Origin of the sequence: Plectonema cf. radiosum LEGE 06105 (assembly GCF_015207665.1) — a bacterium.
Classification (GTDB): Bacteria; Cyanobacteriota; Cyanobacteriia; order Cyanobacteriales; family Nostocaceae; genus Rivularia; species Rivularia radiosa_A.
This window is the reverse complement of record NZ_JADEWL010000027.1, coordinates 1-57,671: the sequence shown is the minus strand read 5'-3', so window position 1 is coordinate 57,671 and position 57,671 is coordinate 1. Positions and strand designations below refer to the sequence as shown.

The 57,671-nt window shown below is 36.9% G+C and carries 56 protein-coding genes; 23 read left to right on the top strand and 33 right to left on the bottom strand.

Annotated elements, in window-relative coordinates; all coding sequences use genetic code 11:
* Window positions 1–1,271: 1,271 nt before the first annotated feature.
* Window positions 1,272–1,820, bottom strand: coding sequence for a LabA-like NYN domain-containing protein (locus tag IQ247_RS11190; protein ID WP_228059650.1), 549 nt, complete (start codon window positions 1,818–1,820; stop codon window positions 1,272–1,274).
* Between the two features lie 951 nt (window positions 1,821–2,771).
* A complete protein-coding gene (gene ybiA, locus IQ247_RS11185) occupies window positions 2,772–3,239 on the bottom strand; it encodes a riboflavin biosynthesis intermediates N-glycosidase (protein ID WP_193919903.1) in 468 nt (155 codons plus the stop codon).
* 167 nt (window positions 3,240–3,406) lie between these two features.
* Here ybiA and IQ247_RS11180 point away from each other — a divergent pair, with 167 nt between their 5' ends.
* Both IQ247_RS11180 and IQ247_RS11175 read left to right on the top strand, forming a co-directional pair.
* A complete protein-coding gene (locus tag IQ247_RS11180) occupies window positions 3,407–3,895 on the top strand; it encodes a DUF2243 domain-containing protein (protein ID WP_193919901.1) in 489 nt (162 codons plus the stop codon).
* Window positions 3,896–4,000: 105 nt separating this feature from the next.
* Entirely contained in the window at window positions 4,001–4,204 is a 204-nt protein-coding gene (locus tag IQ247_RS11175; protein WP_193919899.1) for a hypothetical protein, read from the top strand.
* Between the two features lie 29 nt (window positions 4,205–4,233).
* Here IQ247_RS11175 and IQ247_RS11170 read toward each other — a convergent pair whose 3' ends face one another.
* The gene (locus IQ247_RS11170) at window positions 4,234–5,757 is read right to left on the bottom strand and encodes a transposase (RefSeq protein WP_193919897.1); all 1,524 of its coding nucleotides are present in this window, start codon (window positions 5,755–5,757) and stop codon (window positions 4,234–4,236) included.
* A gap of 64 nt (window positions 5,758–5,821) precedes the next feature.
* Here IQ247_RS11170 and IQ247_RS11165 point away from each other — a divergent pair, with 64 nt between their 5' ends.
* The 3 genes from IQ247_RS11165 (at window position 5,822) to IQ247_RS11155 (ending at window position 7,202) form a co-directional block, all read left to right on the top strand.
* A complete protein-coding gene (locus IQ247_RS11165) occupies window positions 5,822–6,013 on the top strand; it encodes a hypothetical protein (RefSeq protein ID WP_193919895.1) in 192 nt (63 codons plus the stop codon).
* Between the two features lie 135 nt (window positions 6,014–6,148).
* Window positions 6,149–6,379: a DUF4129 domain-containing protein gene (locus IQ247_RS11160; protein ID WP_193919893.1), complete on the top strand. Its 231-nt coding sequence runs from the start codon at window positions 6,149–6,151 to the stop codon at window positions 6,377–6,379.
* Between the two features lie 133 nt (window positions 6,380–6,512).
* A complete protein-coding gene (locus IQ247_RS11155; protein WP_193919892.1) occupies window positions 6,513–7,202 on the top strand; it encodes an AAA family ATPase in 690 nt (229 codons plus the stop codon).
* A 188-nt stretch (window positions 7,203–7,390) separates the two neighbouring features.
* On the opposite strand, the gene devC is transcribed toward IQ247_RS11155, so the two are convergent.
* Together devC and IQ247_RS11145 are read right to left on the bottom strand one after the other, a co-directional pair.
* The gene (gene devC / locus IQ247_RS11150) at window positions 7,391–8,572 is read right to left on the bottom strand and encodes an ABC transporter permease DevC (protein ID WP_193919890.1); all 1,182 of its coding nucleotides are present in this window, start codon (window positions 8,570–8,572) and stop codon (window positions 7,391–7,393) included.
* 126 nt (window positions 8,573–8,698) lie between these two features.
* On the bottom strand, window positions 8,699–10,117 hold the full coding sequence (locus IQ247_RS11145; RefSeq protein ID WP_193919888.1) for an HlyD family efflux transporter periplasmic adaptor subunit: 1,419 nt from the start codon (window positions 10,115–10,117) through the stop codon (window positions 8,699–8,701).
* Window positions 10,118–10,637: 520 nt separating this feature from the next.
* Here IQ247_RS11145 and IQ247_RS11140 point away from each other — a divergent pair.
* On the top strand, window positions 10,638–10,961 hold the full coding sequence (locus tag IQ247_RS11140) for a DUF3084 domain-containing protein (protein ID WP_193919886.1): 324 nt from the start codon (window positions 10,638–10,640) through the stop codon (window positions 10,959–10,961).
* A 118-nt stretch (window positions 10,962–11,079) separates the two neighbouring features.
* Here the strand turns inward: IQ247_RS11140 and IQ247_RS11135 are convergent, their stop codons facing one another.
* The 5 genes from IQ247_RS11135 to kdpA form a co-directional block, all read right to left on the bottom strand.
* Window positions 11,080–12,198 carry a histidine kinase gene (locus IQ247_RS11135; RefSeq protein ID WP_193919884.1) on the bottom strand — a complete coding sequence of 373 codons (1,119 nt, stop codon included), beginning with the start codon at window positions 12,196–12,198 and terminating at the stop codon, window positions 11,080–11,082.
* Window positions 12,199–12,442: 244 nt separating this feature from the next.
* On the bottom strand, window positions 12,443–13,015 hold the full coding sequence (kdpC, locus tag IQ247_RS11130; protein WP_193919882.1) for a K(+)-transporting ATPase subunit C: 573 nt from the start codon (window positions 13,013–13,015) through the stop codon (window positions 12,443–12,445).
* A gap of 3 nt (window positions 13,016–13,018) precedes the next feature.
* Window positions 13,019–13,288 (bottom strand): K(+)-transporting ATPase subunit F, encoded by a 270-nt coding sequence (gene kdpF, locus IQ247_RS11125; protein WP_193919880.1) that lies wholly within the window; start codon window positions 13,286–13,288, stop codon window positions 13,019–13,021.
* Window positions 13,289–13,391: 103 nt separating this feature from the next.
* A complete protein-coding gene (gene kdpB / locus IQ247_RS11120) occupies window positions 13,392–15,473 on the bottom strand; it encodes a potassium-transporting ATPase subunit KdpB (RefSeq protein ID WP_193919878.1) in 2,082 nt (693 codons plus the stop codon).
* Window positions 15,474–15,553: 80 nt separating this feature from the next.
* Complete coding sequence (kdpA, locus tag IQ247_RS11115; RefSeq protein WP_193919876.1) at window positions 15,554–17,260, bottom strand: potassium-transporting ATPase subunit KdpA; 1,707 nt, start codon at window positions 17,258–17,260, stop codon at window positions 15,554–15,556.
* Between the two features lie 480 nt (window positions 17,261–17,740).
* On the opposite strand from kdpA, the gene IQ247_RS11110 reads away from it, so the two are divergent.
* Together IQ247_RS11110 and IQ247_RS11105 are read left to right on the top strand one after the other, a co-directional pair.
* Window positions 17,741–18,835: a sensor histidine kinase gene (locus IQ247_RS11110; RefSeq protein WP_193919874.1), complete on the top strand. Its 1,095-nt coding sequence runs from the start codon at window positions 17,741–17,743 to the stop codon at window positions 18,833–18,835.
* A 4-nt stretch (window positions 18,836–18,839) separates the two neighbouring features.
* Window positions 18,840–19,541 (top strand): response regulator transcription factor, encoded by a 702-nt coding sequence (locus tag IQ247_RS11105; RefSeq protein ID WP_193919872.1) that lies wholly within the window; start codon window positions 18,840–18,842, stop codon window positions 19,539–19,541.
* 44 nt (window positions 19,542–19,585) lie between these two features.
* On the opposite strand, the gene IQ247_RS11100 is transcribed toward IQ247_RS11105, so the two are convergent.
* Window positions 19,586–20,947, bottom strand: coding sequence for a sensor histidine kinase (locus IQ247_RS11100; protein ID WP_193919870.1), 1,362 nt, complete (start codon window positions 20,945–20,947; stop codon window positions 19,586–19,588).
* Window positions 20,948–21,127: 180 nt separating this feature from the next.
* On the opposite strand from IQ247_RS11100, the gene IQ247_RS11095 reads away from it, so the two are divergent.
* From IQ247_RS11095 to mutS, 4 genes are all read left to right on the top strand, one after another.
* Window positions 21,128–21,589: a VOC family protein gene (locus tag IQ247_RS11095; RefSeq protein ID WP_193919868.1), complete on the top strand. Its 462-nt coding sequence runs from the start codon at window positions 21,128–21,130 to the stop codon at window positions 21,587–21,589.
* Between the two features lie 189 nt (window positions 21,590–21,778).
* Window positions 21,779–23,158: a DNA cytosine methyltransferase gene (locus IQ247_RS11090; RefSeq protein WP_193919866.1), complete on the top strand. Its 1,380-nt coding sequence runs from the start codon at window positions 21,779–21,781 to the stop codon at window positions 23,156–23,158.
* A gap of 11 nt (window positions 23,159–23,169) precedes the next feature.
* Window positions 23,170–24,012, top strand: a complete 843-nt coding sequence (locus IQ247_RS11085) for a TdeIII family type II restriction endonuclease (RefSeq protein ID WP_193919864.1) — start codon at window positions 23,170–23,172, stop codon at window positions 24,010–24,012.
* Between the two features lie 996 nt (window positions 24,013–25,008).
* Window positions 25,009–27,567 (top strand): DNA mismatch repair protein MutS, encoded by a 2,559-nt coding sequence (gene mutS / locus IQ247_RS11080; RefSeq protein ID WP_193919862.1) that lies wholly within the window; start codon window positions 25,009–25,011, stop codon window positions 27,565–27,567.
* A gap of 89 nt (window positions 27,568–27,656) precedes the next feature.
* Here the strand turns inward: mutS and trxA are convergent, their stop codons facing one another.
* A complete protein-coding gene (gene trxA, locus IQ247_RS11075) occupies window positions 27,657–27,980 on the bottom strand; it encodes a thioredoxin (RefSeq protein ID WP_193919861.1) in 324 nt (107 codons plus the stop codon).
* Between the two features lie 85 nt (window positions 27,981–28,065).
* On the opposite strand from trxA, the gene IQ247_RS11070 reads away from it, so the two are divergent.
* The 4 genes from IQ247_RS11070 (at window position 28,066) to IQ247_RS11055 (ending at window position 30,559) form a co-directional block, all read left to right on the top strand.
* Window positions 28,066–28,419: an ArsR/SmtB family transcription factor gene (locus IQ247_RS11070; RefSeq protein WP_193919859.1), complete on the top strand. Its 354-nt coding sequence runs from the start codon at window positions 28,066–28,068 to the stop codon at window positions 28,417–28,419.
* A 422-nt stretch (window positions 28,420–28,841) separates the two neighbouring features.
* Window positions 28,842–29,447 carry a vWA domain-containing protein gene (locus tag IQ247_RS11065; RefSeq protein WP_193919857.1) on the top strand — a complete coding sequence of 202 codons (606 nt, stop codon included), beginning with the start codon at window positions 28,842–28,844 and terminating at the stop codon, window positions 29,445–29,447.
* A gap of 51 nt (window positions 29,448–29,498) precedes the next feature.
* Window positions 29,499–30,104 (top strand): vWA domain-containing protein, encoded by a 606-nt coding sequence (locus IQ247_RS11060; protein ID WP_193919855.1) that lies wholly within the window; start codon window positions 29,499–29,501, stop codon window positions 30,102–30,104.
* 32 nt (window positions 30,105–30,136) lie between these two features.
* Window positions 30,137–30,559, top strand: coding sequence for a salt stress protein, Slr1339 family (locus tag IQ247_RS11055; protein ID WP_193919853.1), 423 nt, complete (start codon window positions 30,137–30,139; stop codon window positions 30,557–30,559).
* Between the two features lie 47 nt (window positions 30,560–30,606).
* Here the strand turns inward: IQ247_RS11055 and IQ247_RS11050 are convergent, their stop codons facing one another.
* The 3 genes from IQ247_RS11050 to IQ247_RS11040 all read right to left on the bottom strand — a co-directional run bounded on the left by IQ247_RS11050 (window position 30,607) and on the right by IQ247_RS11040 (window position 32,215).
* Entirely contained in the window at window positions 30,607–30,948 is a 342-nt protein-coding gene (locus IQ247_RS11050) for a winged helix-turn-helix transcriptional regulator (RefSeq protein ID WP_193919851.1), read from the bottom strand.
* Between the two features lie 143 nt (window positions 30,949–31,091).
* Window positions 31,092–31,598: a 2TM domain-containing protein gene (locus IQ247_RS11045; RefSeq protein ID WP_193919849.1), complete on the bottom strand. Its 507-nt coding sequence runs from the start codon at window positions 31,596–31,598 to the stop codon at window positions 31,092–31,094.
* Window positions 31,599–31,753: 155 nt separating this feature from the next.
* Window positions 31,754–32,215, bottom strand: coding sequence for an ABA4-like family protein (locus IQ247_RS11040; RefSeq protein WP_193919847.1), 462 nt, complete (start codon window positions 32,213–32,215; stop codon window positions 31,754–31,756).
* A 712-nt stretch (window positions 32,216–32,927) separates the two neighbouring features.
* Between IQ247_RS11040 and IQ247_RS11035 the strand changes: the two genes are divergently transcribed.
* Window positions 32,928–33,656 (top strand): HAD family hydrolase, encoded by a 729-nt coding sequence (locus tag IQ247_RS11035; RefSeq protein ID WP_193919845.1) that lies wholly within the window; start codon window positions 32,928–32,930, stop codon window positions 33,654–33,656.
* 93 nt (window positions 33,657–33,749) lie between these two features.
* Here the strand turns inward: IQ247_RS11035 and IQ247_RS11030 are convergent, their stop codons facing one another.
* Complete coding sequence (locus IQ247_RS11030; RefSeq protein ID WP_193919843.1) at window positions 33,750–34,259, bottom strand: L,D-transpeptidase; 510 nt, start codon at window positions 34,257–34,259, stop codon at window positions 33,750–33,752.
* 100 nt (window positions 34,260–34,359) lie between these two features.
* Window positions 34,360–35,004, bottom strand: a complete 645-nt coding sequence (locus IQ247_RS11025; RefSeq protein ID WP_193919841.1) for a bifunctional 4-hydroxy-2-oxoglutarate aldolase/2-dehydro-3-deoxy-phosphogluconate aldolase — start codon at window positions 35,002–35,004, stop codon at window positions 34,360–34,362.
* Between the two features lie 240 nt (window positions 35,005–35,244).
* Between IQ247_RS11025 and IQ247_RS11020 the strand changes: the two genes are divergently transcribed.
* Window positions 35,245–36,330 carry a WD40 repeat domain-containing protein gene (locus tag IQ247_RS11020; protein ID WP_193919839.1) on the top strand — a complete coding sequence of 362 codons (1,086 nt, stop codon included), beginning with the start codon at window positions 35,245–35,247 and terminating at the stop codon, window positions 36,328–36,330.
* Between the two features lie 114 nt (window positions 36,331–36,444).
* Here the strand turns inward: IQ247_RS11020 and IQ247_RS11015 are convergent, their stop codons facing one another.
* The 4 genes from IQ247_RS11015 to ffh all read right to left on the bottom strand — a co-directional run bounded on the left by IQ247_RS11015 (window position 36,445) and on the right by ffh (window position 39,905).
* On the bottom strand, window positions 36,445–37,398 hold the full coding sequence (locus IQ247_RS11015) for a PhoH family protein (RefSeq protein ID WP_193919837.1): 954 nt from the start codon (window positions 37,396–37,398) through the stop codon (window positions 36,445–36,447).
* A gap of 149 nt (window positions 37,399–37,547) precedes the next feature.
* Complete coding sequence (locus IQ247_RS11010) at window positions 37,548–37,994, bottom strand: KH domain-containing protein (RefSeq protein ID WP_193919835.1); 447 nt, start codon at window positions 37,992–37,994, stop codon at window positions 37,548–37,550.
* Entirely contained in the window at window positions 37,954–38,217 is a 264-nt protein-coding gene (gene rpsP, locus IQ247_RS11005) for a 30S ribosomal protein S16 (RefSeq protein ID WP_193919833.1), read from the bottom strand. Before rpsP ends, IQ247_RS11010 begins: the two co-directional genes overlap by 41 nt.
* A 233-nt stretch (window positions 38,218–38,450) precedes the next feature.
* On the bottom strand, window positions 38,451–39,905 hold the full coding sequence (ffh, locus tag IQ247_RS11000) for a signal recognition particle protein (RefSeq protein ID WP_193919831.1): 1,455 nt from the start codon (window positions 39,903–39,905) through the stop codon (window positions 38,451–38,453).
* Between the two features lie 434 nt (window positions 39,906–40,339).
* Here ffh and IQ247_RS10995 point away from each other — a divergent pair, with 434 nt between their 5' ends.
* Window positions 40,340–41,452 carry a pentapeptide repeat-containing protein gene (locus IQ247_RS10995; RefSeq protein WP_193919829.1) on the top strand — a complete coding sequence of 371 codons (1,113 nt, stop codon included), beginning with the start codon at window positions 40,340–40,342 and terminating at the stop codon, window positions 41,450–41,452.
* Between the two features lie 11 nt (window positions 41,453–41,463).
* Here the strand turns inward: IQ247_RS10995 and IQ247_RS10990 are convergent, their stop codons facing one another.
* Complete coding sequence (locus IQ247_RS10990) at window positions 41,464–41,640, bottom strand: hypothetical protein (protein ID WP_193919828.1); 177 nt, start codon at window positions 41,638–41,640, stop codon at window positions 41,464–41,466.
* Between the two features lie 135 nt (window positions 41,641–41,775).
* Complete coding sequence (locus tag IQ247_RS10985; RefSeq protein WP_193919826.1) at window positions 41,776–43,149, bottom strand: aminopeptidase P family protein; 1,374 nt, start codon at window positions 43,147–43,149, stop codon at window positions 41,776–41,778.
* A gap of 90 nt (window positions 43,150–43,239) precedes the next feature.
* Between IQ247_RS10985 and IQ247_RS10980 the strand changes: the two genes are divergently transcribed.
* Window positions 43,240–43,680, top strand: coding sequence for a DUF4332 domain-containing protein (locus tag IQ247_RS10980; protein ID WP_193919824.1), 441 nt, complete (start codon window positions 43,240–43,242; stop codon window positions 43,678–43,680).
* Between the two features lie 99 nt (window positions 43,681–43,779).
* On the opposite strand, the gene IQ247_RS10975 is transcribed toward IQ247_RS10980, so the two are convergent.
* On the bottom strand, window positions 43,780–44,391 hold the full coding sequence (locus tag IQ247_RS10975) for a TetR/AcrR family transcriptional regulator (RefSeq protein ID WP_193919822.1): 612 nt from the start codon (window positions 44,389–44,391) through the stop codon (window positions 43,780–43,782).
* 195 nt (window positions 44,392–44,586) lie between these two features.
* Between IQ247_RS10975 and IQ247_RS10970 the strand changes: the two genes are divergently transcribed.
* The 3 genes from IQ247_RS10970 (at window position 44,587) to IQ247_RS10960 (ending at window position 49,192) form a co-directional block, all read left to right on the top strand.
* Window positions 44,587–46,140, top strand: a complete 1,554-nt coding sequence (locus IQ247_RS10970) for a M16 family metallopeptidase (protein ID WP_193919820.1) — start codon at window positions 44,587–44,589, stop codon at window positions 46,138–46,140.
* A 167-nt stretch (window positions 46,141–46,307) separates the two neighbouring features.
* Window positions 46,308–47,825 (top strand): M16 family metallopeptidase, encoded by a 1,518-nt coding sequence (locus IQ247_RS10965; protein WP_193919818.1) that lies wholly within the window; start codon window positions 46,308–46,310, stop codon window positions 47,823–47,825.
* 560 nt (window positions 47,826–48,385) lie between these two features.
* Window positions 48,386–49,192, top strand: coding sequence for a PEP-CTERM sorting domain-containing protein (locus IQ247_RS10960; RefSeq protein WP_193919816.1), 807 nt, complete (start codon window positions 48,386–48,388; stop codon window positions 49,190–49,192).
* Here IQ247_RS10960 and IQ247_RS10955 read toward each other — a convergent pair.
* The 9 genes from IQ247_RS10955 to IQ247_RS10915 form a co-directional block, all read right to left on the bottom strand.
* Complete coding sequence (locus IQ247_RS10955; protein WP_193919814.1) at window positions 49,142–50,182, bottom strand: MvdD family ATP-grasp ribosomal peptide maturase; 1,041 nt, start codon at window positions 50,180–50,182, stop codon at window positions 49,142–49,144. The two genes, IQ247_RS10960 and IQ247_RS10955, sit on opposite strands and share 51 nt — an antisense overlap.
* 99 nt (window positions 50,183–50,281) lie before the next feature.
* A complete protein-coding gene (locus IQ247_RS10950) occupies window positions 50,282–51,280 on the bottom strand; it encodes an MvdC family ATP-grasp ribosomal peptide maturase (protein WP_193919812.1) in 999 nt (332 codons plus the stop codon).
* Between the two features lie 49 nt (window positions 51,281–51,329).
* On the bottom strand, window positions 51,330–51,689 hold the full coding sequence (locus tag IQ247_RS10945) for a microviridin/marinostatin family tricyclic proteinase inhibitor (protein ID WP_193919810.1): 360 nt from the start codon (window positions 51,687–51,689) through the stop codon (window positions 51,330–51,332).
* A gap of 149 nt (window positions 51,690–51,838) precedes the next feature.
* The gene (locus IQ247_RS10940) at window positions 51,839–53,167 is read right to left on the bottom strand and encodes a hypothetical protein (protein WP_228059648.1); all 1,329 of its coding nucleotides are present in this window, start codon (window positions 53,165–53,167) and stop codon (window positions 51,839–51,841) included.
* 264 nt (window positions 53,168–53,431) lie between these two features.
* The gene (locus IQ247_RS10935) at window positions 53,432–53,623 is read right to left on the bottom strand and encodes a hypothetical protein (RefSeq protein WP_193919808.1); all 192 of its coding nucleotides are present in this window, start codon (window positions 53,621–53,623) and stop codon (window positions 53,432–53,434) included.
* Between the two features lie 131 nt (window positions 53,624–53,754).
* Window positions 53,755–54,084 carry a hypothetical protein gene (locus tag IQ247_RS10930; RefSeq protein WP_193919806.1) on the bottom strand — a complete coding sequence of 110 codons (330 nt, stop codon included), beginning with the start codon at window positions 54,082–54,084 and terminating at the stop codon, window positions 53,755–53,757.
* A gap of 141 nt (window positions 54,085–54,225) precedes the next feature.
* Window positions 54,226–54,525 (bottom strand): hypothetical protein, encoded by a 300-nt coding sequence (locus IQ247_RS10925; RefSeq protein ID WP_193919804.1) that lies wholly within the window; start codon window positions 54,523–54,525, stop codon window positions 54,226–54,228.
* Window positions 54,526–55,118: 593 nt separating this feature from the next.
* Window positions 55,119–55,901, bottom strand: a complete 783-nt coding sequence (locus IQ247_RS10920) for a peptidylprolyl isomerase (RefSeq protein WP_193919802.1) — start codon at window positions 55,899–55,901, stop codon at window positions 55,119–55,121.
* A gap of 129 nt (window positions 55,902–56,030) precedes the next feature.
* Window positions 56,031–57,560 carry a beta-barrel domain-containing protein gene (locus IQ247_RS10915; RefSeq protein WP_193919800.1) on the bottom strand — a complete coding sequence of 510 codons (1,530 nt, stop codon included), beginning with the start codon at window positions 57,558–57,560 and terminating at the stop codon, window positions 56,031–56,033.
* Window positions 57,561–57,671 lie beyond the last annotated feature (111 nt).

Genomic DNA, 57,671 nt, shown 5'->3' with positions numbered 1-57,671 from the left:
TGACAAAAAAATATGAGATGGAAAATTAATCATTAAAAATTTATTTGAATACAAAAAAAATGATGCAGCCTGATAACCAAGCAAATTAACGAAGTCATTAATTTAAAGTAGTTGAAACTACTTTAATTCATACATAGATATGTAATTATAAGTAGGAGTAAAATATTGCATATTTCACTTAAGTATAATCGCGTAGAATTTAAGCATAATTTGAAGTAAGTGCAAGGAGCAAAGAGGATTTAGACGCTAAACAGAAATAATTTATCCAATGTAAAACACAAGACTAAATGCAAAAACCAAAACCAGGATTGGAACTACAACACTAAATTCCAATTTGTCGGTTTTCAATATGTCGATCAAAGACATAGGAATTATTATTGGCCAAAAAATAGTTGAGATAATGAACATTACAAAAGATAAAAATTTCTCCTCTGGAGAGGAAGTTGGATGACGTAGAGTAAATTTCAACCAGTTAATGAAAAAATAGCAACTCATTAACAAATAGCTGAGGATAATAGCAAATTCAATTTTGTTCATCAACGATACTCCTGAGTTATCCAAAATGAATGGGATTCAAGGGAAAATACCAGCTAAAAGTATTCATGACTGCTAAGTATTTTTTAGTTTTTTCAAGGGTTTATACTTCTATCTATGTCTATATTAGTAGAATTCTCAAAACCGATAAATCCGTGTTAACACTTATTTTTTATACAGACGTAAATTTATAATTCCAAAAGCTGATTTGAGTTAGTTATTTGCCGATAAAAAATTAAATTTTAAAGCTATTAATCAAATAAATTTTTATCGGGAGCGATATCACTGAAATCCTTTTACATCAGTGTATGTAGTATATTTAAAGCTAATTATTATTTACTATTCATCTTAACTATAACTACAATTTGTCAATTTAATTTTCAGTCTAATTGTAGCAATTATAACTTAGTGCTTTGGAGATAAATAAATATTAAACAAAAGTTTTATCTTCATTAAAAAAAATATAAATATATCTTGAGTATAAAGTATATTTACGCAATAATTAATAGATATTTTTTACTTCAATAAATAAAAGTCTAGCTTTTGAGTATATAAACTGAATTTATCGACCTAAGTTCCGATTAATTTTGTATAAATAAATGCAAATTAATATGATATTTTAATTTAAACTCCAAGCCATTAAGCTTACAGCATTAAATACTAAAGAGATATTTTGCAGTGAACACCCCGATTCTCTGTAAATTGGTATGTAGCATTCCGCCATCAAGGTAACTTAATTATATTTCTTCACAACATGATTGGCTATTTTTTTTAATGTAGTGTTTAATAGTATCGAGGTCAATAAAATAATCAGCAACATCAATCAAAGATTCGTTAGTCATCGCTCGCAAACTAACAACTTCAACTCTAGCACCTTGATAAGCTACAGCATTTACAGCATAAGTTAACTCTCCATCTCCACTTACTAAAACCGCAGTATCATAATAGGGAGATAAATTCATCATATCTACAGCAATTTCTACGTGTTGATTTGATTTTCTCGAACCATCTGGAAGTTGAATTATTTCTTTTGTCACCACACGATAACCGTTTCTACGCATCCACAGTAGAAAACCTTGTTGCTTTTCGTTGTGACGATCAACTCCAGTATAAAAGAAAGCTCTTAATAATCTTGCTTCTTTTGTTAAATAACAAAGTAATTTGGTATAGTCAATTTCAATACCGAGTTGTAAAGCTGTATGAAACAAATTGGAACCATCAATAAATATCGCAACTCTACCACGATTGGAAGTAATTTTTAATCGAGAAGCCTGTTTCTTCGGCATCCGCGTTTCTTCATCTGCAAGAATAATTTTCATTCTTTGTTGTTGCTTGTTAGGTTGCATTTCAGCAGTAAAATTTGTAATATCCATAAATTTTAAGGTTGTCAAGATAATAAAAGTTATCAAATTCAATCGGTATTTCTTCTAGAAATTAAACAGTATAAGTTACATATATATTAATTTTTTTTAATCCCATAAAAAAAAGTAAAGTCATATTGAAAGTCAACAATTGTTCATTGGCTAGTTGAATCACAATAAAGCAGATAAATTTATTGTAACGAAACTTTTATTTAGTTCTACATAACGTAAATTATTTTGACATTATTTGAAAAGTAAAGTCTTAACAAATTATCAAAAAGTTGATAAACAAAAGTAAAATAAGCAACATTATCAAGATAAAATAATCTACTTCTTCATGTTTTTGCTTGATAATAATCCCATAAACTTCACCGAGTCTTATTGGTAATTTGTGAGGGTGAATAGATTTAATCAACAAAACTATTTAGATAGTTACTTACTCAGATTTCATTCAGAAGACTTGACTTTAATACGCTAATAGACAAACAATTGACACCTTTTATAGAAAAGTATTTTTTTGGATTAATTCTTTAATCTACTCAATTTTATTCATCAAGCAATTTACTAAATCCGGATATTACTTATAACTCTGAATACTTAGGATACATCAATTTTAAATAAATACAGATACATTCTTTATAACTGCTCGAATGATAAAAAACTTCATAATTATACAAAGTTATCATGTCAATTGAATGTAAACTGTATTGCATAATTTTCGTTGTTTAAATTAATTTACAAAGTATAAATAGTATATGTCGGCTAAAATAGATAAATTATTTGAGTAATAGGTGATTTGCAACACATTTTAAAACCCCTTCCTAAATATTAGAAGAGGTTTAAATGCAGTCAAAGAAATATTTGATTGAAAAATAATTACTTGGCGATCGCTTTAATAGATAGTATACGAAGTTCTTCCCGTACACTCATTAAAATACGTCCCAGATGATTGTGTCCGGTTTTATTTGCACCGCAACCCCAAAAATAATCTTTAGGTGAGTCTTCTACCAACCACTTATCGTTAGTAGAAAGCAGAATCTCTCTAATGTCAGAGTGAGTTAGAAACTTTTTGAGTACCGCTTCCCGCATCACTTGAGTTTTGACAACCTCCCAATCAGCACGAATTTGACGAGTAGAACATCGTCCCAAAGCAGCAGCTTCTTCTGGAGTGGAAGCCCCATGAATCAAAGGTATAATTTTCTCATCTGGACTTCCTACGAACTTTTGTGCTTGGTAATAATGCTCCACCGTAGACCAACAAGTATTGTACATTTCAATTGGGTGAAGAGAAAAATTAGAAAAACAACCATAGGGCTGGGAAACTTTGTAAAAATAAATAGTCATATCAAAATAGCTATTTTATACATCAACTTCTATAATGCCTGTAGATGTTAGCAGCTTGCTTGTTGAATTGAAATTTCTTCTTTTTCTACAACCTCTAGGCAGAAGTTTTTTCCTTGATTAAAGCTTTACCGTGGAGACTAAACGTCTATAAGGTAAAAGGTAAGAAGATGGAGCCACAATTGGCTAGTAGTCAACGTAAACCGCTGATTGTAGCCGGAATTTGTCTGGGTATAGGATTAGGAGGATTTTTTGATGGTATTGTCCTCCATCAAATCCTGCAATGGCATCATATGTTAAGTAATGTTAAACCGCTGACCAATCGCCCCAATATAGACTTGAATGTACTTGGAGATGGTATATTTCACGTCTTTGATTTCTTGATGACCGTTATCGGAATAGTATTGTTATGGCAAGCAGGAAAGCGTAATGATCTTGCTTGGTCATCGACAACTTTTTTTGGCTCAATTGCGATCGGTGTTGGTTTATTTGATTTAATTGAAGGAATAATCGACCATCAAATTCTCCGGGTTCATCATGTTAAACCCGGGCCAAATGAGTTTGCTTGGGATATGGGATTTTTAGCTCTTGGTACCTTGATTGCAGTAATTGGCTGGTTAATGTTACAACAAACAGGCAAATCAACTATGAAGAATTGAGTATTAAGGATAATAGATGGAGTATAAATGTTTATAATTTATTGTTTATAATTTATCCTTCATCCTTTCCTTTACCCTATTTATGGCTCTCCTTTCAAAAATATTTTGCCAGATATATCTCCCAAATGGAATATTGACGAGCGGCTATTAAGTGCTTTGAAAATATTGTTTTGGATAGCTTTAAGTTTATTCTTAGCTTGGATAGCATTACAATTGTGGCGAGAATTTCGACCTTATTTTTATACTTGGTGGGGTAAAATTAATCGGTTTGGTACAGGAAACGGAAAACCGTTAGAAACCCAGTTTTGAGCCACTCTCAGGTCTAAAGACACTGAGATTCAGGCATTACCTTCTAACTTTTCGTCCTTCTTGACTATCTGGTTAGAGGTTAGCACTTCGTTAGACATCCGCTCCGAGGGATTATAACTATCCCTACTTTTACACTCGGCTACTCGATTTGCGGATTGATACTGTTGCCACCCGTCTAACAAGAACGGCTCCGTCCCTGGATACTCACATTGAGCATCCCAAAGTGACAACTTGTCGTTATACACGCATCTACTCAAAAACGCGCTAAACAAATCCCTGTGCATAGGTCTAATACCTGTAACGTCTTTATGCACTCTTTCTGATAGTTTCTTTTTGACACGAGTGCCATCAAGATGGGTTTGAGATAACGCTGTTTTTTGAGTGGAAAATGTTAGAAAATAACCGTTAGCGTTTTCAGCTTTCCGTTTAATTTCTGATTGAAAAAATCCTGGTGACTTAGCAGAAATTGCTTTGCCGTAACGTTTATGCCAGCCTTTAATACTTACTCTCTCAGTTTTTATTTGATTACCATGACGCAATATCTCATTAACTATTTTACGGTTTTGACACTTTGCATAACTTGATTTACGCCGCTCTAAATCTGCCTTTTTAGCTTGTATCCGGCGGTAGTTTCTGGTTTTTATCCATTGCTTTTTACCTTTTTTAACTTTACCTTTCTTACGAACAATTTTATTGCCAACTTTTTTATCAAAATCAGGCTCGAAATTATCTGGATTATGCATTCTCTGAGAACGCTGCATCTTGTGTTGAAGTGCTTTTATCTCACGTTCGTAAGTCGGCACTTTCTCTGCGAATGGCAACAATCCAGCTTTATTATCCGCAACAAACGCAACATTAGAAATGTTAATATCTAATCCAACAATCCCTTGTGTTACGTAGTTTTGAGGTTTTTGATATGGTAAACCCTCATTAATTAATTGAATAAACCAGCGTCTTTTCCTGTTAAGGTTACGCCATAAAATACGGCAATATTTAACAGGCGAATTTAACCCATGAACTAACACTGGATTATTCCAATCAATAACAGGAATTAGTATTAATTTCTTCCATAAAACCTGGTTATTGACAACCCTTATGCCAGTAGCGTTTGACTGCCCTTCTACTGATTTAAAGCGGGTAGTTACCTTAAACCGTACTTTTTTAGCTTGACCAAACAAGATTTTATCTACAGCCTTAAAAGCTCTTGTGCCTATCGTCTGCTTTTCATGAGCGCCTAACTTACTGGTTATCCACTTGCTACGGTTAGCCGTTTGAGTCGCAAAAGTTTTTAATGCATAATCGCTAAACCTATGCTGTTCTCTGGCTTGATTGAATAAATCTTGCCGTTCTTTCTTGCTAACTCCTTTTAATTTCTTTGCCTGTTTGTATGGCGAGCAGTTACGCACCAAGTTCATACGAATTAAAGCTTCGTTAAGGCAAGCGTTATAGAGTTGTCTTGCTGCTTGAAAACGAGCGAGTAGTTCTTTCTCTTGTTTGCTATCTACTTTTAACGGCATTTCAGTTATGAACGATGGTGTTTTGCTTTTTAGCATTTGACCGACCTCTCAAACAGTGCTATAAGCAGTATAGCCGTTAGTTACCATACCGTCAAAATTTATGAGAAATTCTAAAGGTCATTTTGTTAAAGGCAACGAGGAAGGTTTTACAACCACAAGAAAACAATCTTTAACCGCTCAAGTTTCTATTCGGTTAATTCCGCAAGTTAAAGAAAAACTAAAAAGTATTCCCGACTGGCAGAAGCGAGTCAGAGATTATATCGAAAACATAATAAAAGATGACGGCGAATAAATTCGCTTTTCATCGAACTAACCCAGGTTTAAAAACTCTGGGTTTGCGTTCTCTTGGAGTTTCTTATCAAGCGGTACCTGGTTAACGCGATCGCAACAATTATCTGGTCAGGGGAATTACCGTGAAGCCTGTCGTATGCTTTACCTGGCAGCATTACAGTATTTACATGAAAAAGCAATTCTTCCCCACAAACGTAGTCGCACTGACGGTGAATATCTACAATTATTAGAATTATCTGCAAATTCCATCCAACCTTACTACACTCTCATCACCACTCACGAACAATTATGTTTTGATGAAAAGGAAATCGTCTTAGATAATTACGAACAATGTCAACAAGCGTATCAACAAATAGTTAAAGGTTAAAGGTTAAAGGTTAAAAGTCCGGATATTTATTCCACAACTCCTTTTATCGCTGCTAACGCTTATCAAGATAATATTAATAACTTTAAGTATTTAGCAGATTTGGTTAAACAAGACGAAAACATAATATATGTAGATGAATATATCCACGGTTACAAAGACGCTAAAATTAGAGACAGGGAAGGAGAAGGAAATTTATTCCGTTATCTGGCTAAAACTCCTAATCCAAGCAGACTTTCGCCGCATTCAATTAACCCCGGATGTATTACCTTCAGATATTACAGGTACGAATATTTTTGATTTAAATACTCGCAGTTTCAGTTTAAAAAAAGGACCGATATTTACTCAAATATTATTAGCAGATGAAATTAACCGTACCCCTCCAAAGACACAAGCCGCGCTGTTGGAAGGAATGGAAGAATTACAGGTAACATTAGATGGTGAAAGCTTGCCTTTACCCGAATTATTTTGGGCGATCGCCACACAAAACCCTTTAGAATTTGAAGGAACTTATCCTTTACCAGAAGCGCAATTAGACAGGTTTTTATTTAAGTTGGTAGTGGATTATCCCGACGAAGTTTCCGAAAAGCAAATGTTACTCAACCGTCAAGCCGGATTTTCCGCCAGACGCACGGATGTTGCAAGTATAAAACCTGTTGCTCAAGTAGAGGAAATTACTGAGTTAAGACAAGCGGTAAAGCAAGTTAAAGTCACCGAAGCGATTATTGATTATCTTTTAGCATTAGTCAGAATATCACGTCAAAATCCCGATTTAGCATTAGGTGCTTCACCTCGTGCTGCTAATGCCTTTACAATCGTGCGGTAGCTTTAGATTTATTATCCCAACGGCAAGTAGCATTTGCCCAACTCAAACAAAAAGGTGTCTTGGTACTAGATGCACCAGCAAATCAAATTACAGATAAGTTAGTCGATCGGTATTTACAGTTGAAGGCACGGAATCAGATTTGAAAATGTTAGTACCACCGGAGTGAGGAGTTAGTCAACTGTCAACTGTTAAAACATATCAGCTGGATCTGCGGATTGAACTTTACGAGTAGCGACAGCACCAGAAATCATACACATAATGATAGTCATTACTTGTACTTGAATAGCTCGCGCTACAGTCATGTAAAGCGGTAAATTGGTAGCATTACGGGTGAGTGCGTACAGCCCAGTTGAAATTGCGGCTCCAGGAATAAAACCTAATATAGCTAAAATTATCGCTTCTTCAAAAACTACGCTCAATAAAAAGAAATTACGATATCCCATGGCTTTGAAAGTCGCGTATTCTTTCATATGAGCATTAACATCGGTGGAAAGCACTTGATAAACAATAATTACTCCCACAATGAAACCCATTGCTGTACCCAAACTAAAAATAAATCCTATAGGAGTATTGGTTTGCCAATAAGCTTTTTCAAATTCAATAAATTCTTCTTTTGTTAAAACTTTAACATCATTGGCATTTCTTAAATGATATTTAAGTTCATCTGCAACTTTTTCGGCTTCATAACCTGGTTTTAAGCGAATCAAACCTAAATTCGTACTTCCTGAATCTTGTCTAGAAAATAATCTTAAAAAGTTTTGATCGCTAGTCATTAAAGTTCCATCTGCGGCAAAAGATGCACCAACTTTAAACACATTTGCAATGGTTATTGTTCTTCCTTGAATTTCTGTTGTTACCACTTTTCCTTGTTTAATTTGAGCAATAACTTGGTCGTATGTTCCTCTGGTTGCTTCATCAAATAAAATGGTATCTGGTAACTTAATTGCATCAATATTTTGATTAACTTCTGGTAAATCAAATGCCGGTTTATCGGGATTAAATCCAATAATCATTACTTGAGTCTTGAGACGAGTTTGGGGGTTTCTCCAAGTCACAAGACTGTTGTACATTGGTTCTGCTGTTGCGACTCCAGGTACATCCATCGCTTGATAAAGTCGTCGTCGAGTAAAGGTAGATAAATCCTGTAAGTTTAGTGCTTGGGGACTTAATAATACTAAATCAGCATTTAAACTATCATGTAAACGAGTCGCGCTATTAAATAATGCACTTTGGAAACCAAGCTGCATCAACATCAACAAATCTGCAAAAGCAACCCCCGACAATGCTACTAATAAACGTCCTTTTTGACGACTTAATTGTAACCACCCTAAAGGTGTGCGTCGTTGTAATTGTTGGATAAATCCAATCATATTAATTTTAGATTTTAGATTTTAGATTTTGGATTTCAAATTTTTAAGAGTTAGGAGTTAAAAAACATTTTGCTTGTAAAAAAAAACTAAATTTTTAACCATCAACTGTCAACTGTCAACTGTAATTTATATTTCAACTACCGCTCTTACCTGTAAATTGGTGAATCTTGCGGCTTTTTCGCTGGATTCATCGTTTAATCGGACGTGTACTTCTACTACTCGCGAATCTATATTTGTGGAAGGATCGCTGTTAACTACATTTTGTCGCTGTACCTGCAAACCAATTTGATCTACAATACCGTTTAATTTACCCGGTATGGCATCAGCTAATAGTTCTACTTGTTGCCCCAAACGGATATTATTCACATCACTTTGGTAGACTTCTACTATTGCGTACATAGTGCTGGTTTGACCAATCTCTACTATGCCTTCATTGACTACTTTTTCTCCTGGACGAGTATGAATGTCAAATATTTGACCATCTTGAGGAGAACGCACGTAAGCTTGTTTTAAGTCTGCTTCTGCTCGATTCATCGCTGCTACAGCACGGTTGACTTCTGCTTGAGCAACTAATACATCTACTGGACGAACTTCAACTATACTTTCTAAGGTTGCTCTACCTTGATTTATTTGTTGTTGTAAAGATGATTGAATGCGTTCTAAATTAGCTTCTGCTTCTGCTAATTGTTGCTGTCGAGATGATTGAATACGTTCTAAGTTGGCTCTTGCTTCTGCTAATTGCTGTTCCTTAGAAGCTTTAATCAGTTGTAAATTTGCTCTTGCTTCTGCTAATTGCTGTTGTGCTGTTTGTAAAACTAAATTTTTACTATCTCTTAATGATATGGAAATAGCTCCTGCTTTATACAAGCTTTCATAACGCTGGTATTCTAATCGCGCATTTTCTAGCTGTGCTTCTAATCTCGCAATTGTTGCTCTTTGTGCTTCTATTTCTCTAACTTTTTCAGCTTCTAATCGATTAATTGTAGCAAGTTGTGCTTTAGTCTCTGTATTTTTTTCAACTCGTAATCGATTTACTGCTGCTTGCTGTGCTTTAATTTCTGTCGTTTGCTCAGCTTGTAAACGAGCAACACCTGCTTTCTGCGCTTCGATATCTCCTTGTTTTGCTCCTGCTTCCACCTTCTTCAAATTTGCTTGAGCAACTCTCACGGTTTCTTTGGCTTCTTTGAAAGCAGCCATAAGACGATCGCGACTGTCCAAAACTGCGATTACTTGATCTGCTTTGACTTTATCTCCTTGCTTTACTAGCAACTGCTCAACTCGGCTTGCTTCTCCCCCCATGGCTGGTGCAGACAACTGAATGACTTGTCCGTTGGGTTCGAGTCTTCCCAGCGCTGTCACGGTTTTTATCTCTGGAATTGCCGGAATTGGCTTTTCGGGCGTTTTTACGATTTCTCCACCCTTAAACTGTTGTAAAGTATAAATGCTGGCTCCACCCATGGCAAAAGCTGCTACCGTAACAATTAACCGTGATGAACGAGAAACTTCGGGAGACTCGGAATTATCTAGTTTAAGGTTATCTAACATGGCATCCCCAGAAATACTGAATTTTGATTATTTCTTATTTATAATACAATTAGACTAAACCGACTAGTTTAGTTGTGCTGCTTGTAAATTTCATGGAATTTACCTTGATCAGTCTCAGCACCTCCAGGGAACACCAACGCGACATTTAAGTAGGTAGGCAGTAAAAACCTTGATTATGTAACTAAATGTAAATTTGCCTAAAAGCCTCTTCCCTTCTGCCTCCTGTCTCAACGATAAATATTTATGTCCACCTACTTAATAAATTTTCGTAATGACTTTAGTTAGTAACTATTAGAGGCTGAGTGCTTTTTGCTTGCTAACTCCAAATTATCAAAATTTAGATAAATTAGAACTAGTGGTTTATCACATAAATTATGAGAGGCATTACTTTAGCCCTATTTATAGGACTTTTGCTGTTAGACTCTTAGTTGCAGTCCCTGGCGGATTAGATATTCACCCCTGATAATTAATGTGGCAGACTACTAGTAAACTAAAATTTTAAGGCTTTTAGTAGTTAAATATGACTACAGTCTATATTATATTGGCGATTTTAATCACGGGAGGTATAATCTCCACTTTGGGCGATCGCGTTAAAAGAAAAATCCGTAAAGAAAGACTTTCACTATTTAATCTCCGTCCCAAACATACGATATCACTCGTAGCGATGCTGACGGGTATGTCAATTTCGGCATCAACCCTTTTGATTTTATTTGTGGCTGACAAAGATTTGCGAAGAACAGTATTTAAACCAGAACAAATTCATCGAGAAATTCAAAGCAAACAGCAAGAGTTGAAACTAGTAACTCAACCCCAATTGGAAATTAAGGAAATTGGAAAAAGTTAGTAGGATGTAATGAACGTGCGTAAGGCGCTTTTTAGATATATTATTTCACCATTGTAGCTATTTTATACGCCTAACACACTTGGCAAAATATTGTTAACTCCTAATCTAATTTTCATAACTAAGTAGCAATAATATGCAAATCAACATTACTCAGGGCTTCCATTAACTTCTGGACTATTGAGCCTTTAAAAAAAATCTCCCAACGAGAATGACGAGTTTCACCAATAACGATTTGAGTAATACGTTCTTGACGAGCAACATCAACAATAGTTTTTAACAGGTTTGAAGAACGAATATGTAAAAATTCACCACCAAACTCTTGAGACAAACGTTGGCAACTTTCAACGTGTAATGTTTCTTGGCGAGAAAGAAAACGTCCAGTATTATTTACAAATAATATATATAATTTGGCATTCATGAAATTGGCAATACGTGCGCCACGTCGTAAGAGTTGAATAGAATTAGGATAGGTAGAAATGCAAACCAATATTCTTTCTTGTATATTGCAGTAATTTAGATTATTCTCTTCAATTTTTTCTTCTTCAATGTTATCAGCAATTTCTCGTAAAGCTAATTCCCGTAATGCAATTAAATTACTTTTCTTAAAGAAATTTTGTAGAGATTTGTCTATTTTTTCTACTTTATAAATTTTTCCTTCTTGCAATCGTTCTTGTAAAGTTTCGGGAGTGACATCGACAACAATTACTTCATCTGCTGCTTCAAGTACCCGATCTGGAATACGTTCGCGGACTACAACACTAGAAATTTTTAATACTAAGTCATTAAGACTTTCTAAATGTTGAATATTAACTGTTGAATAAACATCAATACCCGTTTCTAGGATTTGTTCTACATCCTGATAGCGTTTTTCATAAACTGAACCGGGGACATTTGTATGTGCTAATTCGTCGATTAGTACTAACTGTGGATTGCGAGCGATAATCGCATCGGTGTCCATTTCACTAAGCCATCTTTCCTGCATTAAAATCTGTTTACGAGGAATTATTTGCAAATTTTGGGCTTTTTCGGCTGTTTCTACACGTCCGTGGGTTTCTAAAAGTCCAATAACAACATCAATTCCTTGTTGCTTTAAACTATATGCTTCTTCTAACATTCGGTAAGTTTTACCAACTCCGGGAGCCATACCGATAAAAATCTTATGTTTACCTCGTCGTTTAGGACGTTCGTATTGGTTAGATATATGTTGATTAGATACAGCTTCGTTCGATTCAAACATAATAGGAAATACTACTCTTTTTGCGTTGGAAAATTTACGATTAAAAAACCGCAGAGAACGCAGAGAGCGCAGCGAAAAGTGTGGTCTTGGGGGTCTCCCCCATGAACAACTTTTCAAGACAGAGCAAATAAGTAAAGAGAGATAAGTAATTTTAGAAGCTCGTGCCTTTATACGAGAAAAATTTTCAAGTTATCATTTCCTCTGTGTTACTTTGCGATAACTCCGCGTACCTTTGCGTTGAAATTTATAATTTATCCAAAGCCAAATTCAATTTCAAAACATTAACTCCTGGTTCACCAAATATTCCGATAAATCTGCCGTCAGTATTTTGAGAAATCAACGGTTGAATTTTTTCTACAGAAATATTTCGCGTTTTTGCAACTCGTTCTAATTGTGCTTGAGCCGCTTCTGGGGTAATGTGAGGGTCAAGACCAGAACCAGAAGCATAAACCAAATCATATGTAGGTTCAATTCCGGCTTGTTGCAATTTTTTGATTTCTTTTTGAATGCGAATAATTAATTCTGGATTACTAGGAGCAAGATTACTTGCACCCGATACTCCTGTGGGTGCAGCGTCTTTTCCTTCACTGTAATTGACGCTGCTAGGACGACTCCAAAAATAACGGTCTGAATTGAAAATTTGTCCAATTAAAGCACTACCAATAACCTGTCCTTGGTTATTAGTTATTAAACTACCGTTGGCTTGATAAGGAAAAGCAACTTGCCCCAACAAGATAATTAAAAATGGGTAAATCAAAGCAGTTAGAAGCCAAAGTGAAAACGTATTGCGAACTGCAATTATAAATTCTCTAGCCATGATTTAGAAACGCTCCGGTTGTAAAATTACAGCAAATAAATAAACACCAAGTCCGACAGTTACCAAACCTAAAACACCCAAAGCATAAGCAGTAGTACGCTCAATATTGGGAGTCGCAGCGTAAACAGCAGGAGCAACGATTATATTCAAACACAAACCTAAAAATATCCATAAAGGAAACTTTTGTCGTCGCCATTCCGACCAAATGAAACTGATAAAATCAAACTGGTTTGTAGTTAGAAATACTTTTTGTTTTAAATTAATTAGTTTCATGAGAATTGTGAATGTAGGATGGAAAGAATCTTTTTTTAACGCAAAGTGACGCAGAGGTAAGCGCGGAGGAACGCGGAGTTTTTGAGTTGAGATGTTGAGTAATTTATGCCAAACCAACAGCAGTAATCAAAACATCAATTATTTTCACCGCTACAAAAGGTGCAATTACACCACCCAAACCGTAAATAAAAATATTGCGACGCAAAAGTTGATTAGCACTCAACGGACGAAATTCTACACCTTTTAAAGCCAAAGGAATTAACGCCGGAATAATTAAAGCGTTGTAAATTAATGCCGATAAAACCGCTGATTGGGCGCTGGTTAAACCCATAATATTTAAAGCTCCAATTCCTGCTGCTGCAAACATTGCTGGAATAATTGCGAAGTATTTGGCAATGTCATTGGCAATCGAAAAAGTTGTTAGCGCTCCACGAGTAATTAATAACTGCTTACCGATAGTTACCAAGTCAATTAACTTTGTCGGGTCTGAATCTAGATCTACCATATTTGCTGCTTCTTTCGCCGCTTGTGTACCGGAATTCATCGCTACCCCGACGTTTGCTTGAGCTAATGCTGGTGCATCGTTGGTACCGTCTCCTGTCATCGCTACTAATTTACCTTTGGCTTGTTCGGCTTGAATTACGGCGATTTTGTCTTCTGGTGTCGCTTCGGCAATAAAGTCATCTACCCCCGCTTCTTTGGCGATTACCGAAGCCGTAATGCGGTTGTCTCCTGTTAACATTACGGTACGTACCCCCATACGTCGCAACTGGTCGAAACGTTCGTTGATACCCGGTTTGACAATATCTTTGAGATAAACAACACCATAGGTTTCCTTACCGCGACATACTGCGAGGGGCGTACCTCCTAAATTAGATACTCTTTCATAAGCTGCATCCAAGTCAGATGGAGGTTGTCCGTTGCGCGATCGCACAAAACCGCGAATTGCATCTACCGCACCTTTACGCACTTCCTCACCATTGGGTAAATTGGTACCGCTCATCCGGGTGCGTGCGGAAAATTCCACACCTTCAGCTTGTTTGCGATCGAAATCAATATCTCCCCCCAATTTTTCCGCCAAACGTAGAATCGATTTACCTTCGGGTGTGGTATCAAATAAACTGGCGGCTAAAGATGCCGATGCGACTTCCTCAACTGAGTGTCCGTTAACTGGTATAAATTCTTCAGCCAAGCGGTTTCCTAATGTAATCGTTCCCGTTTTATCCAGCACCAAAGTATTGATATCGCCGCAAGCTTCTACCGCTCGTCCAGAGGTGGCAACAACGTTAAATTGAGCTACCCGATCCATTCCGGCAATACCGATCGCACTTAATAATCCCCCGATGGTGGTAGGTATCAAAGCAACTAACAGAGCAATTAAAATTGCAATACTTACAGGACTATTTACGTAAATTGCCGGAGTGGGAATTGTGGCGATTACAATTAAAAATACCAGAGTTAGCACCGCTAACAACACCGTCAAAGCGATTTCGTTGGGAGTTTTAGAACGTTCCGCACCTTCAACCAGCGAAATCATTCGATCGATAAAGCCTTTACCAGGGTCGGAGGTGACAGTAATAATTAATTCATCGGAAACTATAGTAGTACCGCCAGTTACCGAACTTGCAACATCAGAACCGGGTTCTTTTAATACAGGTGCAGACTCGCCAGTAATTGCCGACTCATCAACAGAAGCCACACCCTCGATAACTTCTCCATCTGCCGGAATCACATCACCAGCAATGACTTTAATTCTGTCTCCTTTATGCAAAGTGGTAGAACTGACTTCCTCAATCCCACCATCTGGTAAGAGTTTGCGAGCAATGGTATCTCCTTTAGTAGAACGCAGGGCATCAGCTTGAGCTTTACCGCGTCCTTCCGCAACAGCTTCGGCGAAATTGGCGAAAACAACTGTTAAGAAGAGAATCACCGTAATTAAGCCGTTAAATAAGCGTTGGTTTTCCCCTGCAATTGCACCAAATACGTAGGGGTTAATAGTTAAGACTGCGGTAATAATTGTACCAATCCATACTACAAACATTACCGGATTTTTGATCGCATTGCGGGGATTGAGTTTAACAAAAGCTTGTTTAAAAGCGCGTTGGTAAATTTTGTTCCTATCGGCTTTGGGTGTGTTTCCTCTTGGGGAAGGCTCAGATTTTGCTGGTGTTTGTTTGACTTTCATAAAAGTGAGGAGTGAGGAGTTATATATTTTGGAACGCAGAGGAGCGCAAGGTTAAGCGCAGAGGAGCGCAGAGTTTATCCCTAAGCTGCTCCTGAAGCAATTCTGGCAATCAGAAAGGCTTCGGCGATCGGTCCGAGGGCGAATACTGGTAAGAAGGTTAATGCGCCTAAAATTAGAATTACTCCTGCTGTGATTCCGGTAAATAATCCGGTATCGGTTCGCAGGGTTCCTGTGGTTTCGGGAACGGGTTGTTTGTGCATCATCCCGTCTGCTAATAACAATAATGCAATCAACGGTAGGTAACGTCCTGCGAGTAAAGCTACGCTTGTGCTTAGGTTCCACCATACGGTATCGTCTATCAAGCCTTCAAAACCAGAACCGTTGTTAGCTGCGGCAGATGCGTATTCGTAAATTACTTGTGAATAACCGTGAAATCCTGGATTGGTGATCCCTGGGTTAATCCCTGGTATTTGGGTAAATGCCATGGCAATTGCACCGGGAATTAAAATCATGATGGGATGAACTAGTAAAATGACACTAGCTAGGACTATTTCGCGTTTTTCGATTTTGCGTCCTAAAAATTCTGGGGTTCTTCCTACCATCAACCCGGTAAGAAATACTGTCAAAATCAAGAATATAAATAAATAAGCGGTTCCGGTTCCCTGTCCACCCCAAACAATTTGTAAGAACAGATTGAACATTGTCACCATACCACCACTGGGCATCAGGGAATCATGCATCCCATTCACCGCACCGCACATTGTCCCCGTTGTCGCTGCTGCCCAAAGTGCAGTTAAAAATGCACCGAAACGAACTTCTTTTCCTTCTAAATTGGGTGCGTTTGTATCTAAAATTGAGTTAACTATCGGGTTTCCTTGATATTCGCCAATTGCAGCTACGCTAATTAATGCCGCGAAAATTACAAATACCATCCAAAATAACAACCAGGCTTGTTTGGTATTCCCCACAATTACGCCGTAAGTGTAAATTAGTGAGGCGGGAATCGCCATCATAATTACCGTTTCTAACAAGTTGGTCAAATTATTTGGGTTCTCAAAAGGATGTGCTGAGTTAATTCCAAAAAATCCACCACCGTTTTCACCCAATTCTTTGATAATCTCAAAATGAGCAACTGGACCGCGAGCGATATATTGCGTAGCACCGTCTAAAGTTTTTGCAGTTGCAGGTCCAGCTAAGGTTTCGGGTACCCCAGCAGCGAGGAGAATTACAGCTCCAACTATAGAAATGGGTAGTAAAATCCGGGTAATCGACATAGTTAAATCCACATAGAAATTACCCAAATCTCTACCAGTTAACCCGCGAATAAAGGCGATCGCGACAGCAATTCCTGTTCCCGCAGAGGTAAACATGAGAAACCCTAGCGCTAGCATTTGACTAAAGTAACCGTAGGTGCTTTCACCGGAATAATGCTGTTGGTTGGTATTAGTTACAAAGGAAATTGCCGTATGTAAAGCCAAATCCCAACTTGGTGCATCTAAATTTATCGGATTAAGCGGTAATACTCCTTGCAACATGAATATCAAAAACGCAAACGCGCCCATAATTAAATTACTAAAAATCACAGCGCGGATGTATTGCCAAACTGTCATCGAAGTTTGATGACGCAATCCCGATAAAGCATAAATTAAACGTTCTAGAGGTCTCATTACCGGGTCTAACATCGTTTTTTGACCTAAAAATACTCGTGCCATATAACCGCCAAGCAGCGGAGTTATAGCTACTAAAATTACCAAAGTAATCGCAATTTGGATAAATCCTAATAACATATGTTTATTGAAATTGACAAAAGATTTTGAGTTTGATTTGTGTCTACAGAAACACCAATCCGATATAATTACTAATTAATGTGTTTAGTTCCTGAGTAGTTAATAGCAGTTTTTATTGAAACTATATTCTTATTATCTTGGCTTTTCTATCAAAAACAATATACAACTGATATAAAAGTAAGTTTATTTTTAATGGTTAAATTATCTCAGCGTTTATAAACATTTAGAACAGTTATATATCATCAAATATATATCAACGATAAACATAGCTTTATTTAAGGAAGCAGGCTTCTTAAGTAATGCATTTCTCAATCAAATTAACATCAAAATTACTTATTAAAAATACAGAAACAATTATTTTTTTTATGATTCAGAAGATTATAATAAAGCAATATCCTATAGATAGATATTTTGGAAATAATTATTATTCTGAAAGTATAATTATTGCTAATTAAAATATTTTTAATCAACTTAATAAAAATGCTAAACAAACAATTCAACCGACTTCAACCGTTGATACAGTCGTATTCATCCCGTCAATGGCTAATTATCGCTATATTTATTTTGGTCATGATTTTGGAATATTCCACACCACCTATTTATGTATTTGGATATCTATATATTGGTGCAGTACTTTTAGCAAACTCGCGTCTGAGCCAGAAAACTACTGTTTGGGTAACAACAAGCGCGATCGCCTTTACAATTCTTAACTTAGTAATTCCTGGTGTGGAAACCATTAGTTTACCAACAATTGCCAACCGCTTAATTGTCGTCGCAGCATTAATTGTTACTGGATGGTTGGGTAAGCGCAATCGTAAATACGAAGAAGCGATAGCGCGTCAAAAAATGCAAATATTAGCGCAAGAAAAAATGGCTTCGCTACGGGAAGATTTTGCTTCCACCCTCACCCACGACTTGCGAACCCCACTTTTAGGAGCAATCGAAACACTCAAAGCTTTTGAGTCAGAAAAATTTGGTGCGGTAACTCCTAATCAACATAAAGTTTTGCAAGTAATCAGGCGATCGCATCAAAATACTTTAGAGTTAGTGCAAACGTTACTCGATGTTTACCGTAATGATACGCAAGGTTTACAATTGCGTTGTTCATCAATAGATTTAGTCACAGTAGCAGAATCGGCAATTTCGACTCTTCTTGATTTAGCTTCATCTCGCCAAGTATACATTCACCTGGGTTTCGCTAGTTCAGAGTTTCGTTCGCGAGCTATAGTGAATGGAGATGCTTTACAGCTACAGCGTGTTTTTGTCAACTTGATTGCTAATGGGGTTAATCATTCGCTGCGAGGTGGTAAAGTAGAAGTTGTATTTATTCCCAATGGAATTAATCATACAGTCAAAATTATGGATCAAGGGCAGGGAATTACAGAGGAAGAATTACCCTTATTATTTGAAAGGTTTTATCAAGGACACACTAACCGTCAAGCCAAAGGTGCGGGTTTAGGACTTTATTTGAGTCGGCAAATCATTGAAGCGCATGGCGGTAAAATTTGGGCAGAAAAACGTAAAAGTGGTGGAGCTATCTTCGGGTTTAGTATACCTGCTTTTGTTAACAATTAGAGTAATGAAAACAGAGCCAATAAAAATTTTATTAGTAGAAGACGACGAGTTGTTTAGATTAGGAATTTCCACGCGATTGCATCAAGAAGAAGGGTTGGAAATTGTAACCGAGGCTGAAGATGGAGAAACCGCAATTAAATTAGCTTGTCAACTACCCTTAGATATAGTAATTTTAGATGTAGGATTACCCGGTATAGGTGGTGTAGAAGCCTGTAGTCAAATCAAAGAACGTCGTCCGAATTTACCAATATTAGTTTTAACTTCTCATTCACAAAAGATTTTAATTACTCAATTAATTCAAGCTAAAGCTAATGGTTATTGTTTAAAAGGAATTCCAGCCGAAAACCTAATTTTAGCAATTCGCTCGGTAGCCTGTGGCGCTTCTTGGTGGGATAGTACCGCTACCGTAGAAATTCAAACGACTTTTCAAGCTTCTCAATCAAATTCAAATTTTATATCAAATTCTACAAATACATCTTCTTCTGAAAATAATACCTTAACTAAAAGGGAACGGGAAATATTAACATTATTAGTGGCAGGTAAATCAAACCAGGAAATAGCAGAAAATCTGTTTATTACTTCCGGTACGGTACGAGTTCACATTCATGCAATTTTACAAAAGTTAGAAGTACGCGATAGAACTCAAGCTGCGATTGTTGCAATTCAGCAAGGATTAATTAATTCTCAATATATTGAACAAAAGTAATTCAATAGTAATTCAATTAAATATTGGGATTTCCCAATTTTAAATTAAACTAAAGGTAAAAGTATTTCAAATTCAGTTCCTTTATTGAGTTGCGAAAAAAAATTTAATTTACCACCATGTCTGCCTGTTACAATGCGATAACTTACAGCTAAACTCGTTTCTTTATCAGCCTTTTTATCTACAGAAAAAGATGCTTTAATTTGCTGTTGTAATTCGTATGACATTGCCGGACCATTATCTGCAATACAAATTGATACCCAGCGAAAATCAAGGGAGCCTGGTACATTTGATGGCTGAGAAATAACTTTTGTGATTATTTCAATAGTGGGTTTATGAGAACTTTCCTCAGATAATTCCGTTTCAAATTGCTGTCTAACTGCTTCATCAAGTAAAGTATCTACAGCCCTACTTAATATATTCATAAATACTTGATTTAACTGTCCCGAAAAACAATATACGGGAGGAAGATGACCAAATTTTTTGATAATATTAATTTCGCCTTTTAAGCGACTACCGATCAACAATATAGTACTATCTAAGTTAGCGTGTAAATCTACAGGTTTGGGATAAATTGCATCAATATGACAGAAATTTTGTAATCCAGTCACTAGTTTTTTTAATCTCTCTGCACCAGTCCGAATACTGGCAAGTGCTTGTGATAAATCGGATTCTAAAAAATCAAATTCAATATCTTGCTTTAAATACAACACATCATCGGGAGTATTTGGTGTATTATGATCGTAAATTTCGATCAGCTTAATTAAGTCTTTACTGTAATTAGAAACGTGAGTTACATTACCCCAAATAAAGTTTACAGGATCTAAAATTTCATGCGCTACCCCATCAACTAAACGTCCTAAACTCGCCATTTTATCATTTTGAATAATTTGAGCTTGGCTACGTTCGTATCTTACCTGAGTTTCAATTCCGCGAATTTGCCAAGAAGCAATATTTAACTCCTGCATATCCAATAATCTGTATTGATCGGATGTAGTTTTTACTACTATCGGTTCTGATAAAAATTCTGGCGATCGCCGCAGTGTAAATTGCATAGCACATAAAATCGATGTGGTATCTGCTAGCTCTAAAATCGGCGTGCGAGCGTAGCTGTACAATGTACTGAGCGGTTGATGGAAAAATAAATCCTTTCCGAAAGGACGAATTAAAAACTCTAATAACTGTCTGCGGGAAATCATTCCAGCATATTTACCTTTGTTTAACAAAATTGCTCCCGGTAACAAGGGATATTTTTCAAAAACTTCAGCTACTTCTTTACCAGTAAAGTTCATCTCCACTGAAAACTCGTAAAGGGGTAATTCCAGAAGCTTAGACTCCAAACCGAGGTCATCATTGCTACCCTCAATTAACAATGGGGGTGAAATTTGCGAACTAAATTCCTGTTGCACTGCAAACCTCGTTCCTAAAATATAGATAATAAACAAACATAATCGCTAATTAATTAGCATTATCATCCGTTTTAACATCTTCATGCCCTATCAGTCTCGGATCAATGAATAATCATTAATGCACGATGAGATATGATAATTAATAATTAATAATTAATAGTTGGTAATTGATAACTGATTATGCTATCTAGTCCTCAATCTTTAAATAGTGCGATATCTCCAGGAAGTTTACGGAGAGTGCATCACATTGCTTTGAATGTCCAAGATATGCAGGCTTCTCGACATTTTTATGGCAATATTCTGGGTTTACACGAACTTACGGGTGATGATGTACCAGCTACTTTGGTTAACTTAGTTGCAGCGGGAAAAGTCGCGAATTTTAAGACTCCCGACGGTACGATATTAGATTTATTTTGGGAACCGGATTTATCACCACCAGATCCAAATCCCGAACGTGGTTTTACTCGTGCAAATCATTTAGCATTTGATATTGCTTCCGAATTGTTTGATCATGCAGTCGAGGTACTCAGACAGCATCAAATAAAAATTGCTCAAGAACCCGTTACCCGTCCTACCGGAAGAGGAGTTTATTTTTACGATCCAGATGGGTTTATGGTTGAGATTCGCTGTAATCCACAATGAAATAAAAGTCGTTATTAATGATGTAATTACTTTGAAAGCCATAACTATTAAAGAAGTACGCCAAGAGTTTCATAATTCTAATTCAGTTGATGATTTTAAGATGATGTAAACATTAACAATATTAGTTTAGTTTGGTTTAGCTTGGAATATTAATTCTTAGTTTAACTTATTTACTTTATTTACCTACAAATGCAATTAAGCGATAATGCTCAACAGTTAGATTTATTTGAGTTTTTTAAGCCAATTAAACCAAACCTAGTAACTATTAAACCTAAATTTACATTTATAGATTTATTTGCTGGAATTGGTGGATTTAGAATTCCTCTTGCGGATTTAGGTGGAGTTTGTCTAGGTTATTCAGAAATAGATAAAGAAGCTATTAAAACTTATCAGAAAAATTTTATTTCTGAGCAAAATTCAAATGAGCTTTTTTTAGGAGATATTAATAATATAAATAAACTACCTTTTGATATAGATATAATTGTGGGGGGAGTTCCTTGTCAACCTTGGTCAATTGCAGGTAAATTAAAAGGTTTAAATGACCCCAGAGGTCAGTTATGGTTGGATGTTTTTCGAGTAGTAGAATTTAATAAACCCAAAGCTTTTATTTTTGAAAATGTCAAAGGTTTAATGGAACCACGAAATAAAGGCAGTCTTAATTATATTATTAACAGTTTGACAACTTTAGGTTATATAGTCAAATATCAAGTATTAAATTCCTATGATTTTGGTTTACCTCAAGATAGAGATAGAATTTTTATGGTTGGAATCAGAAATGATTTAGAAAACTCTTGGGGTTTTACCTTTCCTAAACCTTTAGATAATAAAATCAAACTTTATGATGTAATATCTGGTGTGGAAAAAAGTCATGTTGTCAAGAAAAAGTTTAGTCCAAATATTTTATATAAAGGTGGTAAAATCCCAGCGTCAAGAGGTAGATTTCAAAAAATAGATGAACTCAATGATTTTTTTACTTTCGCTGATATTAGAGATGGACATACTACGGTTCACTCTTGGGATTTAATTGAGACAAGTGTGAGAGAAAAACTAATTTGTCAAACTATTTTAAAAAATCGAAGAAAAAAAATCTATGGACTCAAAGACGGAAATCCTTTAAGTTTTCAGGTGTTAGATAAATTAATCCCCAATCTTAATCAAAAAGAACTTGATAATTTGATTCAAAAAAAGATTCTTCGCTTAATTGAAGATAAAGGATATGAATTCGTTAACTCCAAGATTTCTTCCGGAATTGACGGAGTATCTAAAATATTTTTACCTCATGCTGATGCAATAGCAACCTTAACAGCTACAGGGACTAGAGATTTTGTAGCCACAGTATCTTTAGAATGTCAAGAACCAGAATTATATAAACATTCATTTATTCAAAACATTTATAAACAAAAAAAATTTAAACCTTTAACAGCCCGATACTATGGAAAATTACAAGGATTTCCTGATACTTTTCAAATAGCTAATAGTGAAACAACAGCAAAACATCAATTTGGTAATGCAGTTTCAGTTCCCGTTGTTTATAATTTAGCAAAAGCATTGTTAAAATTAATTTTGTAATTTGTATGCGGATGACTGCGATTAGCTCTAATACTCGAATTAAAATAAAAGGTTATTTAGAGGGGTTTATTCAAGGACTTATTGATGAGTATAAGGGACGTGAAATCTTAAAAGCTGACAATGCAGAAGAGTATTTATCAAGATTTTCATCTAATGGAGAGCTAAAACCGTTTCAAGCAGCATTAATTCCTCCAGCATTAATACGTATCAATCAATTTGAACGTGGTTTGAGTACAAGGTTAGGGAATTCTATTGAAGAATGCGCTCGTTTAATTGCTTTAGAATACCATCAAAAAGCGCTTAGAGGTTACGATATTAAAGCTGATGTAAGTCTTAGAGCTTTTGCGGAAGCCGAATGTCAAAAAGAAAATTATGAATCATCAACTAAAACAGGACAAACTAGACCTTCCTTAGAAGAAATGATAGCAGCAGTACTCCAAGCTAGATGTTCTGATGATTTACAAACAAAAAGCGTTCGTACAGACTTGTATATTCTGGCAAAAGATGGAACAGAATACTTCTTTGAAATTAAAGCACCAAAACCTAATAAAGGACAATGCTTAGAAGTTACACAACGATTGCTGAGATTTCATCTACTAGGTGGTAAATCTCGTCCTCAAGTTAAGGCTTATTATGCTATGCCTTATAATCCCTATGGACGAAAAAAAAGTGATTATAAATGGTCATATGCAAAAAAATATATGCCTTTTGATGATGCTGTAGTTATTGGTTCGGAGTTTTGGAATATTATTGGAGGAGAAGCTGCTTATAAAGAGTTATTAGAAATTTATTTGGAAGTTGGAAGCGAAAAAAGTAAACATATGCTTGATACTTTAGCTTTTGGATTTGAATAATAATTTTGAATGAATCTTCGTTACAGCCAAGAAAACCAAGTTCGTAGGTGTAGGTTGGGTTAGACGCTTTTATAATTTAAGGTTGAATTACCGAATGTATATTGCGTCGTAACCCAACATCTTTTCTACCTTACATCTGAGGAAGGATATTTTTATTTATCTAAGATCCTGATGTTGGGTTACGACACCATAGTAAAATTTCTCGTAATAATCAAGTTTGATTTTGGTGTCTAACCCAACCTACAAAAATAAATCTTTACTAAAAAACAGCATATACACGTCCCAACAGATTATATCAAAAAAAAAATAAAAATTTTGACAACATTTTTATACAGTCAATCAAACAACGTAATTCCGTTAATTAAATGACAATATTGGCATTATTAATGATATTATTCTCAATTTAGAAAATTTTTGTAATTTTTTATCACAATATATAGAGTCAAACTCATGAATTAAATTTTAAAATATTGAGTTCTGTTAAGCAAAAAAATAATTGATACTAAAATTAAATATTTAAAGCCGTATTTAAACCCTTGAATAGATTTTAGGTTGGGTTACACGCTTTCATTATTTGGGGTTTTAGTTAAAAATCTATATCGCGTCGTAACCCAACATCTATTCTTATATCCACGACTTGGATGTTGGGTTACGAAACCATTAATAAAGATACTCGTTACAAACAATATTGATTTTGCTGTCTAACCCAACCTACAAACTACAAACTAAATGCGATCGACATCAAGAAAAATACAAAGGCAATTTATTCAGTGGTGAAAGTAATTTATATGGCAATAAAACTCTAAAAACCGTATTTATATTGAGAAAAATCGGGTGTTATATAATTCGTGTTGGTAAAAATTGCAGCAAACAATGGATTATTACCCACCATTAATTAAAGAAAGAAAAATAAATAAACCTTGAGTAATATCCAAGGAAACTCAGTCCTTGGGTTATGATCTTATATTGTCAGCTTGCAAGAAGCATCCTTCATCCATGACTGCATCTAAAAACCAGAGTACAACTATCACCGACCATCGCACGGTGGATATTAGTAAGCTGAGTCAAATGTACCAGCATTATATTGAAACTAAGGAAAAACATCCTCATGCGGTGCTATTTTATCGAGTAGGCGATTTTTTTGAATGTTATTTTGCAGATGCTGTCACTTTAGCCACTGAATTAGAACTTGTCTTAACTAGCAAACAAGCTGGTGCTGATGTGGGACGAGTCGCAATGAGTGGTGTTCCTCATCATTCTTGGGAACGTCATGCCACTGGGTTAGTAGAAAAGGGTTATGCTGTGGTGATTTGCGACCAGGTAGAAGATGCTTCCCAGGTTGCTGCTGGTCGATTGGTGAAGAGGGAAATTACCCGGATTCTTACTCCCGGTACTCTGCTTGAAGATGGAATGCTCAAAGCTAATCGTAATAATTATCTAGCCGCTGTGGTAATTGCCGGAGATAATTGGGGTTTGGCTTATGCTGATATTTCTACGGGAGAATTTCTCACTACTCAAACAAATGATTTGGAGCATCTCACTCAAGAATTGATGCGGTTGCAGCCGAGTGAGGTCTTATTTCCCATTAATGCTCCGGATTTGGGTGCTTTATTAAGACCCGGTGAAAAGTCTCACAGTTTACCGGAATGTTTACCAACAACATTTTGTTATGCTTTGCGATCGCAAGTTGCGTTTTCTCAAGCGGAAGCGAGAAGCCGGTTATTACAAAAGTTCAAGCTCCGTTCTTTGGAAGGACTTGGTTGTGACCATCTGCCTTTAGCTGTTCGGGCTGCTGGTGGTTTATTGGAATATCTAGAGGAAACGCAAAAGGAAAATCAAGTACCTTTACAACCTCTACGGACTTATACTTTTAATGATTTTTTAGTTGTAGATTATCAAACTAGACGCAACCTAGAAATTACTCAGACGATTCGCGATGGAACTTATCACGGTTCTTTGTTGTGGGCAATGAATCGGACAACTACAGCAATGGGTGGACGTGCTTTACGACGATGGTTGTTACAACCGTTATTGGATATTAAAGGAATTAATTCTAGACAAGATACTATACAAGAGTTGATCGAAAATACCACTTTACGTCAAGATTTGCGGGGATTGTTACGACAAATTTACGATTTGGAAAGGTTGAGCGGACGTGCTGGTTCTGGAACTGCTAATGCTAGGGATTTATCTGCTTTGGCGGATTCTTTATCAAAGTTACCCCAGTTAGGTTATTTAGTTAAGGATGCTCGTTCTCCTTTTTTGAAAGCTTTACAAAAAGTTCCCCCAAACATGGAAGAATTAGCAGCCAAGATACAGGCACATATTGTCGAATCTCCACCGATACAAATCAAGGAAGGTGGTTTGATTCGTGCTGGGGTAAATCCTTTACTTGATGAAAGACGTAGTTTGGTAGAAGAAGACCAAAAGTGGATTGCCAATTTAGAAATAGATGAAAGAGAAAGAACGGGAATTCCCAAATTAAAGGTAGGTTTTAACAAGACATTTGGTTACTATCTGAGTGTTTCTCGCGCTCAAGCTGAACAAGTTCCTGATAATTATATTCGCAAGCAGACTTTAACTAATGAAGAACGTTATATTACTCCGGAATTAAAGGAAAGGGAAGCCAGAATTCTCACCGCCAGAGATGATTTAAATCAGTTGGAATATGACATCCTTGTCGCTTTGCGGGAAGAAGTTGGATCTCTTGCCGAAGTTATTCGCAATATTTCCCGTGCTGTAGCAGCGGCAGATGTCTTATGCGGTTTAGCTGAATTAGCAGTTTTTCAAGGTTACTGTCGCCCCCAAATGGTGGAGGGACGAGAAATATCTGTTATCGATGGACGACATCCAGTAGTGGAACAGTCTTTACCAAGTGGTTTTTTTGTACCGAATTCCACTTTTTTAGGTAGGGAAGAAAATCAAGACCCAAATTCTTCTCCTGATTTAATTATCCTTACTGGTCCCAATGCTAGCGGTAAAAGTTGTTATTTACGTCAGGTAGGATTAATTCAGTTGATGGCGCAAATTGGTAGCTTTGTTCCTGCAACTTCCGCGACTTTAGGAATTTGCGATCGCGTTTTTACCCGTGTAGGTGCTGTGGATGATTTAGCTACCGGACAATCTACTTTTATGGTGGAAATGAATGAGACGGCTAATATTCTCAATCATGCAACTTCAAGGTCTTTAGTATTATTAGATGAAATTGGCCGAGGTACGGCAACTTTTGACGGTTTATCTATCGCATGGGCTGTGGGAGAATATATTGCTACGGAACTTTTAGCTAGAACAATTTTTGCTACCCATTATCACGAATTAAATGAATTATCATCGCTGTTAAATAACGTTGCTAATTATCAAGTCACGGTGAAAGAAATGCCCGACCAAATTATCTTTTTACATCAAGTTCAACCTGGTGGTGCTGATAAATCCTACGGTATTGAAGCGGGAAGATTAGCTGGTTTACCAACAAAGGTGATTACGCGAGCCAAACAAGTTATGGAACAAATTGAACAACATAGTAAAATCGCTATCGGTTTGAAATCCCTCGATTAATCTGGTTAAGAAATAGGAAATAAGCAAAAATCAAAACACTTTTTAGCTTTCGTTTTTCAATTTTACTTTATTCCCTTTCCCTTTCTTGCTTAAAGATACTGTGCTAAAGTTTTAATCAGGGTTGTTTTTGGTACTGCACCAACAACCGTATCGACTTGCCGACCGCCTTTAAATACTATTAATGTTGGAATACTGCGAATACCGTAATGACTGGCAACAGTGGGATTTTGGTCTGTGTTTAGTTTCACCACTTTTACTTGTCCTTCATATTCCCCAGCTACTTCATCTACCACCGGAGCAACCATCCGACAAGGACCACACCAAGGCGCCCAAAAGTCTACTAGTACCGGAATTTCGCTTTCGAGGACTTCTTGCTTGAACGTGGCTTCTGTCACATTCGTAATCGTGTCCATTACTGTCCTCCCTATTCATCTTATTTCTATAATTCGATAAAATCGAATAATTAAACTATAGACCTTTTTAAGATAAGCTGCAACAATGAGATTTCTTTATCATCCAGAGCGAAAGAATATATATTTAGCGGGGGTGCTTTATGCATTAGGAGACCCGGTAAGGTTAGAGATTGTCAGACAGTTAGCAGTCAAAAAAGAGCAATGCTGTAGTGACTTCAATTTTGCGATCGCGAAGTCAACGATGTCGAATCACTTTAAAATTTTGCGGGAGTCGGGGGTAGTATTGACAAGAAAAGAAGGAACCCAGCATATAAATACTTTGCGAAACGAAGATTTAGAAGAATTATTTCCAGGATTATTGGCAGCGGTGTTGAATTCGGCGCAACCATTTATAATTCCGCAAAAAGAAGTAGTTGAGCAAACTGTTTATTACCATTAATATTTTGTAGTTGGTGGTGTAAATTCCCAAATAGAAATAGATGAAGATAAACCTTACCCAGGAGTTGCCGTTGCGATCGACAAACCAGGAAATACGCTGTGGGTGATTGTGGTAGATGGGAAACAGCCAGTTTATAGTGAAGGGTTCTGAGTTTAGATGGTGGTGGTTCAACAACATTAGTAATGGCAAAGAATAATCAACCAAAGCTGCTAAATGCACCGATTCATACGGGCAGTACCTATGGGAGAGCGTGCAGTTGCTAACTATTTGGGTTTTTACGGAGATAAATTGTAAAGTGCTATGCTTGAGATTTTGAATTGATTAAATGATTATTACAAAGCGCTGGTAAGTGCTGCGATGACTTATAACTAATAGTTACACTAGTTGATATTAAAACTAATTACATATTAAGGAGTAGTTAAATGGTTAATGAGCGGGACTATACATTAATAATTGATAAAAGCGGTAGTATGTCCACTCCCGACCAAGCTGGTGGTAGAAGTCGATGGCAGATAATGCAGGAATCTACCCTTGCTTTAGCGAGAAAGTGCGAGCAGTTAGATCCGGATGGAATGACAGTTTATCTATTTTCTGGTAAATTCAAACGTTACGATGATGTGACATCAGATAAAATCGCGCAGATATTCATGGAAAATGACCCTGCGGGGACTACAAATTTAGCAGCAGTACTCAAAGACGCAACTGATAATTATTTTAAGCGTAAAGCCGCAGGTCAAACTAAACCCAACGGAGAAACCATTTTAGTTGTAACTGATGGTGAGCCTGATGATAGAAAAGCGGTTTTTGAAGTAATTATCAATGCTTCTCGTCAGATGGAAAAAGATGAGGAATTAGCAATATCTATTGTTCAAGTTGGTTCGGATGCTCAAGCAAGCAAATTTCTCAAAGCTTTAGACGACCAAATGGAATCAATTGGTGCAAAATTTGATATTTGCGATACCGTAACTTTGGATGATATGGAAGATATGACTCTTGCGGAGATATTAACGAATGCAATTACTGATTAACTTAGTTAATAGATTAATAAACTAATAAATTAATCATAGGAGAATGAATCGATGTTAGAAAATCGCGATTATACTTTAATTATTGATAAAAGCGGTAGTATGGCAACTCCGGACCAAAAAGGTGGTAGAACAAGATGGGTAGCAGCAGAAGAGTCAACTTTTGCTTTAGCAACTAAATGCGAAGAATTTGACCCGGATGGCATTACTGTATATACATTTTCCGGTAGATTCAAAAGATATGAGAATGTGACATCTGCGAAAGTGATGCAAATTTTTCAAGAAAACGATCCTTCGGGAACAACAGATTTAGCTTCGGTATTAAAACACTCTACCGATAATTATTTTCAGCGCAAAGCTGCGGGTGAAACTAAGCCAAATGGTGAGACAATTTTAGTGATTACCGATGGTGAACCTGATGACCGTAAAGCGGTAATGAAGACGATTATCGAAGCTTCTCGTCGCATGGATAGGGATGAAGAATTAGCAATTTCCTTTATTCAAGTTGGTAAGGATGCACAAGCTACTCGCTTTCTCAAAGTATTGGATGATGAATTGCAAAGTGCTGGAGCCAAGTTTGATATCTGTGACACAATTACAATGGATGATATGGAAGATTATAGTCTTTCAGAAGTATTGCTCAATGCAATTGTTGATTAGTTGTTCCAATTAATTTAATCGCAATCAAACAGATGGATTCCATTGATAAGTTATTATCCGAACTCAAAGCTGAATATCAGAAACCAGCTAATCTTCCCACCCAAAGAACTGAGGAAGTTGAGAAAGTTAAACTTGACTCATCTCCTCTATCTTCTTCTTTTTCCACATCTCCATCAGCAAAAAAAGATGTAATAGATAATATTTTATCCCAAGTAAAGCAAGATTTTGAGCAGAAGCAATTATTGCAAGAACAACAAAAACAGCAACAACTGGAAAAGGAAAGAATTGGACAGGAAAAATTAAAAGTAAAAGAGTTAGAAGGGTTAAAAAAACAAGCTCAAGAATGGTTAAATAAATTAGAACCATTATCCCCCGAAGGACTTTGGTTTGAAAGTTTTGCTAAAAATTATAATTCACAACTAGAAGCAGCTATTGAATATTTACATACCCATTGATAATTGATAACTGATAACTATATGTCATAAAGTACACGCTTCGCGCTTCACTGTTTGTTGACTGATAAATGCTTTACTCCCCATTCATGCATTGCCTGAAGAATCGGTTGTAAACTTTCTCCTAAAGGTGTGAGGGAATATTCGACTTTTGGGGGAATTTCTGCATAAACTTTTCGATGTACTATGCCATGTTCTTCCATTTCTCTTAATTGCTGAGTCAGCATTTTTTGAGTAATTCCGAGTAAAGCACGCTGTAATTCTCCAAAACGTTTTACTCCTGAAAGTAATTCTCTGATAATCAATACTTTCCAACGCCCTCCGATTACTTCAAGGGTGGTTTCGACTTCACAACTAACCATCTTTTTGTGGTTTTCCACTTTAGTTTTCATCGTTAATTTTTAGTTTGTGTTTTGTTGAGTAAACAAATAAAAAATGCTATGTAATCAACACAAAATAGGCGCATAATAATATAATAATTAATAAAATCAGAAAATTATCTGCACGTAATAAATTAATTGCTTATAATATTAAATTAATTTAATCCAGAAGTGGCTTTTAAAAACTTATTAACAAGATTATTGAAAGAACTTTTTAATTGATGTTTGCGGTACCATCTTTGAAAAGCTGCTTCATAATCTTCACCTTTAGTTTGAAAAGTATTCCAACCATCCAGACCTACAAGCATACCCCAAAATAATACAATATAAAGCGACCAGTTAATACCACCACCCGTGAGCAAATCCATCGATAGTAAAAAGGTGTTGACAATCGCATAATTACCCACACGCTTTCTAAATCTTCTTTGACGGTGAGCGTTAAATGCTAGTCGATGCTGTATTTCACCTTGTTTACTTACCCAATCGTTTTCTGCTAATTGTAGATTTTCCGGGGAGATATCCAACTCAGCTGCGATTTCCACAAGTACCTCGTAAGAAAACTCTTTTTCATCCCCCGCTTGACGTGCGATCGCTAACTGCAAAATCTGCTGTACGTCTTCTTGGCTATAACAACGATTAATTTTATCTCCCGAATTCGCCATAATACTAGTCTCTTCTATTACTTTTAATAGAGAATTTTTTTTCAGCACCAAGTACTGGTATTATCTCTAGAGTAACAAATCCATCAGGTTAAAGGTTAAAGGTTAAAGGTCAAAGTTTAGAGTTTTTAATTTCTAATTTCCTGATCTCTCCATCCCTAAGTATTCGGAGCTGATATTGTAGTATCTACGGATTCTTTGGCAAAAAATCGCAGAGAAATCCAATAAGTGAAAATATGAGAAAGTAAACCTAAAGGGCCAGCAAATAAACAAAGAGCAAGGGAGTGGAAAGTCCAAATACCTGTTTTAACTCCTGCTAAATAAATATAACGTCCCACGAATAAATCCATTACCAAGAAATGAATCCAACCAGTTGCGGCAGCGGTTTCCGAAGCAAAAAAGCGAGCAATATCAGCTAGTTGAGGATTAGATAAAGCTTGAGCATTTTCGGGTGTAATGCTGCTGATAAACAAGTATAAATATAATCCAGCTAATGGTACAAATGGAATATAGGACTGCATAATGTTTTGAGTTACTTTCCACTTCGGTAGAAAAATCATCAATACCCAAAAAGGTAGAACGTAAAGATTGGCAATATTAAATAATTCACTAATAGACATAAAAACCTCCAATATTAACTACGTAGTTAAATCAGTGAACAGTGAACAGTTATCAGTTATCACGGTTTCAGTTGGGGATTTAACCCCGACTGAAACACACCACTTTTAGAAGTGGGGGACTGTGAGTGCCAATTGATTTACAGTTTTTAACTGATAACAGTTGAATATCAATAAAATCAGTATATATCTATTGAGTATATTTTTATTTTATTTTTACCGATTTAGTTCATAAATTTAATTTTTATAAAACAAATTTTTTTCCACAAGGATGCTGATTAATTTAATATTGTGATGATATTTTTTTTGCACGCCAAATTCTGCAATAATATATCTTTAACTTAAAAAGGAGTAGCATATTTTGGCGACTATTAACTACGTAGTTAAATCAGTGAACAGTGAACAGTTATCAGTTATCACGGTTTCAGTTGGGGATTTAACCCCGACTGAAACACACCACTTTTAGAAGTGGGGGACTGTGAGTGCCAATTGATTTACAGTTTTTAACTGATAACAGTTGAATATCAATAAAATCAGTATATATCTATTGAGTATATTTTTATTTTATTTTTACCGATTTAGTTCATAAATTTAATTTTTATAAAACAAATTTTTTTCCACAAGGATGCTGATTAATTTAATATTGTGATGATATTTTTTTTGCACGCCAAATTCTGCAATAATATATCTTTAACTTAAAAAGGAGTAGCATATTTTGGCGACTATTAAATGTAGAGATAGAACTTTTTCTAATATACAAGCAATTGTATTTGACAAAAATGGGACTTTAGAAGATTCAGAAAAAGATTTACGTAATTTTGCTCAAAAAGCAGCGCGAATTATAGATGCTCAAATACCTGGTATTGGAGAGCCTTTATTAATGGCATTTGGTGTTAATGGTGATATTTTAGATGCTGCGGGTTTAATGGCTGTAGCAAGCCGTCAGGAAACCGAAATTGCGACAGCAGCTTATATTGCGGAAACGGGAAGAGGTTGGATTGAATCCTTAGAAATAGCTCGTAAAAGTTTAAATGAAGCAGATACATATCTGGGTAATTCTGCTTCCTCATTATTTGCAGGTAGTCTAGAAATATTACAAAAGCTTTCACAAGCGGGATTAAAATTAGGTATTCTTTCAGCCGCAACAACCGCAGAAGTAAATAATTTTGTAGCAATTCATCAACTCGGTGAATATATAAACTTAGAAATGGGAGTAGATGGTAATATTTTTAAACCAGAACCAGCTTTATTTTTGCAAGCTTGTGAAAAATTGGCAGTAGAAGCAAGCTCAACATTAATGGTAGGAGATTCGGTTGGTGATATGCAAATGGCACGGAATGCTCAAGCGGCTGGTTGTATTGGTATTACTTGGATTGGGCGTTCAGATAATGTTCGAGGTGCGGATGTAGTAATTAATAAATTAGATGAAATTCAAGTTGATTAATTACCTACTACTCAGTACAGAGAAGTCGGGTTTCTCAAAGAAATCCGACTTCTGAGTCTACAAATAAGCAGGAGAAACATAGAAAATAATTTCCTAACGTTGTACAACAACTGTAGTTCCAACTGATGCCCAATTGAATAATTTTTTGGCTTGATTAGGTGCTAAATTCACACAACCATGACTAACTGGTGTACCAAAATTATTATGCCAGTATGCCCCATGAATTCCATAACCACCTTGATAATACATTGTGTGGGGAACATCAGGAATGTCGTAACCATCACCTTTCATCCGAGTTTGCTTTAACTTTGTGTAGATATTAAATACACCAATTGGGGTAGGAGTTGACCTTTTTCCTGTAGAAACAGTAACTCCAAAAACAGCTTTATTTCCTTCCCAAGCAATTAATCTTTGTTCTGACAAATCTACTTGAATCCAACGTTTATTGGAATTTTTCAACTGACTAACTTTTTGACTAACCCGCTGCATATTATTTCCTAAAGCTTTATTTGTCGGAAAACTTACAACAGTAGCCGACAATAATATAGCCGCAACAAAAGTTTTAAAATAGCGAATATACTGAGGTGAATTTAGGTTTTCCATAGTAAATATTCTCAAATGTGAGCGTTTTTGTTTATTCTCTTTTTTAGTTGTATTTAATAGCTTATTTCTGTTATAAGCTATGAACATCTCTATTTTTATCTTACTTTATCTTTTGCAGTAGAGTTTCTGTCTGTTGAGTTATTAAATCCCAATCTTCAGATATAACTAGATGTTTAGGGAATAACTCACTACTTAATCCAATTGCGATCGCACCTGAAGAGATAAATTCTGCTGCATTTTCTAAAGTTACTCCCCCGGTAGGAATCAAGGGAATTTGTTTTAAGGGAGCTTGTAAACTTTTGATATATTCAACATTACCTACTGCTTGTATAGGAAATACTTTGACGCAGGTTGCTCCTAAAGTCCAAGCTGTAACAATTTCTGTTGGAGTCAGCGCTCCGGGTATAATTGGTATATTTAAATTTACAGCCGCTGAAATTATTTCTGGGTCAATATGAGGAGTAAACAAGAATTGCGACCCTGCTTGTACTGCTTGCTGCATTTGTTGTAAGTTTAACAGCGTACCCGCGCCAATAATACAATCAGGAATTTCTCTACGTAATTCTACGACTAATTCTGCTGCATTAGGAGTGTTCCAAGTTACTTCAATGAGCTTTATTCCCCCAAATGCAACGGTTAAAGCCATTTGTCGAGCTAAATTTTTTTTATTAGCACGAATTACGGCAATAACGCGATGTTTTTTTAAAAGTGTTAACCAAGAACTTGGGCATGGAAAATTAGGCATTGGACATTGGTAATTAAATATTTAAAATGTTTTATTTAAAGTTATTTTTTCTTGATTTAGATTACATAAATTATTTTTTGATTAAATAAAAAACCTGGAATTATTAATATTAACTCCTGTTTTATTTTCTGCTATTACGGACAAATAAAGCAAAAAATTTGATGTTTTTTTTGGGATTGAGTATATATATATGTATCGCTAATATGATAAAAGCTAAGTAAATAAAGGTAATTAGTCAACATGAATTACAAACAATTTTTGCAAAAAAGCTTTATAACATCGGTTGTTGCAGCAACAGTTATTCTCGGTGGAAGTAATTTAATCCAAACTTCTGCTCAAACCCCAACCATATCAAAATCCCCACAAATTAAACCTACCTTTACCTTAAAAGGACATATATGGGATATCGAAGCTTTAGCTTTTAGCCCCGACGGACAAACCTTAATTAGCGGTAGTTACGACCATACTGTAAAGATGTGGAACCTGACAAATGGTAGACTAATTACTACCCTTGACGGACACAAAGACGGGGTAAACGACGTTGTTATCAGTCCCGACGGACAGCTATTTTTTACTGGGGGAGGAACAGCACAAACCAATACCGATAAAGTAATTAAAGTATGGAGCATGAAAACCAGAAAACTGCTTCGTACCCTCAAAGGACATTCTCAAGGTGTGACTTCCTTAGCAATAACCGCTGACGGTAAAACTCTTGTTAGCGGTAGTTACGACAACACTATTAAACTGTGGAATCCGCAAACAGGTGCATTAATTCGCACTTTAACTGGACATAATAGTCCAGTACGTTCAGTAGCAATTAGTCCCGACGGCAAAACTCTCGCTAGCGGTGGAGGTTCCCTCCAAAGTGATTCCGACAAAACACTTAGATTATGGAACCTGGAAACAGGAAAACTAATTAGTAGTATCGAAGGAAACATCAACCTGATTAGTTTTATCGGCTTTACTCCCGACGGAAAATATTTAGTTAACGCTACAGACCCAAAAATCAACGTTTGGGATTTGAATACTGGAAAACTAGTCAATCGTTTTAGTGTATCAGATATTGAAGGCATTACCTCTGTAACTTTAGGAAACGATAGCAAAACCGTTGTCACTACCACATTAGATGGTGCAGTCACAATGTGGGATTTAAGTATTGGAAAAGCCATTAATACTTTCCTGGAAGCAGAAAACAACCCTCAAAATTACGACCAACTTTATCCTACCAGTACCGCATTTAGTCCCGACGGTAAAACCATTGCCATCGGAAAAGGAGGTGGAGCTTACAATTCAACCTTCCCAATCAGCATTAAAAAAATGCCTTGAGCAGGTTAGAGGTTTGGAGTTAGGAGTTAGGAGTTATGAGTTAGGAGTTAATGATTAAAAGTTAGGAGTTAGTTGTTGTCCACTCTCAACTGATAACTGATAACTGATAACTGTTTACTTTTCATGCTGTTCGTAAGCGGCGACAATCCGCTGTACTAAAGGATGACGTACAACATCTTTTTGAGAAAATTCACAGAATGCGATGCCTTCTACGTGCTTTAAAATTTGAAAAGCTGTTAATAATCCCGATTGTTGCTGTGATGGTAAATCACTTTGCGTCATATCACCCGTTACTACCATACGGGAACGGAAACCCAAACGAGTTAAAAGCATTTTCATCTGTGCTGGTGTCGTATTTTGAGCTTCGTCTACAATTACGAATGCATTATTTAAAGTTCTTCCCCGCATATAAGCTAAAGGTGCAACTTCAATTACTCCTTTTTCGATTAGTGATGGTACTTTGTCCGGATCAATAAATTCGTTGATAGCATCATAAAGTGGACGCAAATAAGGATTAACTTTCTGTTGTAAATCTCCCGGTAAAAAACCGAGTTTTTCACCTGCTTCTACCGCTGGACGAGTTAATATAAGTTTCTCATACTTATTATCAAGCAGCGCTTGCACGGCAACGACGACTGCTAAAAATGTTTTACCAGTACCAGCCGGGCCAATACAAAATGTTAAATCACGCTTGCGTATTGCTTCAATATACTGTCGCTGACGAAAGGTTTTAGCGCGAATTTGTTCACCACGACGAGTTTTAGCAAGTACATCCTTTTGCAATGTTTGCAGTTCATCTTCTCGATGAGTATCGAGGGCTTGACGCGCAGTTAAGATATCGGCCAGAGATAATATATTACCATTCGTCCAAATATCTTCTAAAGATTTTACCAACCGACGAACCAAATCGATTTGTTTTTCAGTGCCACTAACGTATAATTCTTGTCCTCGTAGTACTATTGTGGCTCCAGTTTGTCGCGATAGGGTTTTGAGATTTTCTTCCTCATTTCCCGCTAACGCCATAGCACTTGGGATATCTGGTAATTCTATTGTTATGGCATCTGCCATAGTGTTTATTCTTAGTAAGCAGTAAATATTAACAAAATGAACACAAATGCTCCGATGGGGAGACGAATCTTATTTGTTGTTTCCTATCAGCCATAGGGCTGATAGCGAATCCAACAAGAAACAATAAATATCAATAAATATTGTTTCAATCAAATACGAGTACGGGGTTGGGTGAAATTTCTGTTTCCGTCACCACGTCTTATTTTAGGTTTGGGCATCGGTAATTCTCGATTCTGTTCTTCGTTATTGGTAGTCGATACAGGTGCATCTTCCCGACTTTCATTACTACCGTAAATGTCTAGGTGTGCCGATTGTCCGGCGGCTTGAGCAGCAGTAGAAATCACCGTGCGAATAGCCTGAATATTGCGTCCTCCACGACCAAAAACTTTACCTTTATCTGCACTATCAAAGGCAATGCGAATCCAAACTCGTTTACTGCTACCAGAAATTTCGCAATCAACGCTTAAAGATTCTGGAGACTCCAAAAACGGCTGAATCAAGAATTTTACTAAACCAATGTAATCGGGAGTTATACGGGGGTTCGTTTCTCCTGCGTTATGAGGATACAGCTTCTGCACGGACTTGTTCAAAAACATTATTTTTTGTTAAAATGCGACGCACGGTGTCAGTTGGTTGAGCGCCCTGTTGTAACCGCTTCACAATGCCGGGAACGTCTAATTTTACTTCATTGGTTCTAGGATTATAAAAACCCAATTCTTCAAGGGGAAGACCATCACGACGAGAAAGGTTATTGATGGCAATTATCCGGTAACTAGCTTCTCGTTTTTTGCCAAATCGCTTGAGGCGGAGTTTAATCATGATTAAGAAGTTATGCTCCTAATTTTAATGGTGTTGGTTGACAACTACTAGTTGGCGATAAATCTATTTAACATTATGGAAGCATTTTACCTAAAAGGCTAATGCTCTTTATCGCAGGAAGATAAAAATTTCCCACAAGTAGCAAATGCTAATTTTAGCACTCACACGGCAGGAAGCGCTATTGTATGAGGTCAAAGGTTAGAGGTTAGAGGTTAAAGGTTAAGGGTTAAAGGTTAAAGGGTACCAAAACCTTTTTTCTTTTTTTCTTTTTTCGGTTTCTTTTTACCGCCAGCACCACCGGGATAACCCCGCCATCCTGGTGCAGCTTGATTACCGGCAGCCATTGGATTGCCGCCCATACCGTCAAACATTCCTCCCATTCCGGGAAAGTTGCCTTGACCCATTTGCTGCATCATACTCCGCATTCGCTGAAAATCACTGACTAATTTGCTGATATCTTTCTCTTTAAAACCACTTCCAGTTGCAATCCGTCGCCGACGACTGGGAGAACTTGCCAATAAATCAGGATTTTTGCGTTCTTCCTGAGTCATGGACTTAATCATCGCTTCGCAGCGCTTCAGCTGAGATTGTCCTTGTTCGAGTTGTTCGTTAGAAATTTTACCCATCCCTGGAATCATCTTCATGATACCTCCGAGGGAACCCATATTTTTCAACAAACGCAGCTGTTTGAGAAAGTCGGTAAAATCAAACTTCGCCGACAGCATTTTCTCTGTCATTTTTTCAGCATCGGCGAGGTCAAATTCTTCCTGGGCTTTTTCTACAAGGGTTAATACATCCCCCATCCCCAAAATTCGCGATGCCATTCTTTCGGGATAAAAGGGCTGTAGCGCTTCTACTTTTTCGCCCACACCAACAAATTTAATCGGCGCACCGGAAATTCTTCTTACCGACAGTGCTGCACCACCACGGCTATCACCGTCTAATTTGGTGAGAATTGCACCAGTAATACCAATTTGTTCGTGAAAGGTACGAGTCAAATTTGCTGCTTCTTGACCAGTCATCGCGTCTACTACCAGCAGCGTTTCATCGGGTTGGACGGTTTGTTTTACCTGGGCTAACTCCGCCATCATGTCTTCGTCAATTTGCAGACGACCGGCGGTATCAATAATTACGGTATCAATTCCTTCTGCCCTAGCCCGTTCCACCCCCAGACGGGCAATCTCAACTGGATTTGCGTCGCTTCCCAGTTCAAATACCGGCACGTCAATTTGTTGACCTAAAGTTATCAATTGGTCGATGGCAGCGGGACGGTAAACGTCTGTAGCAACCATCAAACAACTGCGTTCTAATTTTCTCAAGTGTAAGGCTAACTTAGCGGTTGCCGTGGTTTTACCAGTACCCTGTAAACCAGCCATCAACACAACTGTAGGCGCAACTTCGGCTTGTACGAGGGGAACGTTGGTTTCCCCCATGACTCTTACCAATTCGTCGTTAACTATTTTGATAAACTGTTGATCGGGACGTACTCCACTTAAAACTTCAGCCCCTTGTGCTTTGGCTTCTACTTCGCTAATAAATTCTTTGACTACTTGCAGGTTGACATCCGCTTCTAATAAGGCACGGCGTACTTCTCGCAGAGCTTCCTGAATATTGGATTGAGAAATCTTATCTTGTCCCCGGAGCTTTTTCCAGGTAGATTCTAAACGGTCGGCTAGTGCATCAAACATAATTCAATTTCTATTAGTCAGCAAGCATATTAACGCGCTATATAACAGCTTAATAGTTTTTAATTGATAAACGCACTTCTATTCCTCCAATGCGGGTAAAACTGGGTAATGGCTAATGGGTAATTGGTAATGGGTAATGGGTAATGGGTAATGGGTAATTGGTAATGGGTAATGGGTAATGGGTAATGGGTAATGGGTAATTAAATCCGTGTAATCAGTGTAATCCCTTTTAATCCGTGTTCAAAGCCGCTACACAATGATATCTTTTGTACTTGCGATCGCAAAAGTACAAAAATATAATTTAAATAATTAAATAATTCAATAATTAAATAATCAAACATTTCTTGCATATAATACAATTATGTATGTAATATCAACTATTGTTATTGACAATTAAATCACAATTAATTTTTATTTAAAGATACTTATTAACTATGAATACAACTAACTCGAAAAAAAATCATTTATCGGAATCTTTTAAAGATAGATTATATTTCGCATTCCAATTAATAGCTGTAGTTCTCACAAGTTATATATTTCTTTCATTGATAATTACGAATAAATCATCATTTTTATTAATTGGTATCAGTTTAGGTATTGGGTTGATTTTTATTGTTGGAAATATCTTGTTGAGTAAACAAAATGATTATTTAAAAAATCAAATTCCTAATACCGCTGATAATGTCGAAACTGAAGAAGAAGATAATATCCAAGAAAAAATCCTGAGTCAAATTACTCAAGGGAACAATATTAGCAGTTTAAACTTGATTTTCGCTGACTTAAAAGAGGTTAATTTAATTGGTGTTAATCTCAATAATATATATTTGAGCGGTGTTGAATTGAGCGGTGCTAATTTAACAGATGCCCAGTTAGTAGGAGTTGACTTGAGTGAAGCTAAGTTAGTAAATGCTCAGTTAGTAAATGCTCAGTTATTAGGTGCTAACCTCAACAGCATTAAGTTAACAGGTGCTAATCTAAATAACGCTAATTTAAAAGATGCTAACCTCAGTACAGCTGAGCTTAATCATGCTTGCTTAATCAATGCCATATTAATCAGTGCAAACCTCAGTGATGCTAAATTACTAAATGCTAACTTAACTAATGCCCAACTTCATAAAGCTTATCTGTGGAATGCTAATCTTAATAATGCTCAGTTAGTCAATGCCGATTTAACTTGCGCCTATATGAATAATGTCAAACTTAATAATGCTAACTTAACTCGCGCTAATCTCAAAGATGCTCAATTATGTACAGCTAAACTAAAAGATGCCAATCTAGAATCAGTTAATTTAAATCATGCTCAGTTAGATAATGCTAATTTGAAAAATGCCAATTTGAGCGAAGCTTGTTTAGAGAAAGCTAATTTACAAAATAGCAACCTTGAAAATGCCAATCTATATAATACTGATTTAAGAAAAGCAAATTTGACCAATACTAATTTGATTCATGCAAAAGTTGAAAATGCTCGCTTTGGAGATAATATAGGCATTAACGATGATGTCAAATTATACTTAAAGCGACATGGTGCAATTTTTGAACATGAATAGTTAGGTCATTTTTACGACACTAAAGTAATTAGGTTAGAAAAAGCTTCAGTTGCATCGGCTATGACTTTGCTTTGAAAAACAAATTCGCTATAGTCTGCCAAGTTATCTAAACCGACTACATTCAAGAGAACTTCAGTAGTTACCCATGCAGAAGTTTCAACTAATAGTTTCCGCCATTTTACTCTCATAATTTTCGCTTCCTTGCGAAATATATCAGTTTTTAATTAATTATTAATAAATGTAAATTATTTTAACGATTGATTTCAATACCTGAATTACAGAAGTGATGTAGTAATTTTACTTCTATAGAAGATGGAAATTACTCATTGACACGTTAACTGTTCCACAGCATCGGCTTGTGTTGGTAAAGCTGCGGTTAAAACTTCTGCTTCTGTATCAGTAACTAAAACGTCATCTTCGATGCGGATTCCTCGGACATCTGAAAAATCAGTTAAACGTTCCCAATTTACAGATGTTTTGTAGTTTTCGCGCACTTGAGTGTTATTAATAATTGCCGGTACTTGATAAAAACCAGGTTCAATTGTTACCAACATTCCTGTACGTAAAGGTCGATTGAGACGCAAGTAACCCAAACCAAAACGACTGCTTCTTTCTCTTCCGGTTTCGTATCCCGCTAAATCTCCCAAATCTTCCATATCATGTACATCTAAACCCAATAAATGGCCGATTCCGTGGGGGAAAAACAACGCATGAGCATCTATATCTACTAATTCTTCGGGTGAACCTTGCAAAATACCTAAATTTACCAAACCTTCAGCAATAACTCTACAAGCACAAAGATGAATCTCTTCATATTCCACACCGGGACGTATTTTGTCAATGCAGGCATCATGTGCTGCTAAAACTATGTCATAAATATCTCTTTGGGTAGATGACATTTTCCCGTTCACAGCCCATGTGCGAGTCACATCCGCAGCCCAACCCGTGGAAGTTTCGGCACCAACATCAGCAAGTAGTAAGTGATTCGGTTGCAGGGTGTTTCCATAATGTTCGTTATGCAATACTTCCCCGCGCACTGTGACGATACTGTTATAAGATGTAGTCATATTATGAGCGATGATAACAGCCTCCATCGCTGCTCTTACTTGTGCTTCAATTTTTGCTGTGGATGTCGCTGCCATACCGGCTTTGTGGGCTTCTACAGTCACACTTACAGCTTTGCGTATTTCAGTCAAAGCAGCTTGATCATGGGTAAGACGCAATTCAACAATCGCTTTAGCTAATTCTAAGTCGATATTTTCCGGCGCACGTTGGGGTAAAATCCATCTATCTAATAATTGGGATTGTTGAGTCCAAGAAGCTGCATCTTGTACGGCAATTGTTGCCACACCTTGTAAATGGAATTCCAACTCTATGATTGGGTAAGCTTCATCCGCGCCAATTTGTTCTGCAATGCGATCGCGATTTGGCATTTCTCCATGCCACAAAGCGCTACTTGCTGCGGGATCATCCATGAATAATTGCATCTTACCTGCTTCTAAGCGAATCGCCGCATTTTGCAAAGGTAATCCGGCAAAATAGAGAAAATGACTACTAGAACGATGTGGAAAAATATTTGCAGCAAAGTTACGCGCACTAGGGCTTCCAGACCATAAAACTGCCGGAAAGTCAATTAATTTGGCTAATTTTTCTCGTCTTTGACGTAAAATATCTGCAAGAGAATTTGAATGGGGCATGGGTAATGGGTAATTGGTAATGGGATAATTATTTAACTGATAACTGTTAATTAATAATTAATAATTAATAACTAATAACTAATAACTGCAATGTTTTCTAAAACTAAAATTAGTGGGTTCAAAGAGAGTAATTTTCCGATTGAGGAACTGCCGGGGCTGAGCCAAGATGAAATTGATAATTTAAAGAATTGCAATGTTACAAATACTTTAGCTTTGATCGAACAAGGAAAAAATGTAGAAGAAAAATTGATGTTGGCACAGAAGTTGCAGGTTCATGTACAGTATGTGAATAAATGGGTTGCTCTAGCCGATTTAGCCAGGATTCCCAGTGTGGGAACCCAGTATTGTGGATTGTTGCTTCATGCTGGTATTGCTTCGGTGATGCAGTTAGTAACTACTCCTCCTCATCGACTACATAAACAAGTTTTGCGTCTGCAAGTTGCAACCCTACAGCGACGAGATTTATGTCCTGCGATCGAACAAGTGCAACAATGGGTTGAGCAAGCTAAATTAATTCATCATGTTAGTTGACAGTTGACAGTTGACAACCATTAACTCATAACTCCTAACTCCTAATTCCTAACTCCTAATTCCTAACTCATAACTCCTAACTCCGGTAGTACTAACTCCTCATTCCTTTTCCAATACCCCATTGAGAAATATATCCGCTAATCCTTCTGCCATTTTTTGTTTTTCTTGGGGGGAAGCGTTGGGTTCCATGAGAGTTTCATGGGAAAAGCCTGCGACGGCAAACATTCCTAAGAATACTTGAGCGACAAGTTTCGCATCTGTCTTACGATAGATTCCTTTGTCCATTGCTGCTTGAAAGAAAGCTTCGGCAACATGAGTCATTTTATCAATGACTTCCTTTTGAATGCGATCGCGCAAGTCGGGATGAAATTGGGCTTCCATGAAACAAACTTTCATCATGTCGGCGTTTTTTTGTAAATTCCACATCCGACGACGCATGACTTGGGCTACTGCTTTGTAGCTGCCCATTTCGCTTAATTCGGTGAGTAAATCGGTAAGAATATCTACCCAGCCAGCGGTTGCAACTTCAACTAAGATTGCTTTTTTATTGGAAAAATGACGGAATAGAGTTCCTTCCGCAACACCTGCTGCTTGTGCTAAATCGCGGGTAGTAGTACCGTCGAACCCTTGGGAAGCAAACAATTTTTGTGCTGCTTGCAAAATGCGATCGCGTGTTTGTGTTTCTGGGGGAGGGGATTTAAAAGCTCGCATAAATAATAATATCAGGTATAGTGAGTGCGCCGGAACTGCATTTGTAGCATTATTGTCTAACGTTAAGTACAACAAGTACCAAATCCTTAATATAAGATTAATGCCTGAAGGTTACTGAGAACACAGATAGACCCGAATTCCGGGAAAATCAACAGAAGCGGTACTCTTGTCAAGTTAAAGTTTAGAAGGATAATTATGGGAAAAATCTCACGTCGGCTAGTCGCAATACTTTTAACGTTAGTTTTCTACTGTTCATTTTTGCCGGGGGTTGCATTTGCTCAAACTCCCACACCCACACCATCATCCAATGATCAAACTTCGATTCAACCTTATTTAGATCGGGTTGTTGAAAATTTAACGGAGTTTAAGTTAGATAATGGCATGAAGTTCATTGTTTTACGACGACCTCAAGCCCCAATTGTTTCTTTTGTCACTTATGCTGATGTGGGTGGTGTTGATGAACCTGTGGGTAAGACTGGTGTAGCACACTTTCTAGAGCATTTAGCTTTTAAAGGTACTGATAAAATTGGTACTAAAAATTACGCTCAAGAAAAGGTGTTGCTGGATAGAATAGATAAATTAGCAGCCCAAATTCAACAAGCGCAAACAGCCGGAGAAAAAGATCGAGTTGCTCAACTCCAAGCTCAATTTCAAAAATTGGAAGCTCAAGCTGCTAAAATTGTCAATCAAAATGAATTAGGCAGAATTGTTGAACAAGCGGGGGGAGTGGGTTTAAATGCCACTACTTCTAGCGAAGCTACCAAATATTTTTACAGCTTTCCTGCGAATAAGTTAGAACTGTGGATGTCTTTGGAGTCGGAACGTTTTCTCAATCCTGAATTACGACGGGAATTTTACAAGGAAAAAGATGTAATTCTAGAAGAAAGACGAATGCGGGTAGATAACTCACCCATCGGACAAATGATTGAAAAGTTCAACGACACAGCTTTTCAACAACATCCTTACAAACGTCCAGTAATTGGTTATGACGAAGATATCCGCAATTTGACGACGCAAGACGTACAGCAGTTTTTTGATACCCATTACGTACCCAGCAATCTCACAATTGCCGTAGTCGGAGATGTTAACCCTGCTGAAGTCAAGAAAATGGCAGAAGCTTATTTTGGACGTTACGAAGCCAAACCCAAAGCAGAATCAAAGCTTCCCGTAGAGCCAAAGCAAACTCAACAACGAGAATTTACCTTAAATCTACCTTCTCAACCTTGGTATCTAGAAGGTTATCATCGTCCCAGTCTTAACCATCCAGACAATGCAGTTTATGACATTATCACTGGTTTGCTCAGCGATGGACGTACTTCCCGGTTGTACACATCTTTGGTAGAAAAGCAGCAATTGGCACTTACCGCTCAAGGATTTAGTGGATTTCCCGGAGATAAATATCCTAACTTAATGTTGTTCTACGCTTTAACTGCACCGGGACACACCGTTGATGAAGTAGCGGCAGCCCTAGGAGAACAAATTGAAGCTTTGAAAACACAGCCAGTTTCCGCTCAAGAATTGGAACGAGTTAAAACCAACGCTCGTGCGGGATTATTACGTTCTCTCGATTCTAATATGGGCATGGCGCAACAATTATTAGAATATGAAATCAAAACTGGTTCTTGGAAGAATTTATTTGCACAGTTAGAAAAAATTCAAGCTGTAACTGCACAAGATGTAATGCGTGTAGCGAAACAGACTTTCACCGCAGAAAATCGCACCGTTGGTAAGTTATTACCCAAGGGGTAATGGGTAATGGGTAATGGGTAATGGGTGATCAGGGAAATAATTAATTTTGATAGACACGCTACGCTAATACTTTCAAATCTTAACTTCAATTACCAATTCCCAATTCCCTATTCCCTATTCCCTATTCCCAATTCCCAATTCCCTATTCCCTATTCCCTAGAAGAAAAATGAAAATCAAAAGGTACAAAAAGAAAGTGAAAAGATTGCTTTACTCGTTACTGGTTTGTTTTGCTTTTGTATTGGTAAGTTTTAACCTTTCTGGTGCGATGGCTCAGCAAGTAGCACCACAACGTAATTATACGCCGAAGCATTACACAGATTTGGAATTTAAGCCGGTAGGAGAAATCAAGTTACCCAAATACGAACGGTACCAGCTTAAAAACGGCATGATAGTTTATTTAATGGAGAATCATGAGTTACCGTTGGTAAATGGTAGGGCTTTAATTCATACTGGTTCTCGTTTTGAACCACCAACAGAAGTTGGTTTGGCTGAGTTAACTGGTACTGTAATGCGTACTGGAGGAACTCAACAACATCCTCCCGATAAACTTAACCAAATGTTGGAACAGCGTGCGGCTTCGGTAGAAACTGGTATTGATGAAACTTCTGGTAGTGCTGGTTTTGAAGCTCTCAGCGAAGATTTAGATACGGTTTTTGGACTGTTTGCGGAAGTCTTACAGCAACCGGCTTTTGTGGAAAGTCAGTTGGAGTTGGCAAAAACCCAGATGAAGGGTGGTATTGCTCGTCGGAATGATAGTCCCGATGAAATTGCCCAACGAGAATTTCAAAAGCTGATTTACGGTACAAATAGTCCTTATGCTCGTATCCCCGAATATGCAACCCTGGATAATATTACTCGCGCTGATTTGGTAAAGTTTTACCAGCAGTATTATTATCCCAACAATATGATTTTGGGAATTGAAGGGGATTTTGATTCTGCCAAAATGAAAGCTTTGATTGAGCAAACATTGGGTAAATGGAAAGCGAATCCGCAGTTCAAGAAACCTCAATTACCCCAAGTTTCTCAAGCTAAAACAGGTGGTGTCTTCTTTATTAACCAACCACAATTAACTCAAAGTAATGTACTTATCGGACATATCGGTGGTAAATTTGCTAATCCCGACTATCCCGAATTGGATGTGATGAATAACATCATGAACGGATTCGGTGGAAGATTGTTTAATGAAGTGCGATCGCGACAAGGTTTAGCATATTCTGTATACGGTTATTGGAGTCCCCGCTTTGATTATCCAGGAATGTTTATTTCTGGGGGACAAACACGTTCTGATGCTACAGTACAATTTGTCAAAGCTATCCAACAAGAAATCAAGCAGATTCAAACTCAACCTGTAACTCCTCAAGAATTAGCTTTTGCGAAAGATTCTACTTTGAATTCTTTTGTATTCAATTTCCAAGACCCTGCTCAAACTTTATCACGTTTGATGCGCTACGAATATTACGGTTATCCGGAAAATTTCTTGTTTACCTATCAAAAAGAGGTGGAAAACACCACAGCGGCAGATGTACAACGAGTTGCAAAAGAACATCTGAAGCCAGAAAATTTAGTTTTTCTAGTGGTAGGAAATCAAACCGCGATTAATCCACCGCTTACACAACTTGCATCCCAGATAACGCCTATAGATATTACCATTCCTGGTACATCTAAACCCCAAGCGAACAACTAATCATTGACATCTATCTCCCCTCTGTTTCAAAGAGGGGTAGAAGCTAATGTCTATTGGTACTGTGTTATGGCTCACTATTTTTCCGAATTATCCGAAATATCTGTATAAATTTTAAGCTCTATTCATCATTGCTTTACCAAATAGCTATGATTATATTTTAGTATTAATACGTAAATAATTAATTATGGTTTACAGTATACTTAGTCTCAAGTCTGGCAATTTTACGGAGTTGCAATAATACTTTTGTAAAAGAATTTATTTTTTGATTTTTTTACAAAAGCAACTACCGTAATCCTTGCTATGTGATTTGTGAATACAATTAATTTGTTTCTGATTTTAGTGAATCTCCCAACTTAAAGGAGATGACAGCAGGAATTAAATAAATATTGTTATATTCACAAATGATTTAGGAGTAGGATATATCCGCTATTTACACCAGAGCAAACACGTCTTTTTTTTTACTTCTGAAAAAAATTAGACTATCTGTACTTGCTGACTTTTTACACCATCGGGTGAATTTGTCAAATTTGTAGTGCCAAAAATTTTCTACACCTAAAAGCATGAAAAAACACTTAAAAATACTGAAACGTTGTTTATTAGTAATCACACCAATTTTAGCTAGCACTATAGTAGGTACTGCACCTAGTAAAGCTGCTACTTTTGCTTTTTCTGAGGGAAATTTAGTTTTTACAGGTTTTAGTCAAAACCCATCAAATGTTGCAACTGATACAGATACAAATACTTTGATCATCGGTGAAGGGGGTATGGTTCAAGCAACTGCTGAAGCTGAAGCAATTTTTTTAATTGAACCCTCTGTAGCATTTAATTCATCTTTGAGTACAGTTTTTGGTGAAAATCGAAATTATTTAGGACTTGCTGAAAGTGAAGCTTCAGTTATCGGAAACTTCAATATAGATGCAAATACAACTTTTTCTTTTGATTTTTTCAGTAATTTAGAACTTGCTACATCTATAGATAATCCTTCTATAGAAAATGCTAGAGCAAGTGGAGATATATCTTTTGCACTTATTGATCTTAAAAATGATGATATCTTAGAATTTTTTAGCCTTGTAGGAAATATCACCACAGAAGGAGATGATGATTTTGTGGCGTTACAACAAAGTGATAATGTTATTCTAAGTGGAATATCTGGTGCGCCTGGTTTTGGTGGTTTGCAAGAATTTCTCACGGTATCTATTGAAGGTTCCTTGGAGCGTTTTTTTACTGATGAAACAGATGTAGCTTTAGTAGAAGTTAAGCGAAATCGAGCGCAAGTTCAAGCAGTACCCGAATCTTCAACTAGTCTCGCTTTAATCCTATCCGGTGGTGTTATCGGTGTGGTTTTGAAACGTAGACGACGTAATTAAACTATCTTGATGTCTGCCTAAACTAAGTAGAGTTTGAGCAATAGCATTAGATATCGGTAAACCTGGGTTTTTTTCTAACCAGAAAAATTCTCCTACTGGATTAACTTCTAGAAATACATGGCGATTATCAGGTGTGAAAATAATATCAATTGCACCATAATGTAAACCGAAGTAATTCATTAGTTGCAACAGCTTTTTCTCAACGTCTTCAGGTAATTTATAAGCCTCCCAAGCGTTGAGTAAAGCAATTCCCTCCCGTCGCCAATCATAACGAGCATGATGTAAAATTTGGGAATCAACTGCTGCTGTAAACACTTGTTTTCCCACGATAGTTGTTCTTAATTCTAATGCTTTGGGAACTTTTTCTTGAAAAGTCATCGGACACAAATTGAGTCCATCGAGATTTTCTAAATCCTCCGATGATACTGAATTAGTAAAAACAACGTTTTCTTGTCCTTTTTGATCGTAAATAGCAAAAGAAGACAGCATTTTTGCAACGATACCCCCAACGCAATCTTGAGCAAATTTTTTGACTGCTTGGGGATTATTTGTAGTTAAAGTGCGAGGAGTTTCTAAACCAACTTCTCGCGCTACTTGCAGTTGCAATTGCTTATTTTCTGCTAAACGAATATTTGATACCCTATCGAGATGAAAAGCCCTAATACTTGCTATGGCACCTTGAATAGTAGCTCGACATTCACCAATTGAGGCTTGTCTAAGTTGCTTATCTAAGGTTTTAGGAATCCTTGCTCCGATGGCAATTCGACGATACCAGACTGCCGACACTTGATTAAAATCAAGTTGCTTGTTATCTGAAGTTAGTATTACTTGCTCGCATTCAGAATTATGATCACAAATATCTAACTTTATTTCAGTCGGAAATTTATCCGTGTCAAAACGAAAGGTTTTTCCTCCTTGAGACTCAATTGCTTTGATTACCAGAGGAATGCTTTCGTTATCTTGACTATGAGTAATTATTAAAACAGTCATTCAATTTTAGATTTTCAATAATAAAATTCATCAAGTAGCAAACAAAATATTTTTAACTGCCAACTGTTAATGTGCAGCTTAACTCATAACTCCTAACTCCTAACTCCTAACTCCTAATGTTTCTCCGAGCAATGTATTTGCGATCGCGATACTAATGGGATAGTCTAAATCTCGTTCTAACATTCCCCATTCTCCGGTAGGATTAACTTCCAGAAATATGTATTCTCCCGATGGTGTCTCAATAAAATCTAAAGCTCCAAACGTTAGCCCAAAACGTGCCATGAAAGCTTTTATACGAGAAATGACTTCCGTAGGTAATTCATGAACTTCCCAAGTACAATCTTTTGCAGAAGCGCGTCGCCAGTCAATCGTAGAATCTGCGTAACTAGAAGCATTTAAAGCTCCAACAAATAGACTCCCATCTACATACACTACCCGCAATTCCCGTAACTTGGGTATTTGCTCTTGAAAAACCATTGGGCTATGACGTAGTGTCTCAATATCTAGTAAGTCTTCTTCTTTGACTTGGCTCGTATAAAAAAAGAAGGGAGAGCCTTTCATACTGTAAGAAATAGGAGTTAACAGTTTAGCAATCATTTTTCCTCCTACATCATGGAAAAACTCCCGCACCTCTTCGGGGTTATTAGTAACAAGAGTCAATGGAATAACCAAGCCAACTTCCTTAGCCACCCGCAATTGACGCAACTTGTTTTCCGCTGCTAAAATCCGCTGTAAATTATCTACCCAACGTACTTCCCTAAGACTATCCCAAAAAGCATTTAAAGCTGCCATTGCTTCTCTAATGCAGGCAGTTTGAAATTGTGGAGCTAAATCCTCGCTTATTTGGGGCTGCCAAATACGACGCATCCAAACAGCTTGAACTTCTTCGGTGTTGATATAGCGATCGCCATACTTAAAACTGTGAATACTATGGCAATTGCTCAAACGCGCCTCCATTTGCACCTGCAAAGGAAACTTATCTGTATCAAGACGAAATGGTTGTACACCTCGTTTTGATAAGGCTTCTGCAACTCTATCTACTGTATAAAAATCACCACTGTGAGTGATTAATAAAACAACATCGCGGGATGGGTACATGAAATATCTCAATTGTGCTTGGATTATCCTTTGTGCAGCGAAGGCAGAATTAATGCAAACGCTCGGAATCAAAGCTAAAATCATCATCACCGTCTGATGGGTACTTGTGCGTCATTGCCTCATCAGCATCAGATGGATATTTCTTAGTGAAACCACCACCAGAACCAATATCATCGATATCACGATGTTTGTTAGTAACTATTGGATGAGTGGGGCTACTATCTTCATTATCAGATGGATATTTTAAAGTATATGCTATATCTTCACTGGGAGGAGATATATATCTAATACCTCCTTGTACTTGATCCATTTCTTCTTCTGACACCTCTGTGAGAAATTGTCCTTCTAAATAACGAGCGAAGAATGGTACAGAAGATGATTTTTTTTCAAAATTATCATTATTAGACATATGTAACTCCTGAAATAAATTGCTGTGTTTAATGGGAGTATCCCAAATTTTTAACTTTGTAGTGCGAGCATCTTGCTCGCACTACCAAATATTTTTCAACAATTGGGATGATCCCGTTTTTAATAGCCGTTTTTCGGAAAAATTGTAATTTACACAGTAGCGACTAACTCGTCATAGGTAAAAATTGTATTTCCATTACCAAAATTAAATTGTTCAAAGTTCTGAGTACTCATAATTATCCCATCGCGCTCAAAGTTAACTTCGTTGTTATTACTAGCGCCCAAACTGATATTAAAGTCATCTATCTTCAAAAAACCAAGACTAAGAATATCAAAACCTTTTCCACCATTTACTGTAGCGTTACCGAAACCTTCAACAAAGTCTTTACCGTCACCCATATTTATATTCACACCACCACCAAAACTAGAGGCTTCTACTTTATCGGCTCCATCACCTGTTTCAATAGTGCCACCAAAAATACCATAAGATTCAAGCCCCGTAGCATCAGCTTGTATAGTATCGCTTCCCTTACCTGTCTGAATAGTGCCATTAGTGTTTTCGATCGCGATCGCCTTATCAGCACCATTAGCAGTAGCTCTGATAGTATCGGCTCCCTCACCTGTGTCAATAATACCTTTACTATTATCAATGGCGATCGCCTTGTCTTGAGATTTAGCAACAGCTTCAGCAACAGCTAGGGCTAAAGCTTGATTTTCGGGAGTAGCAGCACTGAAAGCGGAAGTTGAAGCTTCTGCGAAAGTAGCAGAATCAGAAGTAGCAGTTGCAGTAATAGTGTCTTTACCTTTAGCAGTAAAAAGTTCACCTCCACTGTTATTCAAACCAGTGGCAATGATAGTTGCATTCGCTAAACTTTGAGCAATTGCTGCTGCGAAAGCTGTGAGACTTTCATCCATAGGGGCTTGAGCGATACCTTTGACGATAGCTGTTGCATCTGCTGTGGCTGTAGCAACTGCTGCAACAGAACTTTCGTTTTCTGCATCAACGCTGTCATTCCCTTTGCCAGTGTTAATTTTACCGGAATTATTTATTCCATTCGCAATCGCATTAATATCAATGTTGGCAAAAGTTGCGGCGATGGCATTAGTATCTAAGTCATCAGCATAAGCTATAGCCTCAGACACCGTTTGGGCGACAGCAGCAATTTTTGCTGTTGCAGTACCTCTAACGATATCACGTCCTTTATTTGTACTAATACTTCCTTTATTGTCAATTCCACTGATATTAATATTTGTTTTATCACTTAAATCTGCTGCGGAAATAGCACCAGCGTTTTTTGCCCCAGCTTCTGCAATTACCTCTAAACCGAAACCACTATTTATAGAGTTATTACCAATAATTTCATCGGCACCTTGCAATGTCTTAACATCAGAACCTGCGGGATTGAAAATTCCATTATCTGAATTAGCTTTATCGGCTTTGTTGGTAAATTTAACTGTGCTTAAGTCTAAAGGTGCCATTAAATTCTCCTTTTAATTTTACTATTAGGACTTACCCAACTGGCATATTTTCTAGGGTGCTGTGACACTTATAATATCCGGCGGTTTAAACCGCTACTACAAAAACAAAGTCCACCTGCGTGGACTAATTAGTTTAGAACCCGCCTTACGGCGGGTGCCGGTTTGTGTAGCCGCGACTTATAGTCGCCAGGTAAAGTATTAAATTAGACTATTCCCTATCCAAAGGAAATGTTAAATTAAATGTTGGCACGGGTACTTATCTACTCAACTTTTAGAAGAACTAGAACTAGATGATGAAGAACTACTAGAATTGCTGCTAGAAGAAACGTTAACACTAACGCTTTGACTAACTTGAGTATTATTATCACCTGATGCTTTCGCTACACTTTTCGCTTCGGAAATCACTTTACCATCAGGGGATACTATTCTTTTGGTTATAACTCGATATTCACTCATAATTAATTATCTAAAATTATCTGACTTTTGATTATTTTTTTGTAAATAGAGAAAATTAGCTGCTAAATATTGCAGCTAAAAATTGTTCAGATAATAACCTGTTATAGAGAAGGGTTAATATTTCTATATCTCTATTCTAGAGGTTTACCAGAGCTAGCCTTGGCGAAAGATGCCTCATATATACCACCGTTACTGAAATTACCTTTTACAACACCACTTTCTATGGTGCTATTTTCAGTTCCCATTAACATCATCATTCCAGAACTATCAGTTTCTGGATCGTACAATTCCTGCATTTCGTAACCATCTTTTTGTAAGGGTTGTCCCCAAGGCTGGAGCCGAGAAAAGAGAGCATTTAAAAAACGATTTCCTGAAGAAGTTAACAACCCACCTTGCACTTGATTATCATCCAGAAACTCTGTTTGACAAAAACTGAGGTCAGTTATTTCTAATCTACTCATGATGCACCATTTTGAAATCAATAGACAATCAATTGAATTGCTGAAAGTTGCGAACAGCTTTCAGCAATTTTGATTATTCAAAAATTAACTTTCTAGTTAATAGCAAACTTGGAATCATGCTATTAACCAAAAATCAATTTTCTAGTTAGCAGCAGACTTGGAGTCAGAGTAAGACTGAGAGTTATAGCTGTCAGCATAAGTAACTGTCAAGGTTTCGCTGAAGCTATCATCACCATATGCATCAGCAAAAGCTTCAGCATCAGCTAAATTACCTTTTACTACTGCTTTAGAATAAACATCTTTAAAGACATCTAGTCTGTTCTTTACATCAGTGTCTACTTTCTTTTCAAATTTGAAGTCAGGCTGAGAGTAATAGTAACCACCACCTAAAACTTCAGTTCCTTCAACAGCTTCGATGTGGTTTAAATCAAAAATATTCATGAGATTCTCCTGGGAATTAATTAATCTTTTCTGGAAATGTGTGTAAGCAATTTGTTTCTTTCGCTTACATTTATAACTATATATTCTTAATTCAAAAAAGTCAACTTATTTATCCTGTTTTTTGATAAATATTCTTGATGTATATTCAAGAAAATCTCTAATTTTTGCTTATATAAAAACCTCGATAATACTTATTATTTGTAGACAGCAAAAATTGAGCAAAATTTGTTATTTTTGCTCGATATTTTAACCTAATTAAGCTGCTTGATCTGAGTTAGGTAATCTGTCTTTAATTAATGTTTTCTAAGAAAATAAGCTATATAAGCTTGATTTAGAATTGATTAAGAAATCAACTTCTTATGATTAACTTTATAGTTTACAGTTATTTATCGTAAAAAGCTGGCTTCTAAAATTATCATCAAGCTTAACTATAAAAACCGAATTTAGATTTAAAAAAAACATAAATTTTACGTAGGTAAAATTTGTTTGTGTAGCAGCAGTTTCAACCGCAAATTCCTCACTAAATTTCTCACAAATTATTCAGAATTGCTATATGATGAGCGTTGATTTTTCAGCCAATTCATATAAAGTATTTACCCCTGCATGACTAAATCTGGTGATACTTGATTTTCAACATTAGAATCAAATGAAGTTGTAATTGACCTTTGTTTGATTTGTTGTTTTAACCAACCATTGAATAAATCGGTAACAATTTGCTCGCGTAACTGCTCATTCAATTCAGGTTGAATAATTTCCTCCACCCAAATTAGATAAATACCTTTCGGAGTCATAATTGGCTTAAGAACTTGCGGTGGAGTAGCAGCAAAAACACTACTGGCAATTTCCGGACGAAAATCTTTACGTCGTCGAACTCCTTGATATCCACAAGCACGACGTAACTCTGGATTTGGGATGTACTCACGAGCAATTTCTGGGAACGTTAATTCATTTTCTTCGAGAGCGTAAAACAGTTCCAAAGCCAAATCATAATCATCAAAAACGACTTCATAGGTAACAGCTTTCACGAAATCGAGTTGATTAGGATAAAATATTGCTTCGACTTTATCGGTAAACAGATGATGTGCCACCTTTTTAGAAAGCACGGTGTGATGGACTAATTCTTCAAACTCATCAATAGAAAGATGATGAGTTTTCAACCAAGCCCAAGTATCAGTAGCTTTAACAAGTTTTTTCGCAAACCTGAGCCTGTCTCCTTCTTGTTGTAATTCATCCTCCTCGACGGTAATACCTTCCTTGGAAGCAGTATCAGCAATAATTTTTCGAGTCGCTATTCCTTCGATGACATTAGGAATTTGACAAGACATTTTCAGATAATGAATAACCTCTGTAGGTGATATGGATAGAATATTTGACATAGTTGGTTAATAGTGGTTAGTTGATGGTTGATAGCTGGGAATTGGTAATTGTTTAATTAATAACTCCTAACTCCTCACTCCCGTACAGACGTAGCACTGCTACGTCTCTACAACAACTCCTAACTCTCTTTAAACTTCCAATCCTCCTTTTTGCAATTTCTTGAATGGATCTAAAAGAAAATCAATCAAGCGTCGCTGACGAATAATTACTTCAGCCTGTGCTGTCTGCCCCGGAGTTAAGGGAATACGTCGATCGCCATTTTCGATATAGGGTTTATCAAGTGCGATTTTTAATTCATAAGTTTCTGTACCACCAGGGGCTGTTGATTCAACTTTCGAGTCTGGAGAAATCCAGCTAACCTTTCCTGGTAAAATTCCATATTCTTGGAAAGGGTAAGCATCAAACTTGACTTTTACCGGCATTCCTGTTTTGAGGAAACCAGTGTCTTTGACTAGCATCGTAGCTCTGAGAACAAAACCGCTATTTTCGGGGGCAATTCTGGCGATTCTTTGTCCGGGTTGTAACACTTCTCCCGGTTTGGATACAGGTAACTCAAAAACTATGCCATCAATTGGCGATCGCACTATTCGCTGTTGCATTTGAATATTGAGGGAAGTAATCTCGCTTCTGGTTTGAGCGATTTCGGATTTTGTGGAATTGATTTGTCTTTGTAAGTCTTTGAGTTGTTCTTGAGTCCTTAACAAAGCGAGTTTCCCGGCATTAACTACACTTTGATAACTGCTAGTTTGTTCTTGTAAACGCAGTTTGGCTTGTTCAATATCAGATTTAAACTGATTCATTGTTGTCTGATAACGATTTGTTTCTTCAGCTAAACGCAGTTGGGCTTGCTTGATATCCGATTCTGTTCTTTCGTAAAGTCGTTTACTTTCCTGCTGTTCCTTTCTGAGTCCGTCAATTTGGGCAGCAGAGACTGCACCATCTGTTAAAAGTTTGCTATAACGCTCTACTTGTTTTTTATCTATATCCAAACGAGCCTCTGCCGATTTGCGTTCGTTAAGAACAGTTTGAATCTGCTGCTCAGCTTGATTAACTAATGATTGTTTTTCTAAGTTTTGCAAATTATAAATACTTTCTTTGGCATTCAAATCCTGAATAGCTTGATTAACCTGGGCTTTTTTCTCCAAAGCTTGAGACTGGTTTTGTTGCTCTTGAGTGTTAAGCGTCAACTGGATTTGATTTTTGAGTAATTCTAATTGCGATACCTGATTTTCCAGCCCGGAAAGTTTTTCTTTTGTCCGTTCTAACTCAGGTTTAACTGTATCGTTATCTAGTTCTAAAAGAATTTGTCCGACTCTGACTTGATCTCCTTCTTTAACTTGAACAGCGCTAACTTTACCACCAGCTACACTATCTAATTTACGGATTGTTCCTAAAGGTTCTATCCTTCCTCTAGCGCTACCAGTTTCATCAACAGTAGAAACCATCGACCAAGGTATTGCAACAGCGATAATACCAACAAAAACATAGAGTAAAGAACGACTCCAAACTTTTGGTAAGGCATCGAGTAATTCTTCCGTACCATAATGTAAGTTTTCGGCATCTTCCGCAACCGCTGACGACGGTTGTATCTCCGTAATTTCCTCATGCAACGGCGGAGTGTAAGCCAGAGACGATGAATTGTGTTGTGTGTGCGGCATAATCAGTGAACAGTTATCAGTGAACAGTTATCAGTTACCAGTTACTACCACCGGAGTTGTTGTAGAGACGTAGCAGTGCTACGTCTGTACGGGAGTTAGTACCACCGGAGT

What these genes read in the sequence shown, in the direction of transcription:
- rpsP (WP_193919833.1), bottom strand. Translation starts at nt 38,217, where the DNA reads ATGATTAAACTCCGCCTCAAGCGATTTGGCAAAAAACGAGAAGCTAGT.
- IQ247_RS11015 (WP_193919837.1), bottom strand. Translation starts at nt 37,398, where the DNA reads ATGGCAGATGCCATAACAATAGAATTACCAGATATCCCAAGTGCTATG.
- ybiA (WP_193919903.1), bottom strand. Translation starts at nt 3,239, where the DNA reads ATGACTATTTATTTTTACAAAGTTTCCCAGCCCTATGGTTGTTTTTCT.
- IQ247_RS11165 (WP_193919895.1), top strand. Translation starts at nt 5,822, where the DNA reads ATGAGAAATTCTAAAGGTCATTTTGTTAAAGGCAACGAGGAAGGTTTT.
- IQ247_RS11070 (WP_193919859.1), top strand. Translation starts at nt 28,066, where the DNA reads ATGAGATTTCTTTATCATCCAGAGCGAAAGAATATATATTTAGCGGGG.
- kdpC (WP_193919882.1), bottom strand. Translation starts at nt 13,015, where the DNA reads ATGGCTAGAGAATTTATAATTGCAGTTCGCAATACGTTTTCACTTTGG.
- IQ247_RS10920 (WP_193919802.1), bottom strand. Translation starts at nt 55,901, where the DNA reads ATGTCAAATATTCTATCCATATCACCTACAGAGGTTATTCATTATCTG.
- trxA (WP_193919861.1), bottom strand. Translation starts at nt 27,980, where the DNA reads ATGGACACGATTACGAATGTGACAGAAGCCACGTTCAAGCAAGAAGTC.
- IQ247_RS10935 (WP_193919808.1), bottom strand. Translation starts at nt 53,623, where the DNA reads ATGAGTGAATATCGAGTTATAACCAAAAGAATAGTATCCCCTGATGGT.
- IQ247_RS11090 (WP_193919866.1), top strand. Translation starts at nt 21,779, where the DNA reads ATGCAATTAAGCGATAATGCTCAACAGTTAGATTTATTTGAGTTTTTT.
- IQ247_RS10925 (WP_193919804.1), bottom strand. Translation starts at nt 54,525, where the DNA reads ATGAATATTTTTGATTTAAACCACATCGAAGCTGTTGAAGGAACTGAA.
- IQ247_RS10965 (WP_193919818.1), top strand. Translation starts at nt 46,308, where the DNA reads ATGAAAATCAAAAGGTACAAAAAGAAAGTGAAAAGATTGCTTTACTCG.
- IQ247_RS10960 (WP_193919816.1), top strand. Translation starts at nt 48,386, where the DNA reads ATGAAAAAACACTTAAAAATACTGAAACGTTGTTTATTAGTAATCACA.
- IQ247_RS11040 (WP_193919847.1), bottom strand. Translation starts at nt 32,215, where the DNA reads ATGTCTATTAGTGAATTATTTAATATTGCCAATCTTTACGTTCTACCT.
- IQ247_RS11045 (WP_193919849.1), bottom strand. Translation starts at nt 31,598, where the DNA reads ATGGCGAATTCGGGAGATAAAATTAATCGTTGTTATAGCCAAGAAGAC.
- kdpF (WP_193919880.1), bottom strand. Translation starts at nt 13,288, where the DNA reads ATGAAACTAATTAATTTAAAACAAAAAGTATTTCTAACTACAAACCAG.
- IQ247_RS11030 (WP_193919843.1), bottom strand. Translation starts at nt 34,259, where the DNA reads ATGGAAAACCTAAATTCACCTCAGTATATTCGCTATTTTAAAACTTTT.
- IQ247_RS11050 (WP_193919851.1), bottom strand. Translation starts at nt 30,948, where the DNA reads ATGAAAACTAAAGTGGAAAACCACAAAAAGATGGTTAGTTGTGAAGTC.
- IQ247_RS11180 (WP_193919901.1), top strand. Translation starts at nt 3,407, where the DNA reads ATGGAGCCACAATTGGCTAGTAGTCAACGTAAACCGCTGATTGTAGCC.
- IQ247_RS11140 (WP_193919886.1), top strand. Translation starts at nt 10,638, where the DNA reads ATGACTACAGTCTATATTATATTGGCGATTTTAATCACGGGAGGTATA.
- IQ247_RS11065 (WP_193919857.1), top strand. Translation starts at nt 28,842, where the DNA reads ATGGTTAATGAGCGGGACTATACATTAATAATTGATAAAAGCGGTAGT.
- IQ247_RS11110 (WP_193919874.1), top strand. Translation starts at nt 17,741, where the DNA reads ATGCTAAACAAACAATTCAACCGACTTCAACCGTTGATACAGTCGTAT.
- IQ247_RS10980 (WP_193919824.1), top strand. Translation starts at nt 43,240, where the DNA reads ATGTTTTCTAAAACTAAAATTAGTGGGTTCAAAGAGAGTAATTTTCCG.
- mutS (WP_193919862.1), top strand. Translation starts at nt 25,009, where the DNA reads ATGACTGCATCTAAAAACCAGAGTACAACTATCACCGACCATCGCACG.
- IQ247_RS11135 (WP_193919884.1), bottom strand. Translation starts at nt 12,198, where the DNA reads ATGTTTGAATCGAACGAAGCTGTATCTAATCAACATATATCTAACCAA.
- IQ247_RS11155 (WP_193919892.1), top strand. Translation starts at nt 6,513, where the DNA reads ATGAATATATCCACGGTTACAAAGACGCTAAAATTAGAGACAGGGAAG.
- IQ247_RS11060 (WP_193919855.1), top strand. Translation starts at nt 29,499, where the DNA reads ATGTTAGAAAATCGCGATTATACTTTAATTATTGATAAAAGCGGTAGT.
- devC (WP_193919890.1), bottom strand. Translation starts at nt 8,572, where the DNA reads ATGATTGGATTTATCCAACAATTACAACGACGCACACCTTTAGGGTGG.
- IQ247_RS10995 (WP_193919829.1), top strand. Translation starts at nt 40,340, where the DNA reads ATGAATACAACTAACTCGAAAAAAAATCATTTATCGGAATCTTTTAAA.
- IQ247_RS11145 (WP_193919888.1), bottom strand. Translation starts at nt 10,117, where the DNA reads ATGTTAGATAACCTTAAACTAGATAATTCCGAGTCTCCCGAAGTTTCT.
- IQ247_RS11095 (WP_193919868.1), top strand. Translation starts at nt 21,128, where the DNA reads ATGCTATCTAGTCCTCAATCTTTAAATAGTGCGATATCTCCAGGAAGT.
- IQ247_RS10970 (WP_193919820.1), top strand. Translation starts at nt 44,587, where the DNA reads ATGGGAAAAATCTCACGTCGGCTAGTCGCAATACTTTTAACGTTAGTT.
- IQ247_RS11020 (WP_193919839.1), top strand. Translation starts at nt 35,245, where the DNA reads ATGAATTACAAACAATTTTTGCAAAAAAGCTTTATAACATCGGTTGTT.
- IQ247_RS10950 (WP_193919812.1), bottom strand. Translation starts at nt 51,280, where the DNA reads ATGTACCCATCCCGCGATGTTGTTTTATTAATCACTCACAGTGGTGAT.
- IQ247_RS10990 (WP_193919828.1), bottom strand. Translation starts at nt 41,640, where the DNA reads ATGAGAGTAAAATGGCGGAAACTATTAGTTGAAACTTCTGCATGGGTA.
- ffh (WP_193919831.1), bottom strand. Translation starts at nt 39,905, where the DNA reads ATGTTTGATGCACTAGCCGACCGTTTAGAATCTACCTGGAAAAAGCTC.
- IQ247_RS10945 (WP_193919810.1), bottom strand. Translation starts at nt 51,689, where the DNA reads ATGTCTAATAATGATAATTTTGAAAAAAAATCATCTTCTGTACCATTC.
- IQ247_RS10915 (WP_193919800.1), bottom strand. Translation starts at nt 57,560, where the DNA reads ATGCCGCACACACAACACAATTCATCGTCTCTGGCTTACACTCCGCCG.
- IQ247_RS10940 (WP_228059648.1), bottom strand. Translation starts at nt 53,167, where the DNA reads ATGGCACCTTTAGACTTAAGCACAGTTAAATTTACCAACAAAGCCGAT.
- IQ247_RS11010 (WP_193919835.1), bottom strand. Translation starts at nt 37,994, where the DNA reads ATGTTTTTGAACAAGTCCGTGCAGAAGCTGTATCCTCATAACGCAGGA.
- IQ247_RS11055 (WP_193919853.1), top strand. Translation starts at nt 30,137, where the DNA reads ATGGATTCCATTGATAAGTTATTATCCGAACTCAAAGCTGAATATCAG.
- IQ247_RS10930 (WP_193919806.1), bottom strand. Translation starts at nt 54,084, where the DNA reads ATGAGTAGATTAGAAATAACTGACCTCAGTTTTTGTCAAACAGAGTTT.
- IQ247_RS11025 (WP_193919841.1), bottom strand. Translation starts at nt 35,004, where the DNA reads ATGCCTAATTTTCCATGCCCAAGTTCTTGGTTAACACTTTTAAAAAAA.
- IQ247_RS10975 (WP_193919822.1), bottom strand. Translation starts at nt 44,391, where the DNA reads ATGCGAGCTTTTAAATCCCCTCCCCCAGAAACACAAACACGCGATCGC.
- kdpA (WP_193919876.1), bottom strand. Translation starts at nt 17,260, where the DNA reads ATGTTATTAGGATTTATCCAAATTGCGATTACTTTGGTAATTTTAGTA.
- IQ247_RS11170 (WP_193919897.1), bottom strand. Translation starts at nt 5,757, where the DNA reads ATGCTAAAAAGCAAAACACCATCGTTCATAACTGAAATGCCGTTAAAA.
- IQ247_RS11160 (WP_193919893.1), top strand. Translation starts at nt 6,149, where the DNA reads ATGCTTTACCTGGCAGCATTACAGTATTTACATGAAAAAGCAATTCTT.
- IQ247_RS11085 (WP_193919864.1), top strand. Translation starts at nt 23,170, where the DNA reads ATGACTGCGATTAGCTCTAATACTCGAATTAAAATAAAAGGTTATTTA.
- IQ247_RS11105 (WP_193919872.1), top strand. Translation starts at nt 18,840, where the DNA reads ATGAAAACAGAGCCAATAAAAATTTTATTAGTAGAAGACGACGAGTTG.
- kdpB (WP_193919878.1), bottom strand. Translation starts at nt 15,473, where the DNA reads ATGAAAGTCAAACAAACACCAGCAAAATCTGAGCCTTCCCCAAGAGGA.
- IQ247_RS10985 (WP_193919826.1), bottom strand. Translation starts at nt 43,149, where the DNA reads ATGCCCCATTCAAATTCTCTTGCAGATATTTTACGTCAAAGACGAGAA.
- IQ247_RS11190 (WP_228059650.1), bottom strand. Translation starts at nt 1,820, where the DNA reads ATGCCGAAGAAACAGGCTTCTCGATTAAAAATTACTTCCAATCGTGGT.
- IQ247_RS10955 (WP_193919814.1), bottom strand. Translation starts at nt 50,182, where the DNA reads ATGACTGTTTTAATAATTACTCATAGTCAAGATAACGAAAGCATTCCT.